54 protein-coding genes (1 of these 54 only partly in view) are annotated in these 55,800 nt (G+C 72.9%); 18 read left to right on the forward strand and 36 right to left on the reverse strand.

Features of this window, described 5'->3' with window-relative positions; translation table 11 throughout:
- Positions 1-999: neutral zinc metallopeptidase (locus tag FFT21_RS14195; RefSeq protein WP_137814332.1), on the reverse strand; the 999-nt coding region annotated here is incomplete at its 3' end.
- Between the two features lie 486 nt (positions 1,000-1,485).
- Here FFT21_RS14195 and FFT21_RS14200 point away from each other — a divergent pair.
- The gene (locus FFT21_RS14200; protein WP_192909539.1) at positions 1,486-3,180 is read left to right on the forward strand and encodes a DUF2207 domain-containing protein; all 1,695 of its coding nucleotides are present in this window, start codon (positions 1,486-1,488) and stop codon (positions 3,178-3,180) included.
- A gap of 72 nt (positions 3,181-3,252) precedes the next feature.
- Here the strand turns inward: FFT21_RS14200 and FFT21_RS14205 are convergent, their stop codons facing one another.
- The 7 genes from FFT21_RS14205 to hutH form a co-directional block, all read right to left on the reverse strand.
- Positions 3,253-3,681, reverse strand: a complete 429-nt coding sequence (locus tag FFT21_RS14205) for a type II toxin-antitoxin system VapC family toxin (RefSeq protein WP_137814334.1) — start codon at positions 3,679-3,681, stop codon at positions 3,253-3,255.
- On the reverse strand, positions 3,678-3,938 hold the full coding sequence (locus FFT21_RS14210; RefSeq protein ID WP_137814335.1) for an antitoxin: 261 nt from the start codon (positions 3,936-3,938) through the stop codon (positions 3,678-3,680). Before FFT21_RS14210 ends, FFT21_RS14205 begins: the two co-directional genes overlap by 4 nt.
- Positions 3,939-4,058: 120 nt before the next feature.
- Entirely contained in the window at positions 4,059-5,216 is a 1,158-nt protein-coding gene (gene hutI, locus FFT21_RS14215) for an imidazolonepropionase (protein WP_137814336.1), read from the reverse strand.
- Positions 5,213-6,535 carry a formimidoylglutamate deiminase gene (locus tag FFT21_RS14220; protein ID WP_137814337.1) on the reverse strand — a complete coding sequence of 441 codons (1,323 nt, stop codon included), beginning with the start codon at positions 6,533-6,535 and terminating at the stop codon, positions 5,213-5,215. Before FFT21_RS14220 ends, hutI begins: the two co-directional genes overlap by 4 nt.
- On the reverse strand, positions 6,532-7,722 hold the full coding sequence (locus FFT21_RS14225; RefSeq protein WP_137814442.1) for an allantoate amidohydrolase: 1,191 nt from the start codon (positions 7,720-7,722) through the stop codon (positions 6,532-6,534). Before FFT21_RS14225 ends, FFT21_RS14220 begins: the two co-directional genes overlap by 4 nt.
- An 83-nt stretch (positions 7,723-7,805) precedes the next feature.
- Positions 7,806-9,461: a urocanate hydratase gene (hutU, locus tag FFT21_RS14230; protein WP_137814338.1), complete on the reverse strand. Its 1,656-nt coding sequence runs from the start codon at positions 9,459-9,461 to the stop codon at positions 7,806-7,808.
- A complete protein-coding gene (gene hutH, locus FFT21_RS14235) occupies positions 9,458-11,026 on the reverse strand; it encodes a histidine ammonia-lyase (protein WP_137814339.1) in 1,569 nt (522 codons plus the stop codon). Before hutH ends, hutU begins: the two co-directional genes overlap by 4 nt.
- A 194-nt stretch (positions 11,027-11,220) precedes the next feature.
- Between hutH and FFT21_RS14240 the strand changes: the two genes are divergently transcribed.
- Positions 11,221-12,009, forward strand: coding sequence for an IclR family transcriptional regulator (locus FFT21_RS14240; protein ID WP_137814340.1), 789 nt, complete (start codon positions 11,221-11,223; stop codon positions 12,007-12,009).
- A gap of 1 nt (position 12,010) precedes the next feature.
- Here FFT21_RS14240 and FFT21_RS14245 read toward each other — a convergent pair whose 3' ends face one another.
- The 6 genes from FFT21_RS14245 to FFT21_RS14270 all read right to left on the reverse strand — a co-directional run bounded on the left by FFT21_RS14245 (position 12,011) and on the right by FFT21_RS14270 (position 20,273).
- Positions 12,011-12,973, reverse strand: a complete 963-nt coding sequence (locus tag FFT21_RS14245; RefSeq protein ID WP_137814341.1) for an ABC transporter substrate-binding protein — start codon at positions 12,971-12,973, stop codon at positions 12,011-12,013.
- Positions 12,970-13,692 carry an ABC transporter permease gene (locus FFT21_RS14250; RefSeq protein WP_137814342.1) on the reverse strand — a complete coding sequence of 241 codons (723 nt, stop codon included), beginning with the start codon at positions 13,690-13,692 and terminating at the stop codon, positions 12,970-12,972. The genes FFT21_RS14245 and FFT21_RS14250 overlap by 4 nt, the downstream gene beginning before the upstream one ends.
- Positions 13,682-14,329, reverse strand: coding sequence for an ABC transporter permease (locus FFT21_RS14255; RefSeq protein WP_137814343.1), 648 nt, complete (start codon positions 14,327-14,329; stop codon positions 13,682-13,684). The genes FFT21_RS14250 and FFT21_RS14255 overlap by 11 nt, the downstream gene beginning before the upstream one ends.
- The gene (locus tag FFT21_RS14260) at positions 14,326-15,465 is read right to left on the reverse strand and encodes an ABC transporter ATP-binding protein (protein ID WP_137814344.1); all 1,140 of its coding nucleotides are present in this window, start codon (positions 15,463-15,465) and stop codon (positions 14,326-14,328) included. The genes FFT21_RS14255 and FFT21_RS14260 overlap by 4 nt, the downstream gene beginning before the upstream one ends.
- A 151-nt stretch (positions 15,466-15,616) precedes the next feature.
- Complete coding sequence (locus FFT21_RS14265; RefSeq protein WP_225978406.1) at positions 15,617-18,820, reverse strand: bifunctional diguanylate cyclase/phosphodiesterase; 3,204 nt, start codon at positions 18,818-18,820, stop codon at positions 15,617-15,619.
- A 271-nt stretch (positions 18,821-19,091) separates the two neighbouring features.
- Positions 19,092-20,273: an NAD(P)-dependent malic enzyme gene (locus FFT21_RS14270; protein WP_137814345.1), complete on the reverse strand. Its 1,182-nt coding sequence runs from the start codon at positions 20,271-20,273 to the stop codon at positions 19,092-19,094.
- A 410-nt stretch (positions 20,274-20,683) separates the two neighbouring features.
- Here FFT21_RS14270 and FFT21_RS14275 point away from each other — a divergent pair, with 410 nt between their 5' ends.
- A complete protein-coding gene (locus FFT21_RS14275; protein WP_137814346.1) occupies positions 20,684-21,289 on the forward strand; it encodes a dTDP-4-dehydrorhamnose 3,5-epimerase family protein in 606 nt (201 codons plus the stop codon).
- Between the two features lie 149 nt (positions 21,290-21,438).
- Here the strand turns inward: FFT21_RS14275 and FFT21_RS14280 are convergent, their stop codons facing one another.
- Positions 21,439-21,780 carry a S26 family signal peptidase gene (locus FFT21_RS14280; protein ID WP_225978407.1) on the reverse strand — a complete coding sequence of 114 codons (342 nt, stop codon included), beginning with the start codon at positions 21,778-21,780 and terminating at the stop codon, positions 21,439-21,441.
- A 93-nt stretch (positions 21,781-21,873) separates the two neighbouring features.
- On the opposite strand from FFT21_RS14280, the gene sodN reads away from it, so the two are divergent.
- The 4 genes from sodN (at position 21,874) to FFT21_RS14300 (ending at position 25,059) form a co-directional block, all read left to right on the forward strand.
- A complete protein-coding gene (gene sodN, locus FFT21_RS14285) occupies positions 21,874-22,281 on the forward strand; it encodes a superoxide dismutase, Ni (protein ID WP_137814347.1) in 408 nt (135 codons plus the stop codon).
- Between the two features lie 354 nt (positions 22,282-22,635).
- Complete coding sequence (locus FFT21_RS14290) at positions 22,636-23,583, forward strand: DNA adenine methylase (RefSeq protein ID WP_192909540.1); 948 nt, start codon at positions 22,636-22,638, stop codon at positions 23,581-23,583.
- Positions 23,584-23,745: 162 nt separating this feature from the next.
- A complete protein-coding gene (locus tag FFT21_RS14295) occupies positions 23,746-24,366 on the forward strand; it encodes an acid phosphatase (protein WP_137814349.1) in 621 nt (206 codons plus the stop codon).
- Positions 24,367-24,573: 207 nt separating this feature from the next.
- Complete coding sequence (locus FFT21_RS14300) at positions 24,574-25,059, forward strand: GNAT family N-acetyltransferase (protein ID WP_503826166.1); 486 nt, start codon at positions 24,574-24,576, stop codon at positions 25,057-25,059.
- A 21-nt stretch (positions 25,060-25,080) separates the two neighbouring features.
- On the opposite strand, the gene FFT21_RS14305 is transcribed toward FFT21_RS14300, so the two are convergent.
- Entirely contained in the window at positions 25,081-25,488 is a 408-nt protein-coding gene (locus FFT21_RS14305; RefSeq protein ID WP_137814351.1) for a hypothetical protein, read from the reverse strand.
- 279 nt (positions 25,489-25,767) lie between these two features.
- Here FFT21_RS14305 and FFT21_RS14310 point away from each other — a divergent pair, with 279 nt between their 5' ends.
- Positions 25,768-26,688 (forward strand): diacylglycerol/lipid kinase family protein, encoded by a 921-nt coding sequence (locus FFT21_RS14310; RefSeq protein ID WP_137814352.1) that lies wholly within the window; start codon positions 25,768-25,770, stop codon positions 26,686-26,688.
- Between the two features lie 248 nt (positions 26,689-26,936).
- Positions 26,937-27,191 (forward strand): WhiB family transcriptional regulator, encoded by a 255-nt coding sequence (locus tag FFT21_RS14315; protein ID WP_137814353.1) that lies wholly within the window; start codon positions 26,937-26,939, stop codon positions 27,189-27,191.
- Positions 27,192-27,260: 69 nt separating this feature from the next.
- On the opposite strand, the gene FFT21_RS14320 is transcribed toward FFT21_RS14315, so the two are convergent.
- Positions 27,261-28,751 (reverse strand): sensor histidine kinase, encoded by a 1,491-nt coding sequence (locus FFT21_RS14320; RefSeq protein WP_137814354.1) that lies wholly within the window; start codon positions 28,749-28,751, stop codon positions 27,261-27,263.
- Between the two features lie 28 nt (positions 28,752-28,779).
- Positions 28,780-28,995 (reverse strand): biotin/lipoyl-binding carrier protein, encoded by a 216-nt coding sequence (locus tag FFT21_RS14325; protein ID WP_137814355.1) that lies wholly within the window; start codon positions 28,993-28,995, stop codon positions 28,780-28,782.
- A gap of 179 nt (positions 28,996-29,174) precedes the next feature.
- On the opposite strand from FFT21_RS14325, the gene FFT21_RS30700 reads away from it, so the two are divergent.
- A complete protein-coding gene (locus FFT21_RS30700) occupies positions 29,175-29,249 on the forward strand; it encodes a 50S ribosomal protein bL37 (protein ID WP_371856799.1) in 75 nt (24 codons plus the stop codon).
- A 61-nt stretch (positions 29,250-29,310) separates the two neighbouring features.
- Here FFT21_RS30700 and rsrA read toward each other — a convergent pair whose 3' ends face one another.
- Complete coding sequence (gene rsrA, locus FFT21_RS14335) at positions 29,311-29,634, reverse strand: mycothiol system anti-sigma-R factor (protein WP_137814357.1); 324 nt, start codon at positions 29,632-29,634, stop codon at positions 29,311-29,313.
- Positions 29,631-30,257: a sigma-70 family RNA polymerase sigma factor gene (locus FFT21_RS14340; protein WP_192909541.1), complete on the reverse strand. Its 627-nt coding sequence runs from the start codon at positions 30,255-30,257 to the stop codon at positions 29,631-29,633. Before FFT21_RS14340 ends, rsrA begins: the two co-directional genes overlap by 4 nt.
- Positions 30,258-30,497: 240 nt before the next feature.
- Between FFT21_RS14340 and ybaK the strand changes: the two genes are divergently transcribed.
- Positions 30,498-30,974, forward strand: a complete 477-nt coding sequence (ybaK, locus tag FFT21_RS14345) for a Cys-tRNA(Pro) deacylase (RefSeq protein ID WP_137814359.1) — start codon at positions 30,498-30,500, stop codon at positions 30,972-30,974.
- On the opposite strand, the gene FFT21_RS14350 is transcribed toward ybaK, so the two are convergent.
- Both FFT21_RS14350 and FFT21_RS14355 read right to left on the reverse strand, forming a co-directional pair.
- Positions 30,971-31,582, reverse strand: a complete 612-nt coding sequence (locus FFT21_RS14350) for an alpha/beta hydrolase family protein (protein ID WP_137814360.1) — start codon at positions 31,580-31,582, stop codon at positions 30,971-30,973. The two genes, ybaK and FFT21_RS14350, sit on opposite strands and share 4 nt — an antisense overlap.
- Before the next feature lie 3 nt (positions 31,583-31,585).
- Positions 31,586-32,350 carry an SOS response-associated peptidase gene (locus FFT21_RS14355; RefSeq protein ID WP_137814361.1) on the reverse strand — a complete coding sequence of 255 codons (765 nt, stop codon included), beginning with the start codon at positions 32,348-32,350 and terminating at the stop codon, positions 31,586-31,588.
- Between the two features lie 92 nt (positions 32,351-32,442).
- Here FFT21_RS14355 and aroA point away from each other — a divergent pair, with 92 nt between their 5' ends.
- From aroA to FFT21_RS14370, 3 genes are all read left to right on the forward strand, one after another.
- Positions 32,443-33,726 carry a 3-phosphoshikimate 1-carboxyvinyltransferase gene (aroA, locus tag FFT21_RS14360; RefSeq protein WP_137814362.1) on the forward strand — a complete coding sequence of 428 codons (1,284 nt, stop codon included), beginning with the start codon at positions 32,443-32,445 and terminating at the stop codon, positions 33,724-33,726.
- A complete protein-coding gene (rsgA, locus tag FFT21_RS14365) occupies positions 33,723-34,739 on the forward strand; it encodes a ribosome small subunit-dependent GTPase A (RefSeq protein ID WP_137814363.1) in 1,017 nt (338 codons plus the stop codon). Before aroA ends, rsgA begins: the two co-directional genes overlap by 4 nt.
- Before the next feature lie 187 nt (positions 34,740-34,926).
- Complete coding sequence (locus FFT21_RS14370; protein WP_137814364.1) at positions 34,927-35,751, forward strand: SCO4651 family lipoprotein; 825 nt, start codon at positions 34,927-34,929, stop codon at positions 35,749-35,751.
- Between the two features lie 23 nt (positions 35,752-35,774).
- Here the strand turns inward: FFT21_RS14370 and pruA are convergent, their stop codons facing one another.
- The 4 genes from pruA to FFT21_RS14390 form a co-directional block, all read right to left on the reverse strand.
- Positions 35,775-37,403, reverse strand: coding sequence for an L-glutamate gamma-semialdehyde dehydrogenase (gene pruA / locus FFT21_RS14375; protein ID WP_137814365.1), 1,629 nt, complete (start codon positions 37,401-37,403; stop codon positions 35,775-35,777).
- Positions 37,404-37,480: 77 nt separating this feature from the next.
- Positions 37,481-37,972 (reverse strand): DUF6912 family protein, encoded by a 492-nt coding sequence (locus FFT21_RS14380; RefSeq protein WP_137814366.1) that lies wholly within the window; start codon positions 37,970-37,972, stop codon positions 37,481-37,483.
- 16 nt (positions 37,973-37,988) lie between these two features.
- The gene (locus tag FFT21_RS14385) at positions 37,989-39,395 is read right to left on the reverse strand and encodes a WS/DGAT/MGAT family O-acyltransferase (RefSeq protein ID WP_137814367.1); all 1,407 of its coding nucleotides are present in this window, start codon (positions 39,393-39,395) and stop codon (positions 37,989-37,991) included.
- Positions 39,396-39,425: 30 nt separating this feature from the next.
- Positions 39,426-40,133, reverse strand: a complete 708-nt coding sequence (locus tag FFT21_RS14390; RefSeq protein ID WP_137814368.1) for a phosphotransferase — start codon at positions 40,131-40,133, stop codon at positions 39,426-39,428.
- A gap of 94 nt (positions 40,134-40,227) precedes the next feature.
- Here FFT21_RS14390 and FFT21_RS14395 point away from each other — a divergent pair, with 94 nt between their 5' ends.
- Positions 40,228-41,004 (forward strand): TrmH family RNA methyltransferase, encoded by a 777-nt coding sequence (locus FFT21_RS14395; RefSeq protein ID WP_225978409.1) that lies wholly within the window; start codon positions 40,228-40,230, stop codon positions 41,002-41,004.
- A 48-nt stretch (positions 41,005-41,052) separates the two neighbouring features.
- Here the strand turns inward: FFT21_RS14395 and FFT21_RS14400 are convergent, their stop codons facing one another.
- Positions 41,053-41,448 carry a hypothetical protein gene (locus FFT21_RS14400; protein ID WP_137814370.1) on the reverse strand — a complete coding sequence of 132 codons (396 nt, stop codon included), beginning with the start codon at positions 41,446-41,448 and terminating at the stop codon, positions 41,053-41,055.
- Positions 41,449-41,578: 130 nt separating this feature from the next.
- Positions 41,579-41,977, reverse strand: a complete 399-nt coding sequence (locus FFT21_RS29780) for an HAD-IA family hydrolase (protein WP_225978410.1) — start codon at positions 41,975-41,977, stop codon at positions 41,579-41,581.
- 205 nt (positions 41,978-42,182) lie between these two features.
- On the opposite strand from FFT21_RS29780, the gene FFT21_RS14410 reads away from it, so the two are divergent.
- Positions 42,183-42,803 carry an Rv3235 family protein gene (locus FFT21_RS14410; RefSeq protein WP_137814372.1) on the forward strand — a complete coding sequence of 207 codons (621 nt, stop codon included), beginning with the start codon at positions 42,183-42,185 and terminating at the stop codon, positions 42,801-42,803.
- 105 nt (positions 42,804-42,908) lie between these two features.
- Here the strand turns inward: FFT21_RS14410 and secA are convergent, their stop codons facing one another.
- From secA to mtrA, 6 genes are all read right to left on the reverse strand, one after another.
- On the reverse strand, positions 42,909-45,779 hold the full coding sequence (gene secA / locus FFT21_RS14415; RefSeq protein ID WP_137814373.1) for a preprotein translocase subunit SecA: 2,871 nt from the start codon (positions 45,777-45,779) through the stop codon (positions 42,909-42,911).
- A 210-nt stretch (positions 45,780-45,989) separates the two neighbouring features.
- Positions 45,990-46,649, reverse strand: coding sequence for a ribosome hibernation-promoting factor, HPF/YfiA family (gene hpf, locus FFT21_RS14420; RefSeq protein WP_137814374.1), 660 nt, complete (start codon positions 46,647-46,649; stop codon positions 45,990-45,992).
- A gap of 704 nt (positions 46,650-47,353) precedes the next feature.
- Positions 47,354-48,031: a ComF family protein gene (locus FFT21_RS14425; protein ID WP_137814375.1), complete on the reverse strand. Its 678-nt coding sequence runs from the start codon at positions 48,029-48,031 to the stop codon at positions 47,354-47,356.
- Between the two features lie 102 nt (positions 48,032-48,133).
- On the reverse strand, positions 48,134-49,900 hold the full coding sequence (locus FFT21_RS14430) for an LpqB family beta-propeller domain-containing protein (RefSeq protein WP_225978411.1): 1,767 nt from the start codon (positions 49,898-49,900) through the stop codon (positions 48,134-48,136).
- Entirely contained in the window at positions 49,897-51,726 is a 1,830-nt protein-coding gene (gene mtrB / locus FFT21_RS14435) for an MtrAB system histidine kinase MtrB (protein WP_137814376.1), read from the reverse strand. Before mtrB ends, FFT21_RS14430 begins: the two co-directional genes overlap by 4 nt.
- A 137-nt stretch (positions 51,727-51,863) precedes the next feature.
- Positions 51,864-52,541, reverse strand: a complete 678-nt coding sequence (gene mtrA / locus FFT21_RS14440; RefSeq protein WP_137814446.1) for an MtrAB system response regulator MtrA — start codon at positions 52,539-52,541, stop codon at positions 51,864-51,866.
- Positions 52,542-52,791: 250 nt separating this feature from the next.
- Here mtrA and FFT21_RS14445 point away from each other — a divergent pair, with 250 nt between their 5' ends.
- Positions 52,792-53,280 (forward strand): VOC family protein, encoded by a 489-nt coding sequence (locus FFT21_RS14445; protein ID WP_137814377.1) that lies wholly within the window; start codon positions 52,792-52,794, stop codon positions 53,278-53,280.
- Positions 53,281-53,290: 10 nt separating this feature from the next.
- Here the strand turns inward: FFT21_RS14445 and FFT21_RS14450 are convergent, their stop codons facing one another.
- Positions 53,291-54,085, reverse strand: coding sequence for an SAM-dependent methyltransferase (locus FFT21_RS14450; RefSeq protein ID WP_137814378.1), 795 nt, complete (start codon positions 54,083-54,085; stop codon positions 53,291-53,293).
- An 84-nt stretch (positions 54,086-54,169) separates the two neighbouring features.
- Positions 54,170-54,835, reverse strand: a complete 666-nt coding sequence (locus tag FFT21_RS14455; RefSeq protein ID WP_137814379.1) for a dTMP kinase — start codon at positions 54,833-54,835, stop codon at positions 54,170-54,172.
- A gap of 310 nt (positions 54,836-55,145) precedes the next feature.
- On the opposite strand from FFT21_RS14455, the gene FFT21_RS14460 reads away from it, so the two are divergent.
- A protein-coding gene (locus tag FFT21_RS14460; RefSeq protein ID WP_225978412.1) for a hypothetical protein crosses the window boundary here: on the forward strand, positions 55,146-55,800 show its 5' portion. The gene runs 404 nt beyond the window's last position; only the first 655 of its 1,059 coding nucleotides appear in the window; its start codon is at positions 55,146-55,148; its stop codon lies off the right edge, out of view.

Raw genomic sequence — 55,800 nt, forward strand, 5'->3', positions numbered from 1 at the left:
GTCCTCCGCGGCCGTCCAGGTATTGCATTGGGCGGTGCGGTTGTACTGGGCGCCCTGGACCGTCCAACCCTGCACGTGGGCGCCGTTGCCGTGGTCGCGACGGGTCTGCACGCCGTTGTCGTCGCCCCGGCCACGCTGATCCTGGATGGCCTCGTCGTACATCGTGCGGTTGACCGCGCCCCGGCCGGTCGCGGCGGCCCAGAACATCCCGTCGAAGCAGTCGGCCTGCAACTCGATCCGCCGGGATATCTGCAGCCCCGCGGGGCTGTCCGCGTCGACGTCGTACATCTGCTCGTGTGCCGCGTCGAGCACCCCGCTGGTGCCCTGGATGAAATGGCCGTACTCGTGCGCGAACACCGCGAGGTACACGCCGGGATGGGCGCCGATCTGGTCCGTCTGCAGGCCGTCGAACGGCATGTAGATGGTGTTGTCCGCGGAGCAGTAGAACGCCGCGGCCTGGTCCGAGGTGGTCGTTCCGCACGCGCTGTGCCAGTTCCGGCCCGCGGGGAAGGACAGCGCCGGCTGCTCGAACGGCAGGTTGGCCGCCCGCAGGACCGGCTGCCACGCCTGGTTCAGACAGGTGAGCGCGGCCTCGAAGAACGCCTGCGCGCTGGCCGGGTCGCTCCGCCACCGCGGCAGGTCGCAGGTGACCGCCGGCAACCCGAGTTGCCCCGCGAACAGGGGGTTGTCGCCGGTGGCGAGCACCTTTCTCGGCCCGGCCGGGGCCGTGGCGGTCGGTGGTGCGGCGGTGGCCGGCGCGGACCGCCGCGGCCCGGCGGTGCCGGTCGCGGTCGGGGCGTCCGTCGTGGTGTCGGCCGTTGTCGTGGTGGCGGTCGGGGTCGCGGTACCGGTATCAGGGACGTATTCCGTGGTGTCCGGCGCCGCGGTCGGCTGGGTGTAGCCGACTTCGGCCGTGCGGTGGGATGCCGTGGCGACGCCGACGACGCCGGCCAGCATGGCGCCGACCAGGACGACCGCGCACAGCACCACGGCGAGCACCGGGCCGGCGCTGGACCCGCGGCGCGGGGTGATCAGCGGACCGGAGGGTCCCGGCCGCCAGGGACCCGGCCAGGGCGGGCCACCGGTCGCCGGGTACCCGACCTGGCCGGGCGCTCCGGGCGCCGGCCGACCGGCGGTGAATAACGGCGTCCACGGCGGCGCGGGCGGGTTGGCCGCCGGTCCCGGGGCCAGCACCCCAGGCGGAGCCGCCGGCAGCGGAGCGGGTACCGGAGGCGGGGCCACCGGCCGCGGCGGCGGAACAGCGGGCACTCCGCCCGGCGGGCGGTACCCCGGGACCGGGTGCCCGAACGGTGGTGGTCCCTGGTGCGGTTGCTGGTTCGGCCAGCCCGGTGGTGGCGCCTGGTTCACCGGGCTCCCCCGCCCCGCACGACGACCTGCCTCATCGCTACCCCCTGCCAGGTCGATCACGTGATTCCAACCGATTCGGCAGCAGAGCATAGGCGGCTTTCGCTACCGTCCGCGGGCGTGTCGCGAAAGATCCTCGCCCTCGTGCTCGCCGCCGTTGCTCTGGTCGGCATCCTGTTCTTTGTCGTGCAGCCCGGCGGGGACCAACGGCAGCCGTCGGCCGGTCCCGGCCTGCGCAGCCACGCCGAACTGAAGCTGCGCCGCGACGGCACGCTCGCCGTCACGGAGACCGTCGACGTCGCCAGCGGCACCACCGCCACCCGGCGTGCGCCCCTGCGCATCGCCGCCGACCAGCACACCGACCGGATCTTCACGGTAAGCGCCCCGACGGTGGTCGGCAGCGGCAGCGCGGAGGCCGACGACCAGACCTTCACCGTCCACCTCGGCGCGGGCCGGTCGACCATCACGTACACGGTGGACGGTGCCGTCGCAGGCCTCGGTGACCAGCAGGAACTGCGCTGGCAGCCGGTGAGTGGCTGGGACGTGCCGGTGGACACCTTCTCCGCCGTCGTCGCGGAACCCGGCCAACCGAACTCGATCACCTGCCTCGCCGGTGCCGCCGGCTCGCACATCCTCTGCGCCGTCGCCAAGATCGACCAGAGCCAGGTCGTCCGCCTCAGCCACACCGCCCTGCGCGCCGGGGACCGGATCGACGTCGCGGTCGGCATGGCCGGCTCCGGCGTACCGGTGAACGCGCGCCTGGTCCGGGCGCACACCCTGGCCGCCGCGTTCGCGCCCACGCCGCTCGACGTGGCCGGCGCCGTCACGCTCGCCGTGCTGCTGCTGGGCGGTTTCTGGCTGCTATGGCACCGCCGGGTCCGGGCGGCCCGCGTGGTGCCCGCCGGCGCGCCGGTGCCGCTGCTGGTACGCGGCGAGGGCGGGCACGTGGCCTTCGCCTCACCCGACGGCGTACTGCCCGGTCAGGTCGGCGCCGTGGCCACCGAGCGGGCGCGGGCGGTGGATATCGCGGCGACCGTGCTGGACCTGGCGGTGCGCAACTACCTGTGGATCCAGGAGGTGGAACTGCCGGACGGCAGGCTCGACTGGCAGGTGGTGCGGCGCAACGCGGCGGACCCCGCGTTGACCGGTTTCGAGCGGGCGGTGTACGCGTCAATCCTGCCGGACGAGGCGGAGCGGGCGCTGCTGAGCCAGGTCGCCAACGGCCACGCTGGCAACCTGCGCGAGGCACTGTTCGGCGACGTGGTGGCGCGGGGGTGGCTGGCCCGGCCGCCCCGCACCGAGCGCCTGCGGTGGCTGGCCGTGGGCGCCGGGATCGCCGCGCTCGGCGTTGGCGTCACCGCCACGCTGGCGGGCACCGCGGGGCACGCGATGCTCGGGCTTCCGCTGATCGCTACCGGGCTGGGCCTCGCGGTGCTCGGCCGGTGGCTGCCGGTACGCACCCGGCGCGGCGCGGTGCTGCTCGGCCACGTGGCCGAACTGCAGCACTTTCTCGACGCCGCCACTCCTGAGGACGTGCCCGTGGCCGATCGGGAGCTGGTGTTCTCCCGGTCGCTGCCCTACGCCGTCGCGCTGGGTGTGACCGACCGCTGGCTGCGGGCGTTCGCCGGGGTCGCCACGGACGCGGACGGCGTGCCGGGCCTGTACTGGTTCGGCTCGTGCCAGCCCATTCCCGACCTGACTCGGTTCGCCGAGCGGTTTCCCGCCCTGCTGGCCGCCTTGGCCGGCCAGGACCCAGCGGGCGGCCCGGGTCGGCGGACCCGCACGCCGGCCGAGGTGACTGCGCTCCGCCGATGACCGCGCGGCGTCAGCCGATCGTCGGCCCGGCTCGCCACACGGCACACCGGTCGCTCCGCCGCTCGCTCGGCGTTATTGGAGGGGGTTCACCCACTTCAGGTTGGGGAACCTGGCGAAATCGCTGTCGTTGGAGTGCATCTCGGCGTCGTGTTCGATCGCGTGTGCCGCCAGTTGCACGTCCGTGGTGAGGTTCCCGGCCGTGCCGATGTCCCGCAGAAGCCCCAGCGCGATGTCCAGGTGACGTGGATTCGGCACCAGGAGGTCCACGTTCGGCTGGGCGAGCCAGTCATCGACGTATGCGACCGCGTCCGCGGCGGCGAGAGGCGATTCGAGGACGCGTGCATTGGTGGAAATCCGCAGGAAGCCGAACAAGGCAGGGTAGGCCAGTCCGATGCGGGTGGTGCTGTTGACGGTCTGCTCCCACCAGGAGCGCGCGCGAGAGTGTTGCGGAAAACCGGAGATGACCGCGTAGAGGAGCAGATTGACATCGGGAACGATCACGAGGTACGCCGTGCCCTGTCCATGATCGCCTCATCAGCCAACTCATCGGCCAGCCGATTGAAACCGGACAGGTCGAACCCCGGTCGTACGGCCGACTCGTGTGGCGTCAAGCGGTATGGCTGTTCCCGGCTGGCGCGCGGCGCCAACGCGCGCCGCAGCGCGTCGTTGACGACCTGCTTCATCGGACGACGCTCGCGGTGAACGGCGTCTTCGACCAGCCGAGCCACGTCATCGTCGAGAGTCAAGGTGGTTCGCATAGAAGTCATCGTGATGCCTCTCGATGACCGCGTCAAGATGCGACATGGCTGGGGGTATGGTCGCGCACGCGCGCAACCCCGGCGGCGGACCGGCCACGTCGCGCGCACCGGTCCGCCCGCTCACCGGTACCGCCGGCCGGCGCGCCAGACGGCGTGCGTGAGTGGGACGCCGGGGCGGTAGGCCAGGTGGGTGACCGACGGCGCGTCCAGGACGTGCAGGTCGGCCCGGGCGCCGGGGCGCAGCACACCGACCGCGCCGTCGCCGCGTTCCCGGCGCAGCGCCCGCGCCCCGCCCCAGGTGGCCGCGCGGACCGCCTCGGCCACGCTCATCCGCATCTGCAGCACGGCGGTGGCCACGCAGAACGCCATGGAGGAGGTGTAGGAGGATCCGGGGTTGCAGTTGCTGGCCAGCGCCACGGTGGCCCCGGCGGCAAGCAGCGCGCGGGCGTCCGGCAGCGGCTGCCGGGTGGACAGGTCGCAGGCCGGCAGCAGGGTGGCCACCGTGTCCGACGACGCCAGCGCGTCCACATCGGACGGTTCGAGGTGGGTGCAGTGGTCGACGCTGGCCGCCCCCATTTCCACCGCGAGCCGAACGCCCGGGCCGGGCCCGAGTTGGTTGCCGTGCACCCGCAGGCCCAGGCCGCGGCGGGCGGCGGCGGTGAGCACCGCGCGGGACTGCTCGGCGTCGAACGCGCCGGCCTCGCAGAACACGTCGGCCCAGCGCACGCGCGGCGCGACGGCGTCCAGCATCTCGCCGCAGACCAGCGTGACGTAGTCGTCGGCGGACCAGCCGGGCGGGACCAGGTGCGCGCCGAGGAAGGTGACCTCGTCGACCTCGCGCGCGGCGATCACTGCCGAGCGCACCTCGTCGGGCACGGTCAGCCCGTAGCCGGTCTTGGTCTCCAGGTAGGTGGTGCCCTGCGCGACCGCCTCGGCGACGTGCCGGCGCAGGTTCGCGACCAGCGCGGCATCGTCGGCGGCCCGGGTGGCCTCGACGGTGACCGCGATCCCGCCGGCGGTGTAGGGCTCGCCGGCCATCCGGGCGGCGAACTCGGCGGTGCGGTCACCGGCGAACACCAGGTGGGTGTGGCTGTCCACCCAGCCGGGCAGCGCGGCGCGGCCGGCCACGTCGACCCGCTCGTCCGCGTCCGGAGCATCCGCCGCCCCGCCGACCCACGCGACCCGGTCACCGTCCAGCACCACGGCGGCGTGCCGCAGCGTGCCCAGCTCGTCGTCGTTGGTGGTCAGCTCGCCGATGCCGGTGACAAGGACGCTCACCGCCACAACTCCCCGATCGCCTCGGTGAGCAGCCGGCCCACGTCGCCGAGCAGCACGTGCCGGCCGTCGCAGGCCACCACCCGGCCGCCGATCACCACGGTGTCCACATCGGATGCCGTGGCCGCGAAAAGTGCCTGCTCGGGCAGGACGCCGGCGGTGCGCGGGCTGTCCAGCCGCACCGCGACCAGGTCGGCCGGGGCGCCCTCGGCGATCCGCCCGGCCTCCGGCCAGCCCAGGCTGGCGTGCCCGCCGGCGGTGGCCGCGGTGACCAGGTCGGCCGGCGTGAAGTGGCCGCGCCGGCCGGTGCGCAGCCGCTCGCCGTGCTCCAGCGCCCGCGCCTCGGCGAACGGGTCCACCACCGCGTGCTGGTCGCTGCCCAGGGCCAGCGGGCAGCCGGCGTCGGCGAGGGCGCGCGCCGGGCCAAGCCCGTCGGCCAGGTCGGCCTCGGTGGTCGGGCACAGGCAGGCGGTGACGCCGGCCCCGCCGAGCAGGTCGATATCGGCCTCGCGCAGGTGGGTGGCGTGCACCGCGGTGGTGCGCGCGGACAGCGCCCCGGCGTCGTGCAGCAGTTCGGTGGGGGTGCGGCCGTAGGCGGCGAGGCATGCCTCGTTCTCCGCCGGCTGCTCGGACAGGTGCACGTGCAGTGGCCGGTCCGGAGGGGCGGCGGCGACCAGGTCGGGTAGCGCGTCGGCGGGCACCGCGCGCACCGAGTGAATGGCCGCGCCGATGCGGGTGGTGGCGTCCTCCCGCATGCCGGCGAGCCGTTCCGCCCAGGCGGCCACCGAGCCGTCACCGAACCGCGGTTGCGTGCCGGCGAGCGGTTTCCCGATGCCGCCGGCCAGGTAGCAGGTGTCCAGCAGGGTGAGCCGGATGCCAGCGTCGGCGGCGGCCCGGCGCAGCGCCTCCCCCATCGCGTTGGGGTCGGCGTAGCGGGCGCCGCCGGGACCGTGGTGCAGGTAGTGGAACTCGCCGACGCAGGCGATGCCAGCGACGGCCATCTCCGCGTAGACCGCCCGGGCCAGCCGCAGGTAGCCGTCCGGGTCCAGCCGCTCGGCCAGCCGGTACATGCCCTCCCGCCAGGTCCAGAACGTGCCGCCGGCGCCGTGTGTGCGACCGCGCAGCGCCCGGTGGAACGCGTGCGAGTGGGCGTTGGCGAAGCCGGGGAAGACCAGCCCGCGCAGCCGGATGGCGCCCAGCGGCGGCGTGTCCACAAAGGACACCTCGGTGATCGTGCCGCCGGCGCCGGCGCGGACCAGCACGCGCGGCGCGATGGCGTCCGGCAGCCAGGCCCGCTCGCACCAGTACGCCGTGTCGGTCATGACGCCAGGTGCTCCAGGACGCTGGCCAGCGCGGCCACGCCGGCCGCGCAGTCATCGGGTTCGGCGTGCTCCTCCGGGGCGTGGCTGACGCCGGTGGGGTTGCGCACGAACAGCATCGCGGTGGGCACCCGGGCGGCCAGGATGCCGGCGTCGTGCCCGGCCCCGGTGGGTAGCGCGGGAACGCCGCCGAGCAGCCCGGCCAGCTCGTCGCGCAGCGCGGCATCGAAGGTCACCGCGTCGCCGTAGGACTCCTCGCGCACCTCGACCGCGCAGCCCTCGGCGGCGGACGCCTCCCTGGCCGCCGCGACGATCTCGTCCACCAGCTTCCGCGTGTCCGGTGTGGACGGTGCGCGGGCGTCCAGCCAGACGTCCACGCTGGACGGGATCACATTGGTCCCGCCGGGGGTGGGCACCAGCCGGCCGACCGTGGCGCGCGCGTCCGTGCCGGCCAGCGCCCGCCGGGCGGCCAACACCGTGCTGGACGCGGGGATCATCGGGTCCCGGCGGTCGGCCACCGCCGTGGTGCCCGCGTGGTTGCCCTGCCCGCGGAACGTCAGCCGCCACCGGCCATGCGCCAGGATCGACGTGGCCACCGCGACCGGGGTGCGCTCGGGCAGCAGGTCGAGTTGCCGGCCCTGCTCGACGTGCAACTCCACGAAGCAGCGCAGGCCGGACAGCGCGGCGTCGTCGCGGCCGAGGTGGGCCGGGTTCAGGCCGGCGGCGCGCGCCGCCTCGGCGAGCGAGACGCCGTCCGGGTCGCGCAGCCCGCGGGCGGTGTCCGGGCCGATCGCGCCGGTGGCCAGCCGGGAGCCGAGGCAGGGCACGCCGAACCGGCCGCCCTCCTCCTCGGCGAACACCACCACCGCGATCGGCCGGGCGGGTACGAAGTCGCGGGCCCGCAACACGTCCACCGCGGCCAGCGCGGACACCACGCCGAGCGGCCCGTCGAACGCGCCGCCGCCGGGCACCGAGTCCAGGTGGCTGCCGGTGGCCACCGCGCCCGGTCCCGGCTCGCCCCACCAGGCCCACAGGTTGCCGTTGCGGTCGGTGTACACGGCCAGCCCGCGCCGCTCGGCCTGCTCGGTGAACCACGCGCGCAGTTGCAGGTCGGCCCGGTCGAAGCCGTGCCGCGCGTAGCCGCCACGGAACCGATCCGTTCCGACGTCGGCGATCTCGGCGAGCAGCATGCTCACCCTCTCCCCGCATTCAGGGGGCTGAACGGGGCCCTGCGCACCCTCCAAACCCCCGTTGAGCCTGCGGAATGCGGGAATCACCGCCGCTCCTTCATCGGGATGCGCAGGCCGCGTTCGGCGGCGACCTCGGCGGCGCGCGGGTAGCCGGCGTCGGCGTGCCGGAGCACCCCCATCGCCGGGTCGTTGGTGAGCACCCGCTCGATCTTCCGCGCGGCCAGCGGGGTGCCGTCGGCCACGGTGACCTGCCCGGCGTGGATGGACCGGCCCATGCCCACGCCGCCGCCGTGGTGGATGGACACCCACGTCGCCCCGGACGCCGTGTTGACCAGCGCGTTGAGCAGCGGCCAGTCGGCGATCGCGTCAGAGCCGTCGGCCATCGCCTCGGTCTCCCGGTACGGCGAGGCCACCGAGCCGCAGTCCAGGTGGTCCCGGCCGATCACCACCGGGGCGGAGAGCTCACCGCTGGCCACCATCTCGTTGAACGCGAGCCCGGCGCGGTCCCGCTCGCCGTAGCCGAGCCAGCAGATCCGGGCGGGCAATCCCTGGAAGGCGACGCGCTCGCCGGCCATCCGGATCCACCGGGCCAGCGGTTCGTTGCCCGGGAACAGCTTCAGCACGGCCCGGTCGGTGGCGGCGATGTCGGCCGGGTCGCCGGACAGCGCCGCCCACCGGAACGGTCCCCTGCCCTCGCAGAACAGCGGCCGGATGTAGGCGGGCACGAAACCTGGGAAGTCGAAGGCGCGGTCGCAGCCGCCAAGCTTGGCCTCGCCGCGGATCGAGTTGCCGTAGTCGAACACCTCGGCCCCGGCGTCCAGGAACCCCACCATCGCCGAGACGTGGGCGGCCATCGACTCGCGGGCCCGGTCGGTGAACTCCTCCGGCTTGCTCGCCGCGTAGTCCCGCCACTCGTGCACACCGACGCCGATCGGCAGGTAGGCGAGCGGGTCGTGGGCCGAGGTCTGGTCGGTGACCACGTCCACCTCGACGCCCCGGCGCAGCAGTTCGGGCAGCACCTCGGCGGCGTTGCCGATCACCGCCACGGACAGCGGCCGCCGCTGGGCCTTCGCCGCGGTCACCCTGCGCACCGCGTCGTGCACATCGGACGCGATCTCGTCCAAGTAGCGGGTTTCCAGCCGGCGGCGGGCGCGCTGCGGGTCGCACTCGACGACCAGCGCGACACCCTCGTTCATGGTGATCGCCAGCGGCTGCGCGCCGCCCATGCCGCCCAGCCCGGCGGTGACGGTGAGCGTCCCGGCCAGCGACCCGCCGAACCGCTTGGCGGCCACCGCGGCGAACGTCTCGTAGGTGCCCTGCAGGATGCCCTGGGTGCCGATGTAGATCCACGACCCGGCGGTCATCTGCCCGTACATGGTCAGCCCGGCGGCCTCCAGGCGGCGGAACTCCGGCCAGTTCGCCCAGTCCGGCACCAGGTTGGCGTTGGCGATCAGCACCCGGGGCGCCCACGGGTGGGTGCGCAGCACGCCAACCGGCCGGCCGGACTGCACCAGCAGCGTCTCGTCCTCACCGAGCGCGGTTAGCTCCCGGCTGATCGCGTCGAAGCTGGCCCAGTCCCGGGTGGCCCTGCCGGTGCCGCCGTAGACGACCAGGTCGGCCGGGCGCTCGGCCACCTCCGGGTCCAGGTTGTTGTGCAGCATGCGCAGCGGTGCCTCGGTGGCCCAGCTCCGCGCGGTGAGCGTGGTGCCCCGGGCGGCCCGCACGGTCGGTGCGCTCATTCGTACTCCACTGTGGACGGTAGGTGCGGGGCGATGGCGTCCAGCAGCACGCCGGAGCGGACCAGGTCCTCGGCGATCCGGATCTCCGGGGCGAGGTGCCGGTCCGGGCCGGGGCCGGGCACCGCGGCGCGCAGCACGCCCGCCGCTGCGGCGGTGGCCGGGGCGGGGGCCAGCGGGGCACGCAGGTCCAGGGCGCGGGCCGCGGTGAGCAGTTCGATGGCCAGCACGGTGGTCAGCCCGTCCAGCGCGCGCCGCAGCTTGCGGGCCGCCGCCCAGCCCATGGACACGTGGTCCTCCTGCATCGCGCTGGTCGGGATGGTGTCCACCGACGCGGGCACGGCCAGCCGCTTCAGCTCGGCGACCACCGCGGCCTGGGTGTAGTGCGCGATCATGTAGCCGGAGTCGACGCCCGGGTCGTCGGCGAGGAACGGCGGTAGCCCGTGCGAGCGCGCCACGTCGAGCATCCGGTCGGTGCGCCGCTCGGCCATCGCGGCCAGGTCGGCGATCGGGATGGCCAGGAAGTCCAGCACGTAGGCCAGCGGGGCGCCGTGGAAGTTGCCGTTGGACTCCACCCGGCCCTTGTCCAGCACGACGGGGTTGTCCACCGCGGCGGCGAGTTCCCGGTCGGCCACCGTCTCGGCGTGGCCGATGGTGTCCCTGGCCGCCCCGTGCACCTGCGGTGCGCAGCGCAGCGAGTAGGCGTCCTGCACCCGGGTGCACTCCGGGCCGCGGTGGCTGGCCATGATGTCCGAGCCGGCCAGCATCGCCGTCATCCGGGCGGCGGACCGGGCCTGCCCGGGGTGCGGCCGCAGCGCCTGCAGGTCGGCGGCGAACGCCCGGTCGGTGCCGAGCAGCGCCTCCACGCTCATCGCCGCGGTCAGGTCGGCGGTGTCCACCAGCCGCTGCGCGTCGGCGAGCGCGAGCACCAGCATGCCGAGCATCCCGTCGGTGCCGTTGATCAGCGCCAGACCCTCCTTCTCGGCCAGCCGCAGCGGCTCGATGCCGGCGGCCAGCAGGGTCTCGGCGGCCGGGCGCAGCCGGCCCCCGGCGTCCCGAACCTCGCCCTCGCCGATCAGCGCGAGAGCGACGGCCGCGAGCGGGGCCAGGTCGCCGGAGCAGCCCAGCGAGCCGTGCTCGTGCACGACCGGCACGATGCCCGCGTTGAGCATCCCGGCCATGGCCAGCGCGGTCTCCACGCGTACCCCCGTGTGCCCGGTGGCGAGCGTGTGCAGGCGCAGCAGCATCAGGGCCCGGACCACCTCGCGCTCCACCTCTCCGCCCGCGCCAGCGGCGTGCGAGCGGACCAGGGAGAGCTGCATCGCGGCCCGCCGCTCGGCCGGGATGTGCCGGGTGGCCAGCGCGCCGAACCCGGTGGAGATGCCGTAGGTGGGCCGGTCGCCGCCAGCGAGGGCGTCCACGTGGGCGCGGGCGCTGCGCACCGCCTCCAGCGCCTCACCGGTCAGCTCGACCGGGGCGCCGCCGCGGGCCACCGCGACGACCTGCTCCCGGCGCAGCGGCTTGCTGCCGAGCGGAACCGGCCCGGACGGCGTCGTAGCGGGATCCATATCCCCATCACAGCCCGCCCACGGCTGCCGTTCGAGCCCGTAACGGGTGACACTGTCTGGTATCCGAGACACTCTGCATGCGGAGATTCGCGTTGTTCGGCGGGCCCGTGCGGCCGCGCCAGGGCGTCACCACACCCGCCCGCACGCCGGGCCGCCCGCGGGTTCCGAACAACGCACACGGGCGGAGGGTGCCGATGGGCGCGAGCAGCGAGGTACCGGCGCTGCGCCGCGGGCTCGCGGTGCTGCGGTTCCTCGGCGGGCGCCCCGGGCCGGTGTCCGCCGCCACGGTGGCCCGCGAGCTGGGCATCCCCCGGTCGAGCACGTACCACCTGCTCAGCGAGCTGGTCGCGGCCGGGTTCGTCACCCACTTCCCGGAGGAGCGGCGGTACGGGCTGGGGGTGGCCGTGTTCGAGCTGGGCTCCGCCTACCTGCGGCATGACCCGCTGGAGCGGCTGGCCCGGCCGATCCTGCGCCGGCTGGTGGACCGGCTGGACCGTACCGCGCACCTCGGCGTGCTGCACGGCGCCGAGACGCTGTACCTGCTGCGCGAGCAGCCCCGGCACCCGCAGACGCTGGTCACCGACGTGGGCGTGCGGCTGCCCGCGCACCTGCCGGCGTCCGGCCGGGCCATGCTGGCCCACCTGCCGGCGCCGCAGGTGCGGGCGCTGTTCCCGAACGCGGCCAGCTTCGTGGACCGCACCGGCCGCGGCCCGCGCAACCTGCCGGCGCTGCGCCGGCTGCTGGCGGCCGAGCGGCGCCGCGGCTGGGCGGTCGAGGACGGCTACGTGACCGCCGGGTTCGCCTCGGTGGCGGTGCCGGTGTTCGACCACGGGGGCCGTCCGCTCGCGGCGATCAGCGTGACGTTCCGCCACTTCTGCCCGGACGAGTGGGACTGCGGCCGGAGCTGGCCCGAGCTGGCCGAGAGCGTGCGCCGGGCGGCCGCCGAGCTGACCGCCCGCATCGGCGGCCACCCGATCGGGTGATTCACCCCAACCCGACGGAGGCCAGCCAGTCCTTGGCCACTGCGGCGGCGTCCGGGTGGTCCGGGGCGGACAGCCTGGCGTCCAGGTCCGCCAGCGCCTTCGTGTCCAGCTTGGCGGAGATGGCGTTCAGCGTCTGCTTGACGGTGTCGTTCGCCTTCTTCGCGTTGATCAGCGGGACCACGTTCTGCGCGGCGAAGTTGCTCTTCGGGTCGGCGAGCACGACGAAGTTGTTGGCCGCGATGGACGAGTCGGTGGTGAACAGGTCGGCGGCGTCCGCCGTGCCGTCCTTGACCGCGGCCACGGTGAGCGGGCCGCCGGCGTCCAGCGACTTGTAGCCCTTGAACGTGCAGCCGTAGTTCTTGGTGAGCCCGGGCAGGCCGTCCGGGCGGGTCTGGAACTCCGGCGGGCCGCCCATGGTCAGCTCGGCGCAGTGCGGCGCGAGGTCGGCGATCGACTTCAGGTTGAACTTCTGCGCGGTGGCGGCGGACACCACGACGGCGTCCTTGTCCTCCGCGGTGGCCTTGTCCAGCACGGTCAGCCCGGGCGGCAACGCCTTGGGCAGCGCCGCGTACACGTCCTCCGACGAGGTCTGCGGGGCGGTCTTGTCCAGGTACTGCAGCAGGGTGCCGGTGTACTCGGGGATCAGGTCGATGGAGCCGTCCTTGAGCGCCGGCAGGTACACCTCGCGGCTGCCGATGTTCGGCTTGAGCGTGGTCTTCACGCCCCTGGCGGTCAGCGCGGTGGCGTAGATCTGGGCGAGCAGGCGGCTCTCCGGGAAGTTGGCCGAGCCGATGGTGATGGTGTCCGGCGCGGACGACGCGCCGCCACCGGCGTTGCTGGACAGCGGGTTGGCGGCGCCACCGCAGGCGGTGAGCCCGAGGGCGGCCAGCACGGCGATGACCGCCGAGGCAATCCTTCCCGGCGAGGCGGCAGATGACACCGCTCCGGTGACGGTTCGTTTCATCCCGGCGTTCCTCCTGGTTCCGTTGCTCTCACCGCGGAAACTCGTCCGGCCCGGCCACGCCGGGAGCGGCGCGCGCCGGCCGGCGACACCACCCGCTGCACGCCGGCGAACGCCGCGTCCAGCACCACGGCCAGCGCGGCGACCAGCACCGCGCCGGCCAGCACCTGCGGGTAGTCGAGCTGCGCCAGCCCGTCGATGACGTAGCGGCCGAGGCCGCCCATGGCCACGTAGGCGGCCACCGTCGCGGTGGCCACGATCTGCAGGGCGGCGCTGCGCACCCCGCCGAAGATGATCGGCAGCGCGTTGGGCAGTTCCACCCGGAGCAGCACCTGGTGCTCGCGCATGCCCATGCCGCGCGCGGCGTCCACCACCGCCGGGTCCACCGCCCGGACGCCGGCGTAGGTGCCGGCCAGCACCGGCGGCACGGCAAGCACGGTGAGCGCGGCGATCGGCGGCAGCAGGCCCACCCCGGCCAGCAGCACCACGACCGTCAGCAGGCCCAGGGTGGGCAGCGCCCGCAGCCCGTTGGCCAAGCCGACCAGCAGGAAGCCGCCGCGGCCGGTGTGACCCACCAGGGCGCCGATCGGCAGCGCGATGACCAGCGCGCAGGCCAGCGCGAGCGCCGTGTAGCCCAGGTGCTCCAGCAGCCGCTGCGGCACCCCGGTCGGCCCGGTCCAGTGCGCCGGGTCGCCGAACCAACCGATCAGCTCACCCAGCACGGCGCGCACCCCGCTCCCACGGGGTCAGCGCCCGGCCGGCGACCAGCAGCACCGCGTCGGCGAGCAGGGCGAGCAGCACCGAGCCGACGATGCCGACCACGATCGGGGTGAGGAACTGGAGCTGGAAGCCGTCGGTGAACAGCTCACCAAGGCCGCCGACACCGATCAGCGCGCCCACACTGACCAGGCTGATGTTGGACACCGCGGCCACCCGCAGGCCGGCCACCACGACCGGCACCGCCAGCGGCAATTCCACCGTGAGGAACCGGCGCAGCGGGCGGAACCCCATCGCGTCCGCCGCGGACACCACGTGCGTGGGCACCGAGCCCAGCGCGTCGGTCACCGACCGGACCAGCAGCGCGATCGTGTAGACGGTCAGCGCCACCATGACGTTGACCGGGTTGAGGATCTTGGTGCCGATCACCGCGGGCAGCACCACCAGCAGCGCCAGCGACGGGATCGTGTAGAGCACACCGGACACCGAGAGCAGCAGCCCGCGCGCCGCCACCGAGCGGTTCGCCAGCCAGCCCAGCGGCACCGAGAGCAGCAGCCCGGCCAGCAGCGGCACCCCCGCCAGCTCCAGGTGCTGCCGCACCAGGTCAAGGATGTGCGGCCAGTTCCGGGCCAGCCAGCTCACGACGGAACCTCGCCGGCCTGCCGGGCGTCGGCCAAGGCGCGCAGCACGTCGTGCGCGGTGACGGAGCCGACCACCGCCCCGTCCGCGTCCACCGCGACGCCGCGCGCGGACGGCGAGCTGAGCGCCGCGTCCAGCGCGCCGCGCAGCGACCCGGCCCTGCCGCCCGGAGAGTCCACTTCGTACAGTGACCCGCCGGACTCCACCAGCTCATCGGACACCGCCGCCTCACCGTCCACACCGGACAGCCGGGACGCGGACACCCAGCCGACCGGCCGGCGCGCCTCGTCGACCACGACGGCCCAGCCGTCGCGCAGCGCGTCCCGCGCGGCCGCGACGCTGCCGCCCAGCCGGACGGTGGCCACCTCGCCCACCGGCACGCCCTTGGCCGGCAGGAAGCCGAGCGCGCGGTAGCCGCGGTCCCGGCCGACGAACGAGGCGACGAAGTCGTCGGCGGGCCGGCCGAGCAGCGCGGCCGGCTCGTCGTACTGGGCGAGCACGCCGCCGGTGCGGAACACGGCGACCCGGTCACCGAGCTTGATCGCCTCGTCGATGTCGTGGGTGACGAACAGGATCGTCTTGTCCAGCTCCTGCTGCAGCCGCAGCAGCTCGTCCTGCAGGTCGGCGCGCACCACCGGGTCGACCGCGCTGAACGGCTCGTCCATCAGCAGCACCGGCGGGTCCGCCGCGAGCGCCCTGGCCACCCCGACCCGCTGCTGCTGGCCGCCGGAGAGCTGCGCCGGGTAGCGGCGCCCCAGCTCGGCCGGCAGGCCGACCAGATCCAGCAGTTCGGCCGCCCGGCCACGGGCCCGCCGCCGGGGCCAGCCGGACAGCAGCGGCACGGTGGCGATGTTGTCCAGCACCGTGCGGTGCGGGAACAGCCCGGTCTGCTGGATGACGTAGCCGATGCCGCGGCGCAGCACCGCGCGCGGCGACTCGCGGACGTCCCTGCCGCCCACCAGCACGGTGCCCGAGGTGGGCTCGACCATCCGGTTGACCATCCGCAGCGAGGTGGTCTTTCCGCACCCGGAGGGCCCGACGAACATGGTGATACCGCCCGGCTCCACGGTCAGGGTCAGCTCGTTGACCGCCACGGTCCCGTCGTCGAACCGCTTGGTCGCGGCCCGGAACTCGATCACGCGTGAGGTCCCTCCGTCGGTACCGGTTGCGCCGAATTGGAACAAGACCCTAACCGCAACGGGCGACAACGGCAGCGGATTCCGAGATCTGGATACGGAGAGACACAAAAATCGGCGGTCACGGGAAGCCGTGGGTCACCCACACGAGGATTCAGCCGGCGCGCGGCACGTGCAGCGGTCCCAGTTCCAGCACGGCGCGGAACTCCTTGATCGGCACCGCCCGGGAGAACAGCCAGCCCTGGTAGGCGTCCACCCCGACGCCGCGCAGCACGTGGAACTGGGTGGCGGTCTCCACGCCCTCGGCCACGCAGCTGCGGCCCATCGCCCTGGCCATGTCCACCACCGCACGGGCCACCGCGAAGTCGGACGAGTCGTTGCCGACGCCGGCCACGAACCGCCGGTCCACCTTGATGATCTGCGCCGGCAGGTCCTTGAGCCGGGCCAGCGACGAGTAGCCGGTGCCGAAGTCGTCCACGGCGAACCGGACGCCCCGCTCCACCAGTTCGGCCATTGCCTGGCGTGTTCGGGAGGGCAGGTCGACCAGGCTGGTCTCGACCAGTTCCAGCACCACCCGGTCCCACTCGATGCCGGACTCGGCGACCGCGTTGGCCACCGCGTCGACGAAGTCCGGGTCGCCGGGAACCAGTCCGGAAAGGTTTACGGCGACGGCCACCGCGTTGCCGTCGACCTTCGGCCAGCCGGCGGCCTCCTTCAACGCCGTCCGCAACACCCAGCGGTCCAGCTCGCGGAGCAGGTCACCCTGCTCGGCTACCGGCAGGAACACGTCCGGGCCGAGCAGTCCCCGGTCCGGGTGCGGCCAGCGGACCAGCGCCTCGGCGGTGAGCACCGTGCCGTCCACCCCGACCACCGGCTGGAAGTGCAGGGTCAGCCCGTCCCGGGTGAGCGCCTCGCGGAGCTGGCCCTCCAGGTGCACCTGCCGGTCGGCGGAGGCGATCAGCGCCGCGCTGGCCAGCGAGACCCGCCCGGCACCGCGCCGCTTGGCCTCGAACATCGCGGCGTCGGCGAAGCGCAGCAGGTCGGCCCCGGTGGCCCGGGACCCGTTGGGCACCGCCGCCCCGATCGACGCGGACACCCGCACCAGCTGGCCGTGCACCGGCACCGCGGTGCGCAGCAGGCTGGCAACCTTGGTGGCCAGCGCCTGCACGCCGCCGACCGCCTCGGCGTCCTCGCACAGGATGACGTACTCATCACCGGAGAGCCGGGCCGCGGTGCAGCCGGGCGGCAGCCCGCTCTCCAACCGCCTGGCCAGCGCGACCAGCAGCTCGTCACCGGCGTCGTGGCCGAGGGAGTCGTTGACCCGCTTGAAGTTGTCGATGTCGCAGAACAGCACGGCCACGCCGGAGCGGCGCTCGCCGCCGAGCAACTGGCCGAGCAGTTCCTTGACCGCGGCCCGGTTCGGCAGGCCGGTCAGCTCGTCGTGGGTGGCCTGGTGGCGCAGCGCCTCCGCGGCCCGCCGGCGCTCGGTGATGTCCTGGAACACCACCAGCCAGAACCGCCGGCCGTCGTCCTGGATGGACACGGCCACATGCAGGTCGCAGTAGACCGGCTCGCCGTCCGCCCGGAGCAGCACCCGCTGCGGGATCTTGTAGCTCTTCCGCGCGGCGCCGGCCATCTGCTCCGCGGGCCGTAACCGCTCGCCCCGGTCGTCGGGGTGAGTGAGCTGCTCGATGGTCAGCCCGCGCAGCTGGTGCAGGTCCAGGCCGACCAGGTCGCACAGCGCGTCGTTGGCGTCGACCAGCCGCTCCGACTCGTCGAACAGCCCGATGCCCACCGGGGTGACCGAGACCAGGTCGGTGAACCGCTGGCTGGACCGCTCCACCCGGGTCTCCGCCAGCCGCTGCTCGGTGACGTCCTGCGCGGTGCCGACCAGCAGCATCTTGCCGTCCGGCCGGCGCACCGCGGCGCCGTGGCAGCGGAACACCCTGGTCACCCCGTCGGTGCGGATCAACCGGTGCTCGCACTGCACGGGCTGGTGGTCGGCGGCGAGCTGCCGCCACAGGTCGTCCACCCAGCCGCGGTCCTCCGGGTGGACCAGGCCGAGGTAGGTCTGGTACGTGGTGCGCTGGTCGACCGGGACGCCGTACAGCTCGTGCAGCATGCTCGACCACACGGCATCGTCCGTGCTCGGATCCCACTCCCAGGTGCCCAGCCGGGACACCCGCTGGGCGTCGTTCAGCCGCCGCCGGTCGTCCCGGAGCTGCCGCTCCAGCGCGCGCAACTCGGTGACGTCCTGGACGGTGCCCAGCAGCCGGACGGCCTGGCCGTTCGCGTCGAACTCGGCCCGCGCCCGGCACACATAGCTGCGGGCCAGCGCCTCGTCCCGCACCTCCGCCTCGATCGGCTCCGGCGTCTTCGCGTTGAGCAGCCGGTGCCGCATCTCCTCCAGGGTCGCCCTGTCCTGCGGGTGGACGCCGCAGAGCAGGTCGTTGGTGGGCACGATGCCCAGCTCGTCGTACATCTCCAGGAGCACCGAGCTGCGGTAGATGGCACCGGTGGCGAATTCGTAGCTCCAGCTGCCGATGCGCGCGATGCGCTGCGCCTCCAGCAGCCGGGCCCGCTCCTCGGCAAGCTCGGTGCTGGCCCGCCACGCCTCGGTGACGTCCTTGATGTAGCCGGTGATCAGCTTGGCGCGGCCGTCGGCCCGGTGCGTCTCGGCCACCCCGCGGATCCGCCGCACCTCGCCGTCCGGGCGGATGATCCGGTACTCGATGTCGATCGGCTCGCCGGAGATCTCGTGGTTGCGCCAGTACGCCTCGACCATCTCCCGGTCCTCGGGATGCACGACGTCGAGGACGGCCTGGGCGCCGGGCACCACCGAGCCCGGGGCGAGGCCGAGCAGCTCGTAGTGCGAGTCCGACCACACGGTGACGCCGGTGCTCGGGTCGTACTCCCACGACCCGAGCCCGGCCACCTGGTGCACCTGGTCCAGCCGGCGCCGCTCCTCGCGCTGCGCCTCGGCCGCGGCCGACAGGTCGGAGACGTCGACCAGCAGCACGGCCTCCAGCCCGGTGCCGGGCACCGGCCAACGCGCGGCCCGCACGGACAGCTCGGTGCCGTCCACGCGGCGGAGCCGGAAGTCCGGCTCGGCGCCGCGCAGCAGGTCGGCGAGCGGTCGCCCGGTGAGCTCCTTGGGGCCGGACGCGCCGGCGAGCGCCACCGCGGCGGGATTGGCCTGCATGACCACGCACTTGCGGTCGCAGAGCAGCGAAGGCGCGTCGGGCAGGGGTAACCCGCCGCGGGTCTGCGACTTTCGCCCCGCCGTCCCGGCCTTTCCCCGCGAGACGCTGTCCAGCACCAGCGGAGCGCTCCCCGCCCGATCGACCTGCTCGGCCACGGCTCCACCCTTCCGCGTGCACCACCGACCGCGGCGTGGGGTTGGCCGTGCCGGTGGCTGCCTCCGCAGCGCATCAGAAGGCAAGGTGAACGTTCAACGCCCCTTGAACGCTCACCCGTCCGAGCGACCGTAGCGCGTCAACCCGACATCGGCACAGCCCTTCGGCAATCATCGCGGCCGCGAAGACGGCCGATCAGCGTAGCCGTGTCAGCGTGACGTACTTCTGGCGTGGCGCAGGTGTCACCGGGGGTCCCCACTCACCCGGTACCGATCAGGCTACTCCGTCCTCCCTGGCGGCCCGGGCAACGGCGGCCGCCACCTCGGGGCCGACCCGGGGGTCGAGCGCGCTCGGCACAATCCGGTCGGTCGACAGGTCCTCGCTCGCGACCGCGGCGATCGCCTCGGCGGCGGCGATCTTCATCCGGTCGGTGATCTTGAGGGCGTTGGCGTCCAGCGCGCCGCGGAAGATGCCCGGGAAGGCCAGCACGTTGTTGATCTGGTTCGGGTAGTCGCTGCGGCCGGTGGCCACCACCGCGGCGTGCCGGGCGGCGATCTCCGGATGGATCTCCGGGTCCGGGTTGGACAGCGCGAAGACGATCGACTTCGGGGCCATGCCGGCCACCAGTTCCTCGGGGATCGTCGACGCGGAGAGGCCGACGAACACGTCCGCGCCGCGCATCGCCTCGGGCAGCCCACCGCGCAGTCCGGTGAGGTTGGTCACCTCGGCGATCTCCGCCTTCACCGGGTTCAGGTTGTCTCGGCCCGGGTGGATGATCCCGCGCGAGTCCAGCACCGTGACGTCGCCGACTCCGGCGGCGAGCAGGATGCGCGCGCAGGCCACGCCGGCCGCGCCGGCCCCGGAGATGACCACGCGCTGGTCGGACAGCTCCCGGTCGAGCGCCATGCAGGCGCCGCGCAGCGCGGCCAGCACCACGATCGCGGTGCCGTGCTGGTCGTCGTGCATGACCGGGCAGTCCAGCGCGTCGATCAGCCGGGCCTCCAGTTCGAAGCACCGCGGCGCCGCCACGTCCTCCAGGTTCACCGCGCCGAACGAGGGCCGCAGCCGGACCAGGGTCTCCACGATCTCGTCCACGTCGGTGGTGTCGAGCACGATCGGGATGGCGTCCAGCCCGCCGAACCGCTTGAACAGCGCGGCCTTGCCCTCCATCACGGGCAGCGAGGCGCGCGGACCGATGTCACCGAGGCCGAGCACGGCGGTGCCGTCACTCACCACGGCAACCAGCCGGTGCGCCCAGGTGTACTTCACGGCCAACGCCGAGTCCTCGGCGATCGCCCGGCTCACCTGGGCCACGCCCGGGGTGTAGGCGATCGAGAGCGCGCGGGAGTCGGCCAGCGACGCGGTCACGTCGATGCCGAGCTTGCCACCCTCGTGCGCGCGGAAGATCTCGTCGGCGGTGAGCTGGGTGGAAGCTGGTTGGTTCACGGCGGTCAAGGCGTCCCTCCATGCCGGTGGGGTTGGGCGGGTGCTGCTTTCGGGATCCCGCCCGAATCACGCACCGCTGCCGGCGTGATCGTGTCGGGCCAGCGGGCGTCTACGGCCGGTCAGCGGACGGCGCTCGTGCCAACCATCCGCCTACGGACGCTGCGGTGCCGCCCAGTGTGACAGCGACGCCCCGCGATGTCTGCGGCGGGGATCACAGTACCAAGAGCATTTTTCCGCAGGTCAGACGCGGTATTTCAAGACGTCCGTCCGGCTTGTTGCACTGGCCGGTCAGTCTTCCCAGGCCGGGCTCACCCGATCGGTCAAGGAGCGCACCAGGGCTTTCACCGGTCCCGATCGTGGTATGGGCGGCCGCCAAGCCCCGCAGGTCAGGTCTAGGGCGATGACTAATCTTGGACCGCATGAAGGTGCACGAGCTTTCGGTGGCCGGGGCCTACGAGTTCACCCCTCCGGTGTTCCCGGACCACCGGGGGCTGTTCACCGCGCCGTTCCAGGGGGCCGCCTTCGCCGAGGTGCTCGGCCACCCGCTGCGGGTGGCGCAGACGAACCACAGCGTGTCCCGCCGGGGCACCGTGCGCGGGGTGCACTTCGCCGACGTGCCGCCCGGCCAGGCCAAGTACGTGTACTGCCCGCGCGGTGCGCTGCTCGACGTGGTGCTGGACGTGCGGGTGGGCTCGCCCACCTTCGGCCGCTGGGAGGCGGTGCGGCTGGACGCCGTCGACTACCGCGCGGTGTACCTGGCCGAGGGGCTGGGCCACGCGTTCGTCGCGCTCGAGGACGACACCGTGATGAGCTACCTGTGCTCGACGGGTTACCACCCCGCGGCCGAGCACGGCGTGAACCCGCTGGACCCGGCCCTGGACCTGCCCTGGCCGCCCGGCCTCGAGCTGATCCTGTCCGACAAGGACCGCGACGCCCCGACCCTGGCCGAGGCACGCGAGGCCGGCCTGCTGCCCGACTACCAGGCCTGCCTGGCGCGCTACGCCGAACTCCGCGCCGCGGGCTGAATGCCGCCCGCCGCGGGTCGAGCGCCGCGCGCCGACCCGTGGCTGGGTCCAGCACCGCGCGCTGCCGGCCGGTGATTGGGCGCCGGCCGAGTGCCGCGGGGCGTTCGCGCTCCGCAGGGTTGTTCGCGCTCCGCGGCACCGGCGGGTTTCTATCGCGGCGTGCGGGCCGGCAGTCGGCGCGGCCGGGGCCACAGCCGCCACGGCACCACGCCCAGCACCTCGGCCGGCCCAAGCTCGCGGCTGTCAGTGGAGCCGAACTCGTTGTCGCCGAGCACGAACCAGCCGCCGTCCACCGGCCGCACCGCGCGCTTGACGGAGAGCTGCCCCGGCCGCGACGTCCAGCGCACCAGGACCACGTCCCCGGCCGCCGGCATGCGCGACCGGCGCACCACCACCACGTCGCCGTCGGCGAGCGTGGGCGCCATCGAGGGACCGCGGACCCGTACCCGCCGCACCGGAAACCAACCCAGGACGCGGTCGCCCCGTGCCACCGATCACCTCCGCCTGCCGGGCGTGGACGCCAGAGGTAGGGTCCCCATTGTCGGAGCATCTCGGAGCATCCACTGTCAGGGAGGAACGAAACGATGCGACTGCTCTCCCGCATCTTCGGTCCGCGCCTGGAGGCGACCGCCCACTGCGACCTCCCGTGCGGCGTTTACGACCCGGCGCAGGCCAGGATCGAGGCCGAGTCGGTCAAGGCGATCCAGGAGAAGTACCAGTCCAACGAGGACCCGGTGTTCCGGCAGCGCGCTGTCATGATCAAGGAAGAGCGCGCCCAGCTGGTCAAGCACCACCTGTGGGTGCTGTGGACCGACTACTTCAAGGCACCGCACTTCGAGAAGTACCCGCAGCTGCACGACCTGTTCAACCGGGCCACCAAGGCCGCGGGTGCCACCGGGTCGAAGGGCTCCATGGACCCGGCCACGGGTCAGGAGCTGCTCGACCTGATCGCCGAGATCGACAAGATTTTCTGGGAAACCAAGCAGGGCTGAGTTCCCGGGTCTTCCAGCCCTCTTTCGGGACCACCACGGCGCTGGTCAACGGACGCCCATTCCGTTGGTCAGCGCCGTTGCGTTTCGGCGGGAACTGCTCGCCCACCCGTTCGGCACCGGGCCCGCGGCGTAGCCGGTGGGGAATGCCTACTCGACGCATCCAGCAGACGCCGACGGGCAACAGTCAGTGTGAAGGACCGTCCACCAATTCTTGGGAAGCGGATGAGCTGATCGTCTTCGCCCACGCGGTACGCCCGCATGCGCCGACCAGGTTCGCGGCGGGACATCGGCTGACCCGGAAGGGGCGGCGCGTCGAGCGGCCGCGCCGTCCCGGAGTACCGCACACTGGCCGGTGTGGTCGCGGTTCCGGTACGACCCCGGCGGCAGCCCGGGCTGGCGCGGGTGCCGCACGCGATTCCGTACCAGGGCAGCAAGCGCCGGCTCGCGCACACGATCGCGAGCCTCATCCCGGCGGACGTCGCGGTCCTGCACGAACCGTTCGCCGGCTCGGCGGCGGTGACCATCGCCGCGCGACACCTTGGCGTTGCCCGTGCCACCCGCATCAGCGACATCGACGAACCGTTGATGGATCTGTGGGCGGACATCCTCGGCCGGCCGGCCGCGCTCGCCGACGAGTACGAGCGGCTCTGGTACGAGCAACTCGACGATCCGCGTACGTACTACGAGCAGGTGCGGGCGCGCTTCAACACCGCCCGGGAACCCCGTTTCCTGCTGTACCTGCTGACGCGCTGCGTCAAGGCGGCGGTACGGTACAACCGCAACGGCGAGTTCAACCAGGCGGCCGACCACCGCCGGCTCGGGGTTCGGCCGGCGCGGATGCGGGCGCGGCTCACCGGTGCCTCCGCCACCCTCGCCGGCACCACGCTGCGCACCGGTGACTACGTGGACGTGTTGCGCACCGCCGGGCAGCGCGACGTGGTCTACCTCGATCCGCCTTACGAGGGCGTTTCCTATACCCACGACCAACGATACGTGTCCGGGCTGCGACGGGAATCCTTCGAGCGCGAGTTGGCCATGGCGATCCGCCGCGGCACGTCGTTCATCGTTTCCTACGACGGTGCCTCGGGCGGCAGGGCATACGGCTGCCCGCTTTCCGCGGAATTGCGGATGTTGCACCTCCTGCTGCACGCGGGCCGGTCGTCCCAGGCCACCCTGCTCGGGGAGACCCGGGACACCGTGGAATCGCTGTACCTGTCGCCGGCGCTGGTTGATCGGCTCGGCGGCGCCGCCCGGGTCACGGCGATTCTGACCACAGACGGCGGTGATTCGCGCTCACGGTGAACATTATCCGGAGCCGGCCCAGCCACCCCGAGCCGCCGGGCCCGTGCACGCGGCCGTGGTGGACGGCACCGGGCTGCCGAATAACGTCAACTTGCGAGTAGGAAACTGTGAGCCATCCCTCGTCGGCCTGCCGGAAAAGATGGCCCTCCATACGATGAGAGAATGGTGGGGAACGCACGAGAGGGCCGGATATACCTGCTCCGGCACGGCGAGACGGAATGGTCGGCCACCGGCCGGCACACCAGTTACACCGACGTCCCCCTCACCGGGCGGGGCCGGCAGCAGGCTCGTCGCGCGGGCGCGGTGCTGTCCCGGCTGCGCGGCACCGACGTACCGCCGGCGCTCGTGCTGACCAGCCCGCGAGTCCGGGCGCGGCGTACCGCCGAACTGGCCGGGCTGGCCGTGGACGAGGTGGCCGACGCGCTCGCCGAGTGGAACTACGGCGAGTACGAGGGGCTGACCACCGAGCAGATCCGCGAAAGCGTGCCGGGCTGGACGGTGTGGACGCACCCGTGCCCGGGCGGGGAAACCGCGGACGACGTCGCGGCCCGGGCCGGCAAGGTGCTCGAGCGGGCGCGGGACGCGCTGCCCGGCGGGGACGTGGTGCTGGTCGGGCACGGTCACTTCAGCCGGGTCCTGGTCGCCGCGTGGCTGGGTATGCCGCCGGGTGCCGGGGTGCACTTCGCTCTGACCGCCGCCGGCACGTCGGTGCTGGGCGACGAGCGCGGCGTCCCGCAACTGTGTCACCTGGACGTCCCGCCGTGGGGCGACCAGGAGGACTAGCTGGCGGCTCGGCGGCGCTCGTGGCGCGACCAGTGGGCCCGCCGCCGCGGGTCGGACTCCACGAACCGGTCCAGGATGTCCGTGCCGAGCCCAGAGTTGTCAAAGAGATCGAAATACGTGGGGGCAGTCCAGGCACGGGCCGAAACCACTTGGTTGTCGACGTTACGCTCGGACGGCGATCCGAATCGATGTCGGCGAGGAGGCACGGTGCCGGACCCACGGGTGCGCCGGGTGCGGGAGTCGGACGTGCACGCCGTGGTGCACCTGGTGCACCGGCTGGCCGAGTACGAGCGGGCGCCGGAGCAGTGCCACCTCACCTCCGACCAGCTGCGCGCGGCCCTGTTCGCCCCGTCCCCGGCACTGTTCGGGCACGTGGCCGAGGTGGCGGGCGAGGTCGTCGGCTTCGCCTTGTGGTTTCTCAACTTCTCCACCTGGGACGGCGTGCACGGCATCTACCTGGAGGACCTGTTCGTCGTCCCGGAGCACCGAGGCAGCGGCCTGGGCAGGGCGCTACTCACCGAACTGGCCGAGGAGTGCGTCCGCCGCGGCTACAGCCGGCTGCAGTGGTGGGTGCTGAACTGGAACACCCCGGCCATCGACTTCTACAAGTCCGTGGGCGCGGTGCCGATGGACGAGTGGACCGTGTACCGGCTCACCGGCGACGCGCTGACCGCGCTGGGTGACAGCCGCTGACCAGCCCTGGCCACACGCTGATCAGCCGCGCTCCGAGTCGGCCCATTCGCCGGTGCGCATCGACCACGCCCGCGCCCGCCCCGTGAACAGCAGCACCAGCACGGCCACGCAGAACAGCGCGAGCAGCACGCCGATCAGGTGCTGGCCGGACCCGCCGAACACGTACCAGGAGACGCCAAGCAGCAGCAACTGCACGACGACCGCCGGGGTACGCGCCCAGCGGCGGCCGCGCACCAGGCCGATCGCGGCGGCCAGCACGCCGGCGGAAATCAGCAGGAAGTAGCCGGCCTCGGCGAGCACGCTGCCGGGGTGCTGAACCTGCGTGGCCGCCCGGACGACCAGGGCGACGGCGAACGCCAGTCCGGCCAGGCCCTGCAGGCCGACCAGGACACCCGCGATGCGGACCTGACGGGGGGCGTCGGGTGGCACGTCGACCTTCCAACTCGGCGCGGCAAGGCATACACACGGTGTGTGTGCGCAAGGAGGATCGTAGGGCACCCGGATGGGGGTCCCGTTCGGTGCTTGCGCGCGCGAAGATCAGTGTCGTCGTCGGCGGGCGGGCGGTCGTCCGGGGTGCACTCGTCGCGGCAGCAGGTAAGCGCATAGTCAGCGACGAAGGGAGATCTCAGCCACTCGGCGTAGGACAAGCACACCCGAACGGCCCCGATTCGGGCGGAGAACTACCACGGGCTGTCCTACTCTGCAGTAGTGCGCGCCCTATTGGTGGTCAATCCCGAGGCAACCTCCACCACGCCGGCCGGCCGGGACGTGATCGCGCACGCCCTGGCCAGCGACGTGAAGCTGGAGGTCGCCGAGACGGGACACCGTGGACACGGTTCGGCGCTCGCCGCCCGGGCGGTGACCGACCACGTCGATCTCGTCATCGCGCACGGCGGTGACGGCACGATCAACGAGGTGGTCAACGGCCTGCTCGCGGGAGGGCCGGACCGCGACGTGCCCATGCTCGGCGTGGTACCCGGCGGCTCGGCGAACGTCTTCGCCGGCGCGCTCGGCCTGCCCAGGGACCCGCTGGAGGCCACCCATCGGCTGCTGCGGGCGATCGAGTGCGGCCGATCCCGGCGGGTCGGCCTGGGCCGCGCGGCCGGACGCTGGTTCACCTTCAACGCCGGGCTCGGCTGGGACGCCGACGTGGTCGCCCGGGTGGAGCGGCTGCGCGCCAGGGGCCGCGAGGCGAGCCCGCTGCTGTACGCGCGTGCCGCCCTGACCAGCTACGCCCACCAGCGTCGGCACGCGCCGCAACTCACCATCGAGATCCCGGGCATGAAGCCGGTGGAGGATGCCCGGCTCGCCTTCGTCGCCAACACCGACCCGTGGACCTACCTGCGCTCCCGGCCGGTCCGTATCACCCCGGGCACCAGCTTCGACGGCGGTCTCGGCCTGTACGCACTGCGCAGCCTGCGGCTTTCCACGGTGCTGCGGCAGGTGACACAGGTCCTGCGCACGGAAGCGAATCCGCGCAGCGGGAACGTCGTGCGCCTCGACGACGTTGACCATCTACGGGTGCTCAGTGACGAGCCCGTGCCGCTCCAGGTGGACGGGGACCTCGTCGGTGACCGCACCGACGTGACGTTCGTGTCCGTGCCGGGCGCGCTTCGGGTCGCGGTCTGACGCTACCTGTCATAGCGTGACCTTTATGTGACCGGGTCGCTACGATTGTGCGATCTTTCCGGTCGGCTTGATCGAGTGCCGTGAAACCGCAGGTCAAGGCCACCCCTCGATTGGGTGACTTCACTCACCTGGGGGCTTCTCAGCCCTTGACATCACGGCAGTTCGTGAAAGCATTCACAAGCACCCCCGAACGACCGCTGTACGACGACTACCGGCGCGTGCGCGCGCCTAGCGAGGAGCAAGGAACAATGGACTGGCGCCACCGTGCGGCCTGCCGTGACGAGGACCCGGAACTGTTCTTCCCCGTCGGGAACAGTGGTCCCGCGCTCCTGCAGATCGCCGAGGCGAAGGCTGTCTGCCGTCGCTGCCCCGTGACCTCCGAGTGCCTGGCGTGGGCCCTGGAGACCGGGCAGGACGCTGGTGTGTGGGGCGGCATGAGCGAGGACGAGCGTCGCGCCCTCAAGCGGCGCAACGCGCGTGTCCGGGCCCGCAGCAGCGCCTGACGCCGACATATCGCGAGCCGAACGAGAGGCCCGGCGACCCGCTACGTCGCCGGGCCTCTCGTTCGTCTTTCAGCGGCGCACCCGCATCGGCACGCGCAGCACCGCCTCGGTGCCGCCGCGGTCTCTGCGCCGCAGGCTAAGCGAGCCGCGAAGCTCGGAGTCGACCAGGGTGCGCACGATCTGCAGACCCAGCCGGTCGGTGCGTTCCAGGGAGAACCCGGCGGGCAGGCCCTTGCCGTCGTCGGCGATCACCACGTCCAGCCACTTCGCCGACCGCTCCGCGCGCACCACCACCTCGCCCCGCTGCTCGGGCAGGAAGGCGTGCTCGAAGGCGTTCTGCACCAGTTCGGTGAGCACCATGACCAGCGGGGTGGCGATCGCCGCGGGCACCACGCCGAAGGTGCCCTCGCGGCGGACCACGACGTGCGTCTCGGTGACCGCGACCTCGCTGACCATCGGAATCACCTTGTCGATCAACTGGTCCAGGTCCACCTGCTCGTCGACGGACATCGACAGCACCTCGTGCACCAGCGCGATCGAGGTGACCCGGCGCACCGACTCGGCGAGCGCCTGCCGGGCCTCCCGGTTGCCCATCCGCCGGGACTGCAGGCGCAGCAGCGCCGCCACGGTCTGCAGGTTGTTCTTCACCCGGTGGTGGATCTCCCGGATGGTGGCGTCCTTGGACATCAGCGCCCGGTCCCGGCGCTTGACCTCGGTGACGTCCCGGACCAGCACCAGCGCCCCGGCCGGGTTACCCCTCGGCCGCAGCGGCAGCGCGCGGAAGAGCACCGCGGCGCCGCGCCGGGACTCCACCTCGGTGCGCATGCTCGGCTGCCCGTCCAGCGCGGCGCGGATCCGCTGGGCCACCTCGTCGGCGTCGAACGGGTCGGCGATCAGCGACCGGGTCAGCGGCGCGAGGTGCACGCCGACCAGGTCGGCGGCGTGGCCCATGCGGTGGTAGGCGGACAGCGCGTTGGGGCTGGCGAACACCACCGCGCCGGAGGCGTCCAGCCGGATCAGGCCGTCCCCGACGCGGGGACTGGTGTGCACGTCGGCCAGCGGCTCGGAGGTCGGGTAGGTGCCGTCGGCGATCATCTGGCACAGATCGGCCGCGCTGCCCAGGTAGGAGATCTCCAGCGGGCTGGGCACTCGGGGCACCGCGAGGTTGGTGTCCCGGCTGAGCACCGCGATCACGCGGTCGCCGTGCCGGACCGGGATGGTCTCCCGCCGTACCGGCACGCCCAGGTGCCAGTACGGGTCCTCCTCCCGGCAGATCCGCTCCTCCACCATGGCCCGGCGCAACTGGGCATGCTCGCTCGCGGACACGGTGCTGCCCACCATGTCCTCCGGATGCGCGGTGGGCGCCGTGGTCGGCCGGGCCTGGGCCACGCACAGGAACTTGTCCGCGGGCTCCTCGCCGTCCAGCGGGACCCACAGCAGGAAGTCGGCGAAGGACAGGTCCGAAAGCAGCTGCCACTCGGCGACCACCAGTTTCAGGCGGTCGACCGCGTCACCGGACAGGCCGGTGTACTCGGCGAGGAGATCGGTAAGGGTGGACACCTGGGCTCTGCTGCTCCTCCCCCGAGGCTTACTCCACGACCGCGATCAGGTCGCCCTCCTGCACCACGTCGCCCTCGTTGACGGCCACCTGCCGCACGGTCCCGTTGGCCTCGGTGAGCACCGGAATCTCCATCTTCATGGACTCGAGGATGACCAGGGTGTCGCCGTCGCTGACGACGTCACCGGCCTTGACGACGACCTTCCACACGTTGGCCACCATCTCGGCCCGGATCTCCTCGGCCATGGAACCTCCTCCACGTGGACCAGGCTCCGGCGGGGGTGTGCCGGGCCCGCTCGGTCATCCAATCACGGCGCAACCCCCACATTCCGGCAGACCCCGACATGTCACACTGGTCGGCGCGAAAGGCATCGCCGGTGGCGCACGCGGCGCCCCGGGTCTCGAGCATCGTCAAGGAGACAAGCATGTCGAAGCGCGCCCGCAAGCGCCGCGACCGGAAGAAGAACGCGGCCAACCACGGCAAGAAGCCAAACACCTGATCGTGGGCGGCAGCAGGCCCCGGCAACCATGGTTGCCGGGGCCTGTTTCGTCGTTCCGGGGTCATTCCCCGCCGGCCTCCCGCGCGCCCGCCTCCCTGGCCTCGGCGCTCGCCGGCACGGAGGGCGCCTGCTCGGCCACCGCGTCCCGGATGCACTGCCGCAGCCGCTCCTTGAACGCGTCCGGCGCGTGGTCACCGCCGCACTTGCGGGCCAGCAGGATCTTCAGGTGCTCCTCGATGCCGTACTGCTCCAGGCAGGGGCCGCACTCGTCGAGGTGCTCCTGCAGCAGCTTGCGCCGCTGCTCGTTGCACTCGTGATCGAGGAAGAGCCAGACCTCCCGCAGCACCTCGGAGCAGTCGGTCTCGTGGGGCTTGCCGCAGCTCACGAATCCGCCACCTCCCCGTCGGCGGAGCGGATGAATCCCCGCTCACGCGCCACGTCGGTGAGCATCTCGCGGAGTTGCCGGCGGCCGCGGTGCAACCGCGACATCACGGTGCCGATCGGAGTCCCCATGATGTCCGCGATCTCCTTGTAGGCGAAACCCTCGACATCGGCAAGGTACACGGCCATCCGGAAGTCCTCGGGGAGCCGCTGCAGCGCCTGCTTCACGTCGTTGTCCGGGAGCCGGTCGAGGGCCTCGACCTCGGCCGAACGCAGCCCGGTCGAGGTGTGGCTCTCCGCCTCGGCGAGCTGCCAGTCGGTGATCTCGTCGGTGGTCTGCTGCAGGGGCTGGCGCTGGCGCTTGCGGTAACCGTTGATGTAGGTGTTGGTCAGGATGCGGTACAGCCAGGCCTTGAGGTTGGTGCCCTCGGTGAACGAGTGGAAGGCGGCGTAGGCGCGTAGGTACGTCTCCTGGACGAGGTCCTCCGCGTCCTGGGGGTTGCGCGTCATCCGCAGTGCCGCCGAGTACATCTGGTCGATCAGCGGCATCGCCTGCCGCTCGAAACGAGCGGCGCGCTCGGCCTGCGTCTCCTGGGTAGCGTTGACCGGTGTCGGTGTACCGGGCACCGCGCTCCTTTCCCGCCGAACTGGGTCGCCAGCGCCTCGTCCCGACGGTCCCGTCGGGACAGCCGGAGTGGACGCCACAGAGGATACGCGGCGACCCGCAGGCTTACCGGTCTCCCGGCCGCGACCTGGGCGAACGCTGCTCGGCCTGGCGCGGAGCTGGCTGGGCTTGACGTAGTCGGTCACCACATCGACGCCAACGCGACGCACCGGAGCGGCATTCCCGATCTAGGGTTGACGGCCATGGCGGGACGTGGGACACCGGCCACACAGCTGCTGCTCAGGCAGCGCGTCGCGCACCAGGTACACGCGTACCAGCACGATCCGAAGCACTCCTCGTACGGTCTGGAGGCCGCGGAGGCGCTCGGGTTGGACCCGGCGCGGGTGTTCAAGACAATGGTCGCGGAGGTGGATGGCCGGCTGACCGTGGGTGTGGTGCCGGTCACCGGGCAGCTCGACCTCAAGGCGCTGGCCGCCGCGGCCGGCGGGAAGCGGGCCAGGATGGCGGAGGTGGCGGCGGCGGAGCGGGCCACCGGCTACGTGGCCGGCGGCATCTCCCCGCTCGGCCAGAAGAGGCGGCTGCCGACCGTGCTGGACTCCACCGCGGAAGCCTTCGAGACGATCTTCTGCAGCGGCGGGCGGCGCGGCCTGGAGATCGAGCTGGCCCCCGCCGACCTGATCCGGCTCACCGGCGCGACGCTCGCGCTGATCGCGGGTTAGTCCAGCGGGCGGAGCACCCGGTCCAGCCACTCGCCGACGGCCCTGGCCACGCCGTCCACGTCGGCGGAGAGCGCGTGGTCGCCGGGCACCGTGACCACCTCGCGCAGGTGCCCGGCCCGCGGGCGGCCGAACGGGTCGCGGTCGCCCTGGACCACCAGGGTCGGCACATCCACCTCGTCCAGTTCCGCGTGCCGACTCTTCTCCGGCCGGCCCGGCGGGTGCACCGGGAAGGCCAGGCAGAGCACGGCCACCGCCTGGCCCTCGCGGGCGGTCCGGCAGGCCACCCTGGCCCCGGCGGACCGGCCGCCGAAGACCAGCGGCAGGCCGTCGAACCAGTGCTCGCCGAGTTCCTCGGCGACCGCCAGCCAGGCCGCGTCGAGCTGCGTGGCCGGGGCCGGGGCCCGGCGGCCCGCCACCCGGTAGGGCTGCTCGACCAGGGCGACGTGCACGCCCACGTCGCGTGCCGCCCAGGTCACCGCCACCAGGTCCGGAGCCTCGATCCCGCCGCCCGCGCCGTGCCCGAGCAGCAGCGCGGCCCTGCCCTCGGGTGCGGAGTGCAGCTCCGCGCGGGCCGGGCCGTGCGGCGTGCGCACCTGGCGGCGGGTCATGGGTTACGGGCTCGGCTCGGGATCGAACAGGGCGGCCGGGCTCTCCTCGACGCGGGCGATCAGCTCCGGGCCGTTGTTGCGCACGCTGTTCACCGCCGAGGACACCGGGCGCAACTCCAGCGCCTCGACCAGCGTGTCGGCCGGCGGGGCGGCCAGCAGGTCGGCGACGTCCGCGGTGCCCGGGTCCAGCCACCGCGCCCACGCATCGGGACCGAGCAGCAGCGGCATCCGGTCGTGCACCTCGGTGAGCGGGCCGACCGCCGCGGTGGTCACCACCGCGCAGGTCACCAGCGGCTCGGCGTCCTCCCCGGCGGCCGGATCCCGCCAGGTGGCGAAGATACCGGCGAACGCCAGGCTGGCACCGTCCGTGCGGGTCATGTAGTACGGCTGCTTGCGGCCGTCCGCGCGCTTCCACTCGAACCAGCCGTCCGCCGGCACCAGGCAGCGGTGCCTGGCCACGGAGCGGCGGAACGCGGGCTTGCTGGCCACGGTCTCCGCCCTGGCGTTGATCATGCGGGACCCGATCGAGCGCTCCTTGGCCCAGCTCGGCACCAGGCCCCAGCGCAGCACCCGCAGGCTGCGCTCGGTCGCGGCGGGTTCCGGCTCGCCGTCCTCGCCGTGGCGCGGCCGCTCCACCACCGCGACGACCCGCTTGGTCGGCGCGACGTTGTGGTCGGGGCCGGGGGCCATGCCCTCCGTGGCGTCCACCGCTTCGAACTCGGCGGCGAGTCTGGCCGGATTCTTGGTGGACGCGTACCTACCGCACAAGCCCCATCACCTCTTCCGCGCAACTGGGGCCATCGTGGCATGTCGGCAACGTCCCGGCGAAACGTTCCGGGCGGATGCGGGATTATCGGGCCATGACGTCTCGCTGGTCCGCACCCGCCGTGTCCGCACCGGTCCGCGCGCGGGTCACCGTGCCCGGTTCCAAGTCGCTGACCAACCGGGCCCTGCTGCTCGCCGCGCTGGCGGAGCGCCCGTCCACCCTGTTCGCGCCGCTGCGCAGCCGGGACACCCTGCTCATGGCGGCCGCGCTGCGGGCACTGGGCGTCGGCCTGACCGACGGCGAGGACGGGTCCTGGCAGGTGGTGCCGGCGCCGCTGCGGGCGCCCGCGGAGGTGGACTGCGGGCTGGCCGGCACGGTGATGCGGTTCGTGCCGCCGGCGGCGGTGCTGGCCGAGGGCGAGGTCCGTTTCGACGGCGACCCGCGCGCCCGGGAGCGGCCGATGGGCACGGTGCTGGACGCGCTGCGCGCGCTGGGCGCGGACGTGGCCGGCGACCGGTTGCCGTTCGTGGTGCGCGGCAAGGGCGGGCTGCCCGGCGGTGCGGTGACCATCGACGCGTCGGCGTCCTCCCAGTTCGTCTCCGGGCTGCTGCTCTCCGGCGCCCGCTACGACCAGGGCGTGACCGTGCGCCACGCGGGCCAGCCGGTGCCCTCGCTGCCGCACATCGCGATGACCATGGACGTGCTGCGCTCGGTCGGCGTCGCGGTGGACGACACAGAACCGGACACCTGGCGGGTCGAGCCGGGCCCGATCCAGGGCCGGGACTGGCACGTGGAGCCGGACCTGTCCAACGCCGCGCCGTTCCTGGCCGCCGCGGCGGCCACCGCCGGCCGGGTCACCGTGCCCGGCTGGCCGGCGTCGACCACCCAGGCCGGGGACGGCTTTCGGGACATCCTGACCCGGTTCGGCTGCGCCGTGGACCTGACCGGGGACGGGCTCACCGTGACCGGGCCGGACCGGCTGTCCGGGGTGGACATCGACCTGCACGACGTCGGCGAGCTCACCCCGACGGTGGCCGCGCTCGCGGTGCTCGGCACCGAGACCTCGTACCTGCGCGGCATCGCCCACCTGCGCGGCCACGAGACCGACCGGCTGGCCGCGCTGGTCGCGGAGATCACCGGCCTGGGCGGGGACGCCGAGGAACTGGCCGACGGCCTGGTGATCCGGCCGCGACGGCTACACGGCGGCACCTGGCACGCCTACGCCGACCACCGGATGGCCACCGCGGGTGCGATCGTGGGCCTGGTGGTACCAGGGATCGAGGTGGACGACATCGCGAGCACGACCAAGACCATCCCGGACTTCCCGGGCATGTGGGCGGCCATGATCGCCGGGGAGTCCGCGCCGGGGCGCCCATGAGTCCACGGGACTGGCGGCGGCTGGACGAGTCGGACGTGCGGGTGCGGCCGGGCCGCCGGGGCACCCGGCCGCGCAGCAAGCGCCGCCCGGAACACGAGGACGCGCGGGCCGCGATGGTGGTCGGGGTGGACCGCGGCCGGTGGACCTGCGCCCTGGACGGGGACCCGGACCGGCTGGTGGTGGCCATGCGGGCGCGTGAGCTGGGCCGCACCCCGGTGGTGGTCGGCGACCGGGTGGGCCTGGTCGGCGACACCTCGGGCGCGCCGGACACCCTGGCCCGGATCGTCAGGGTGGCCGAGCGGAGTTCCGTACTGCGCCGCACCGCCGACGACGCCGACCCGTACGAGCGGGTGGTGGTGGCCAACGCCGAGCAACTCGTGATCGTCACCGCGCTGGCCGACCCGCCGCCGCGCACCGGGTTCATCGACCGCTGCCTGGTCGCCGCCTACGCGGGCGGGCTCGAGCCGGTGCTCTGCCTGACCAAGGCCGACCTGGCCGGCCCGGATGAGGTGCTGGCCACCTACGCCGACCTGGACCTGCCGGTGGTGGTGACCCGGATCGACGCCGAGCCGGACGAGTTGCGCGCCCGGCTGACCGGCCGGGTGTCCGCGCTGGTCGGGCACTCGGGGGTGGGCAAGTCCACGCTGGTCAACCGGATCGTGCCGGAGGCGGGGCGGGCGATCGGCGAGGTCAGCGCGGTGGGCAAGGGGCGGCACACCTCCACCACCGCGGTGGCGCTGCCGCTGCCGGAGAGCGGCTGGGTGGTGGACACCCCGGGCATCCGCTCCTTCGGGCTGGCCCACGTCACCCCGGACGACATCGTCGCGGCGTTCCCGGAGATGGTGGAGGCCGCCGAGGAGTGCCCGTCCGGCTGCGGCCACCTGGGCCCGCCGGACGACCCGGACTGCGCGCTGGACGGCCTGGTCGCCGAGGGGGTGGCCGGGGCGGGCCGGCTCGCCTCGCTGCGCCGGCTGCTCGTCTCCCGCGCCCGTCTGGACGAGTACGCCGACTAGGAGCTGCTGTCAGGAGGCGAGGCGCCCGCGGTTGGCCGGCGCTGACGAAGGGCAGCCCAACCCGGAACCTCTCGCCGAATCGGCGCGTCATAACGGGTAATTCGGCGGCACTCGGCGCGACGGCGGTTTCCGTCACCGCTCGCTGCCGGTGTCCGCACCCGATGACTCTTCGGACGAGGAGATGCCGATGCGCAGGACCGCGGTCCTGGTCTGCGGCGTGATCGCCGCGCTCGCGCTCGCCGCCTGCGGCGCGAAAACCGAGAGCGGCACACCCGTCGCCGCCGGCGGCTCCGCCGGGTCAGCCCGAGGCGCCGCGACGTTCGGAACCGTCGCCGACCTCGCGTCGGCGGTGGCCACCAGCAGCCGGAGCAAGCAGAGCGCGCACTTCAGCACCGAGGTGACCACGGCCCAGGGCACCATGAAGGGCACCGGCGTCTACCGCCAGGACGCCTCCGGGGTGTCCGCCCAGTACACGATGTCGACGCCGCAGGGCGAGATGCAGATGATCGTGGTGCCGAACGCCGTCTACCTGAAGATGGCGCGGCTCGCCCCGGTCACCGGTGGCAAGCCGTGGATCAAGGTGACGCCGGACGGCACCGACCCGATGTCCAGGGCGCTCGGTGGACTGCTGACCGCCATGCAGGAGCAGGCGGACGTGACCAAGGCGATCGACAGGATCAAGGCCGCCGGCACCATCACGAACACCACCAGGGAAACCGTCGACGGCGTGAGCACCACGCACTACACGATCAAGGTGGACATGGCGAAGCTCGCCGAGGTCGAGCCGGACCCGAACCTGAAGCAGATGTACCAGGCCGCGATCCAGCAGGGTCTCCGCACCTCGGACGACGACGTGTGGCTGAACGGCGACAACCTGCCGGTCAAGTTCGAGACCAGCAGTGCCGTGAACGGCCAGCAGGTGCACGGCACCGCCAGCTACACCCAGTGGGGTGAGCCGGTGCAGATCACCGTGCCGCCCGCCGACCAGGTCGGCCAGTTCCCGACCCGCTGAGCGCGGGGCCGGCGGGCCGCCGGTCATCCCATGTGCGGGTACGTGTGGTCGGTCGGCGGGACGAAGGTCTCCTTGATCGACCGGGCGCTGGTCCAGCGCAGCAGGTTGTAGATCGAGCCGGCCTTGTCGTTGGTGCCCGAGGCCCGGCTGCCGCCGAACGGCTGCTGGCCCACCACCGAGCCGGTCGGTTTGTCGTTGACGTAGAAGTTGCCGGCGGCGAACCGCAGCGCGTGCAACGCCTCGTCGATCGCGGTGCGCTCGGTGGCGAACACCGCCCCGGTCAGCGCGTACGGGGTGGCGCCGTCCACCAGTTGCAGCACCTTCGGGTAGTCGGCGTCGTCGTAGACGTGCACGGCCAGGATCGGGCCGAAGTACTCGACGCGGAACACGTCGTGCCACGGGTCCGAGCCGAGCAGCACGGTCGGCTGCACGAAGTAGCCCACCGAGTCGTCGCAGCCGCCGCCGGTGAGCACCTCGATGGACGGCTCTTCCGCCACCCGGCCGAGCAGTTCCCGGTGCTTGGCGAACGCCCTCCGGTCGATCACCGCGCCGCCGAAGTAGGAGAAGTCGGTGACGTCACCGAAGCTGATCGTCTTGGTGGTGTCCACCAGTTGCTCGCGCAGCCCGCCCTCCCACAGCGAGCGGGCCACGAACGCGCGGGACGCGGCCGAGCACTTCTGCCCCTGGTACTCGAACGCGCCGCGGACCATCCCGGTGACCACCGCGTCGGCCTGCGCCGACGCGTGCGCCACGATGAAGTCCTTGCCGCCGGTCTCCCCGACGATCCTCGGGTAGGCGCGGTAGGTGTCCAGGTGCTCGGCGGCGCGCCGCCACAGCGCCTTGAACGTCCTGGTCGACCCGGTGAAGTGCAGGCCGGCGAAGTCCGGGTCGGCGAGCGCCACCTCGCTGACCGCGGCGCCGTCCCCGGTCACCATGTTGATCACGCCGGGCGGCAGGCCGGCCGCCTCCAGCAGCCGCATGGTGTAGTGCGCGGCGAGTTGCTGGGTGGGCGAGGGTTTCCACACCACCGTGTTGCCCATCAGCGCCGGGGACAGCGGCAGGTTGCCGGCGATCGCGGTGAAGTTGAACGGGGTGATCGCGACGACGAAGCCGTCCAGCGGGCGGTGGTCGAAGCGGTTCCACATGCCGCGCGCCGAGTTCGGCTGCTCGGCCAGGATGCGCCGGGCGTAGGACACGTTGAACCGCATGAAGTCGATCAGCTCGCAGGCCGCGTCGATCTCCGCCTGCTGCACCGACTTGGACTGGCCGAGGATGGTGGCCGCGTTCAGCGTGTCCCGCCACGGACCGGCGAGCAGGTCGGCGGCGCGCAGCAGCACGGCGGCCCGCTCGTCGAACGGCAGGTCGCGCCAGGCTGGCGCGGCGTCCTTGGCGGCGGCCACCGCGCGGGCCACGTCCTCCGCGGTGGCCTGCGCGGACACGCCGAGCACGTGCTGGTGGTCGTGCGGCTGGACCACGTCGATCGGGTCACCGCCGGCCATCCGCGGCTCGCCGGCGATGGTCATGGTCAGCTCGTGCCGCTCGCCCTCGAGTTCGGCGATCCGGCGGCGCAGCGACTCCCGCTCCGCGCTGCCCGGCGGGTAGTAGCGGACCGGCTCGTTGTACGGCTCGGGTACCGACGTGACGGCGTCCATCTCCCTGGCTCGCCTCCCTCCCCACGTGCGGGCGTCCACGACCATCCTGCACGCGGGAAGTGACCCGCGTCACCCCCTCACATGAGGTCGAGGAGGAACGGCAGTTCCTGGGGCGCGTACCAGGCCAGTTCGTGGTCCTCCGCGGAGCCGAGCACGAACTCCGCGTCCGGGTCGCCGAGGTCGGCGGCGTCGACCACCTTGACCGCCTGCCGCACGGCGTCCTCCGCGTCCGCGGTGTCCACGTGCGCGGCCGCGAGGCACTGCATGGTCACCGGCCCGTTCAGCCGGACCACCGAGTAGTCCAGGTCGGGGCGCAACTCGACCCGGTCGATGTCGGCGGAGAGCACCGCACGGCGCGGCGGCGCGTCGACGTCCAGGGAGAGCAGCCGCAGCGAGGCGCGCGCCGCGTCCAGCATGGCCGCGTACTCCATCTCCTCGGTGTCCCCGGTGGCGTAGGACTCGCGCAGCGCCGGGGTGAGCGCGAACGCCGTCCCGTTGACCGGGTGCAGCTCCCCCTTGTCCACCAGCCTGCGCAGCATCGGCACGGTGGCCGGCACGTAAACCCTCACTTGGCCCCCAAGTCCATCAGCTGGACACCGTCCCCACCAGCTCCTCGACCGACTCCTGGACGCTCGCCGCGAGCACGTCCACGTCCGACATGGCATCACGATCCGCGTTCAACCCGTAGTAGACGCCGCCGTCGTAGGAGGTCACCCCGATCGAGAGGGCCTGCTGCTTGGCCAGCGGAACCACCGGAAACATCTCCACCATCCTGGCCCCGCAGACGTACAACGGCACCTGCGGGCCCGGCACGTTGGTCACCACCACGTTGAACAGCCGCCGGGAGAACGAGCTGGCCGCCCTGGCGCCGAGCGCGTGCAGGGTGGGCGGGGCGAACCCGGACAGCCGGACCAGTGCGTCCGCCGCCACCGACTGCCCGGACTCCTTGTGCCAGCGCATCGCGTGGCTGATGTGGTGCAACCGCACCACCGGGTTGGGCTCCCCCACCGGCAGGTCGACCAGGTACGCGGTGACCTTCGGGGCCACCCCGTTGGGCGTCGTGGCGGGGGCCTCCTCGCCCCGCACGGACAGCGGGACCAGGGCGCGGATCGTGGTCCGCGAGGTGACCGGCTCGCCGCGGCAGAGCAGGAAGCTGCGCAGCGCGCCGGAGATCACCGCGAGCACCACGTCGTTGATGGTGCCGTCGTGCGCGCGGCGCACCCTGCGGTAGTCGTCCAGCTCGGTACGGGCCACGGTGAACCGCCGCTGCGTGGAGATCGGCACGTTCAGCGGGCTGCCCGGCGCCGGGGTGGCCGCGGCCCGCACCGCGGAGGCCAGCCCGCCGAGGGCGCCGGCGACCTTCTGCACGGTGGCCGCCGCGTCCAGCGCCGCCGACCGGATGTTCTCCACCAGCTCGCCGGGTCGCTGCACGGCCTCGGCCACCGCGTCCAGCACGAGCTGCGTCCGGCCGGGCGCCGGTTCCGGCATCCACAGGGTCTCGCCCGCATCGTGCGGGGTGGACGTGGGTTCCAGCAGCACCTGGCTGATGTCGATGGTGCCCCGGCCGTCCACCATCGCCTGGTGGGTCTTGGTGACCAGCGCGATCCGGTTCTTCTGCAGGCCCTCCACCAGGTAGATCTCCCACAGCGGCCGGGTGTGGTCCAGCGGCCGGGACATCAGCCGGGCGACCAGGTCGGTGAACTGCTGCTCGGTGCCGGGTTTGGGCAGCGCGGAGCGGCGCACGTGGTAGGTGATGTCGAAGTCCGGATCGTCCACCCAGACCGGCCGGGCGAGGTGTCCGGGCACGTGCACAACCTTCTTGCGGAACCGCGGCACCAGTGCGAGGCGCTGCTCGATCAGCTCCACCAGCGCGTCGTAGTCGAACCCGGCGCGAGGGCGGCGGAACGTGGCCACGCTCCCGACGTGCATCGGGGTGGTCGGTTCCTCCAGGTACAGGTATGACGCGTCCAGCGCCGAGAGGCGGTTCGGCATGCTGTCGATCCTGACACAGTGGGCGGCTGGTCAGCCCGCCACACGTTCGCCCATCCGTTCCAGCAGGCGTGCGACGGATGCCCGCTCGGCCGGGTCCCGGTCCGGGCTGGACAGCCGCACCTCGGCGGCGGCGGGCAGCGCGGCGCGCACCGCGGCCCGGTCGAAGCGGGCGAGGAAGGTGTGCAGCAGCGTCCAGCGCGCCGGGCGGTGCCGGGGCCGCAGCCGGGCCGCCGCCAGCACCAGCCAGCTCAGCGCCACGTCAACGCCCCGCTCGCCGCGGGCGGCGTTGGCCCAGTCCACCACGACCGGGCCGGCCGGGCCGAGCAGCACGTTGCCGGGGTGCAGGTCCAGGTGCAGCAGCCGGTCGCCGCCGCGGCGGCCCTCGCCCAGCCGGCGCAGCCACGGCGGCGCGGGCACCCGGTCGAGCTGGCGGTGCAGCCGGGCCAGCGCCCGGCCCAGGCCGGCGGCCCGCCACGGGTGGGCGCTCAGCTCCGCCGCCATGGTCGGCCCGGCCACGTAGTCCATCACCAGTTCGCTGCCTTCGGCGCGGACCACTCTGGGCACCGGCACGTCGAAGCGACCGAGGTAGCGCAGCAGCTCCGCCTCGGGCTCCGCCGGGGCGCCCGCACGACTTCGCTTCACCAGCAGCCCGTCGGCGCGCAGGAACACGTCGGCGTCCTTGCCGCTGGCGATCAGGTGTGCCCGGTCCGCGTCGACCGGCCACTCACCGGATGCCATGTGGCGAGTCTCACCGTCATGGCCGAACGCGCAACCCCCCGCGCCGAACTTTCGCCCGTCCGGACCCGGTACCCGGGTGTGCGAGGCTGGAGCCGTGCAGCACGCGGAGGCGTCGGCGGCGGTGTCGCCGAAGGACCGGTTCGTCACGGTGTACGGCCGCAAGCCGGTGCTGGAGGCGCTCGGCGATCCGGACCTCGCGGTGGACAAGGTGGTGCTGGCGGACACCGCGCGCGGTCCCGCGGCCAGGGAGATCCTCGACGCGGCCGCGCGTCGCGGCGTGCCGGTGCGCCGGGCCAGCGCGCACCGGGTGAAGGTGCTGGCCGGTAACGGCCGGCACGACCAGGGCGTGCTCGCCGACGTGGTGGCCCCGCGCATGCGCCCGCTGGCCGCCGCGCTGGACGGGCGCCGGCCGCCGCGGACGGTGCTGCTGCTGGACGGCATCACCACTCCGGCCAACCTGGGGATGATCCTGCGCACCGCGACCGCCGCGGGGATCGGTGGCGTCGTGGTGCCCCGGCATGGGGTGGCCAGCATCGACCCGCTGGTGGTCAAGGCGTCCGCCGGGGTGGCCTTCCACGCGCCGGTGCTACGCGCCGCGACCGCCGAGGACGCGGCGGAGGCGTTGCGGCGGGCGGGCTACCCGCTGCTCGCCATGGACGCCGGCGCCGATCAGACGCTGTTCACCGCGAGGCTGCCGGAACCGGTGGCGTTCGTGCTGGGCGGGGAGACCGCGGGCGTCTCGCCCGGTGTCCGCCGCCACGTCACCGGCCGGGTGGCGATTCCGATGGCCGGTGGGGTGGAGTCGCTCAACGTGGCCGGCGCGGCGGCGGTGCTCTGCTTCGAGCTGGTCCGCCGCCGCATCGGCGGTTGACCCGGGAGGGGGTCAGCAGCTGTTCCGGAAGTCCCGGCTAGACGGACGTCAGAAGAAGTCGACGCGGTAGTCCAGCACGTGACCCGGGTCGAAGTCGCTGCCCCGGCACTGCACGCTGGAGGAGTCCCGGCCGATCGGCACGATCTCGCCGAACTCGAGCCACTCGGTGCGGGTGTTGCCGCAGCGCGCGACGACCCGGTAGTCCCAGCCGGGCCCGCTCTCGCAGAACGCGCGGATGCCCTCGCCGCTGTAGAGGTGGTGCGGCGTGAAGGAGCAACCCGGCGTGTACGACGGGTAGTAGCCGGGGAAACTCGCCGGGTAGGCGGTGCCCGTCGACACCGGAGCGGGCGCGGGGTAGTGCACCGGCGTGGCCGCCTCGGCCACGGCCGGCGCCAGGAGCAACGCCGCCGCGGCGGCCACGGAACCAAGAATGAACTTGCGCATCACAACCCCCGTGAATTCGAGGACGAACGGGGAAAAGGTACGCGCCCAGCCGAATTCACGGCAATTAACCGGTGGAGTGAAGAAACGAAGCGCTCGGTCACCCGAATCCTCCGGAATACCCCTCGGGTGGTCACTCCAACAGCACGTCAAGCTCGTTCAGGGTCTCCTCGACGGACCGGTGGTGCACGCCCACCATGCCGACTCCGGCGGCCGCGCGGACGTTCACCGAGAGGTCGTCGACGAAGACGCAGTCCGCCGGGTCCAGACCCAGCTGGCGCGCGGCCAGCAGGAAGATCCGCGGATCGGGCTTGCCGAACCCGACCTGGCCGGAGAGCACCACGGCGTCGAACAGGCCGGCCAGGCCGGAGGCCGCGCCAAGGGTGTCCGCATTGGACAGCAGGGCGGTGCGCACGCCCCTGCTCCTGGCCGTGCGCAGCGCCGCGACCAGGGGCTGCTCGCCCCCTGCGGGGTCACCGTTCCCGGTGTCGGTGAGCACTCCGCCGTAGTCGACAATCAGCCCGCGTAGCACACCGGAAACATTACCTGACCGGGTAGGTAGAAACACCCTCCCCGGATGATGACCGCTTTTACGTAGATCATCGCGGGCAATACCGTACCGCCATTCACGATCGGGTGAATTGAGCCGTGACACGGCGTTTCTGGAACGCGTGGACACGTCCCATTCGGCGTCGCACCACCAGCCACCGGTCACCACCGACCAGCGAGGAGGCGCCGTGCCGTCACCCCGTTCCATCGCACCACCGCGCAGCGCACCGGACGGGACGCGACCCGGCGTCACCGGTCCGATCCCCGCCCAGCGGCACGGACTGGCCGTGCGCCCGCTGGCGGACTGCGAGCCGCCGCCCGACCAGATGGTCGAGGAGGTCACCGGCCCCGCCGAGGCATGCCCGCCGGCCGAGGCGGCGACCAGCGCCGCCGAGCCAGGTCCGCCCACCGAGGCCGGCGAAAACCCGACCGATGCAGGTTCCCCCGCCGAGGCGGCGGAGGGCACGGCTGACGCACCCGACCCGGCCGGGGTGAACTTCCGGGTGGTCGCGCACGCCGTAGCCCGCCGGGTGGTGACCGGCGTGATCGAGGTGCTGGACGGCCGGCGTCCGGTGGCCCAGCTTCGCGGCCTGCTCAGCGAGCAGGTGTACGCGGCGCTGCAGACCCGGGTGCGGACCGGGTGTCGAGGACCGGCCCGCCGGCTGCACCGGGTACACATCTGCCACCCGGCCGCCGGAGTCGCCGAGGTGTCCGCGACGTTCGGCAACGCGCACCGCACGCACGCGGTTGCGCTACGCCTGGAGTGTCGCGCCGGCGGATGGCGGTGCACCGCGCTGCGGGTGCTCTAGATGTGCCGGCACGGACGCCCGCCGAGGCGGCGAACGGCGCGGCCCGGTGCGTGGCGGCCGGAACCGGCCACGTACCGGGTCACGCGTACCGGGTGCGGGAACCGGTCAGCGCTTGCCGCGCTTCTTGTCCACCTTGGCCTGCGCCCGCGCGGCGGCCCGGCGCTCCCGGCGGGTGCCGCCGCCGCGGCCGTCGCCGCCCGCGGCGTGGTCGCCGTGAGTTTCCACACCGCCGCCCTCGGCGGGGCCGCTGTAGGTCAGCCGCTGCTGCTGACCGTTGCCGTCCAGGCCCTTGCCGCGCAGCGCGGGCGGCACCGGGGAGTCGGCGAGCTGCGCCATGGCCGGCCCGGGGGCGACCGGGGCACGCCGTGTGGTCTCGGCGCCCGGCCAGGTCGTCGCCGGGGCGTTGCGCGGCGCGCCACCGTCGGCGGGCGCCGTGGCAACCTGCACCGGCACCTCTGCCGGCTGCTGCGCGGGCTCCGGCTCGGCCGGCTCGACCTGCAGGTTGAACAGGAACCCGACGGACTCCTCCTTGAGAGCGTCGAGCATGGCGTTGAACATGTCGTAGCCCTCGCGCTGGTACTCGACCAGCGGGTCGCGCTGCGCCATGGCGCGCAGGCCGATGCCCTCCTTGAGGTAATCCATCTCGTAGAGGTGCTCGCGCCACTTGCGGTCCAGTACGGAGAGCACGACCCGGCGCTCCAGTTCGCGCATGGCGCCCTCGCCGACCTTGCTCTCGATATCGGCCTCGCGGTCCCGGTACGCCCCGCGGGCGTCCTCCAGTACCGCTTCGAGCAGCGCCTCCTTGCTCAGGTCGTCGCTCTGCTCGACAAGCTGCCGCCAGTCCAGCGACACCGGGTAGAGCGTCTTGAGCGCCCGCCACAGCTTGTCCAGGTCCCAGTCCTCGGCGTAGCCCTCGGCGGTGGCGCCCTGCACGTAGGCGGTGACCACGTCGGTGATCATGTGCTGGACCTGCTCGTGCAGGTCCTCGCCCTCCAGCACGCGGCGGCGCTCGGCATAGATCACCTTGCGCTGCTCGTTGAGGACCTCGTCGTACTTGAGGACGTTCTTGCGGATCTCGAAGTTCTGCTGCTCGACCTGGGTCTGCGCGCTGCGGATGGCGCGGGTGACCATCTTGTGCTCGATCGGCACGTCGTCCGGGACCCGCAGCCGGGTCATCACGGTCTCCACCATGGCGGAGTTGAACCGGCGCATCAGCTCGTCGCCCAGGGAGAGGTAGAACCGGGACTCGCCCGGGTCGCCCTGCCGGCCGGAGCGACCGCGCAGCTGGTTGTCGATGCGCCGCGACTCGTGCCGCTCGGTGCCCAGCACGTACAGGCCGCCGGCGCAGATCACTTCCTCGGCCTCGGCCTTCACCGCCGCCTTGGCCTCCTCCAGGGCCCGCCGGTAGGCGGCGTTCCACTCCTCCGGCGTCTCGTCCGGGTCGAGGCCCCTGGACCGCAGGTCGGCGTCGGCCATGTGCTCCGGGTTGCCGCCGAGCATGATGTCGGTACCGCGGCCGGCCATGTTGGTGGCCACGGTGACCGCGCCCTTGCGGCCGGCCTGGGCGACGATGTGGGCCTCCCGCTCGTGGTGCTTGGCGTTCAGCACCTCGTGCGGGATGCCCTTGCGCACCAGCAGCTTGGACAGGTACTCGGAGCGCTCCACGCTGGTGGTGCCGACCAGCACCGGCTGGCCCTTGGCGTACCGCTCGGCGATGTCCTCGGCGACCGCCTCGAATTTGGCCTCCTCGGTCTTGTAGACCAGGTCCGGCTGGTCGAGCCGGATCATCGGCTTGTTCGTGGGGATCGGCACCACGCCCAGCTTGTAGATCTGGTGCAGCTCGGCCGCCTCGGTCTGCGCGGTACCGGTCATGCCGGCGAGCTTGTCGTAGAGGCGGAAGTAGTTCTGCAGGGTGATCGTGGCCAGCGTCTGGTTCTCGGCCTTGATCTCCACCCGCTCCTTGGCCTCGATGGCCTGGTGCATGCCCTCGTTGTAGCGGCGGCCGTGCAGCACGCGGCCGGTGAACTCGTCGACGATCAGGACCTCGCCGTTGCGGACGATGTAGTCCTTGTCCTTCTTGTAGAGCTCCTTGGCCTTCAGCGCGTTGTTCAGGTAGCCGACCAGCGGGGTGTTGGCCGCCTCGTAGAGGTTGTCGATGCCGAGCTGGTCCTCGATGAACTCCACGCCGGCCTCGGTGACGCCGACGGTGCGCTTGCGCTCGTCCACCTCGTAGTGGACGTCCCGCTTCATCATCGGCGCGAGCCGGGCGAACTCCTGGTACCAGCGCGAGGACTGGTCGGCGGGGCCGGAGATGATCAGCGGCGTGCGGGCCTCGTCGATGAGGATCGAGTCCACCTCGTCGACGATGGCGAAGTTGTGCCCGCGCTGGACGCACTCGTCCAGGCTCCAGGCCATGTTGTCGCGCAGGTAGTCGAAGCCGAACTCGTTGTTGGTGCCGTAGGTGATGTCCGCCGCGTAGGCCTCGCGCCGCTGGTCCGGGGTCATCTCGGCGAGGATCACACCGACCCGCAGGCCCAGGAAGCGGTGGATGCGCCCCATCCACTCGGCGTCGCGCTTGGCCAGGTAGTCGTTGACGGTGACGACGTGCACGCCGTCGCCTGCGATCGCGTTGAGGTAGCAGGGCAGCACCGCGGTGAGCGTCTTGCCCTCACCGGTCTTCATCTCGGCGACCTGGCCGAGGTGCAGTGCCGCACCGCCCATCACCTGGACGTCGAAGTGGCGCTGGCCGAGGGTGCGCTTGGCGGCCTCCCTGGCCACCGCAAACGCCTCCGGGAGCAGCTCGTCGAGGGACTCGCCATCCTGGTACCGCTTGCGGAACTCCTCGGTCTTGGCCCGAAGCTCGCTGTCGGACAGCTCCAGGAGGTCGTCCTCGAGTGAGTTGATGTGCGCCGCGATGTTGCGCAGGCGCTTGAGCATTCTGCCCTCGCCGGCGCGGAGCAGTCGGGACAGGACCATCCGGTCGACCTCGCTAGCTGATCGTCACGTACCCATTACGGGCGCCTTGCGGCCATCGTATGCAAACCCCTGCGTGCGGGACGAGAAAGCTGGTCAGAAGGACCGGGTGGAGTGGACCGCCGCGTGGACCGGCCCCCGCGAGTGCCACTCGCGGGGGCCGTCGGCGTTCTCGCCCGGGGGGTGGGTTCTGCCCACAACCCTACCGGGATGTCACTCCTCGGCGAGCCGGATCACTCCGTAGTCGAAGCCCCTCCGGCGGTACACGACGCTCGGCCGTCCCGAGTCAGCGTCGTGGAACAGGTAGAAGTCGTGTCCGACCAGTTCCATCTGGTAGAGGGCCTGGTCGACGGTGATCGGTTTGGCCGGATGTTCCTTCTCGCGCACGACCCGTCCCGGCATGGTCTCTTCGATGCCCTCGTCCCAGCGCTGCTCGGGCACCTCGGGCAGGTCGGTGCGTTCGGCGACATCCAGTACCGCCGTTCGCGCGGCCGCCCGCTCCCGTGACGGCGTCTCGCTCGCGGCCAGGGCGGTCGCCTCCGCGACGGAGGCCGGGCTCCGGCGCCCGTAGTGCACACGCCGGCGGTCGTGCAGGCGGCGCAGGCGGTTCTCCAGCTTGCTGACCGCGCGGTCGAGCGCGGAGTAGAAGTCGCTGGCGCAACCCTCGGCGCGAACGACGGGTCCACGGCCCTTCCCGGTGATCTCCACGTGCTGGCAGCTCTTGGCCTGCCGGCGGTTGGGCTCATGGATGAGCTCAACGTCGAACCGGATGAACTTCCTGTCGTAACGCTCCATCCGAGCCAGCTTCTGCTGAACGTGCACCCGGTAGTGCTCGGGCACCTCGACGTTGCGGCCCTTCACGACGATGTCCATACACGACCTCCGTTCCTGTGAGGCAGAACAGGACGAGTGCGCGGCGCCGGTCGTGCGATCGCTGAGCGTGGTCAACGGTCCTCCGGCGCCAGGGTCATGGGCTCTTCGCCTCCTCCCCGCGAGCCGGGATCGCTGATAGCGCTGCACGTTAGCCCGGTCTTCGCCGCGAGGACAGTCCCCACGCCGACCGATGTCAAGCGTCCGCAGTCCGTCACGCACTGCGACCACGGACGGTGACGGATTGCCGTTCGCGTACGGAACGCCGCCGGATGGCGGATGGCCGTCTCACTCGACCGGCCCCGCCCGATCACTGCGCACGCCCGCGCCCCGGCTGCGGCGGACGGGCTGCGCGGCGGCCTCATGTCCGGTCAACGGCCTGGTTTCCGACTGGGTTCCCCGACACTCGGCACCACTGGTTCGATCCACGGTGGGCAGCGCGTTTCCGTCCGGTCACGGCGTGTTCATCGGCGCGCGTTCCACTGGGGCGGGCACGACCGCCGGCGCCGTGCCGCCGCGGCGGCCCGCACCGGGCGGCTGGCCACCCCGCCGGTCGGGTGACCGCCGAACCGGCGTCGCCCCGATGCTGCCCGTCCCGGGGGCGGAGGGCAGTTTCGAACGGCAGGCCCGTCCGGCGAGCGGCTACGATTTCACTCATGTGAGTGAGTCGCGGCATCTTCGTTACCGGAGAGTGACCATCCCGCCGATCAGGCTCCGGCCCTGGTGAGGGCAAGCACGGCGGTGACCACGAGCCCGGCCCTGGCCAGCGCGGCGGCACACGCACGCACGGTGGCGCCGGTGGTCACCACGTCGTCCACCAGCACCACGGGCGTGCCCGGTCGTGGCGCGCCGGCCGGCACCACCCGCACCCGGCCGGCCAGGTTGGCGGCCCGGCCGGCCGCGGTCAGCCCCACCGAGTCGCGGGCGCCGCGGTGCAGCCGGAGCGCGGGCGCGACCGCGGCAGCGCGGCCGTGCCGGGCGAGCGCCGCGGCACCGCGCCTGACCAGCCGCAGCATGTGCTCGCCGCCACGCTGGCGAGCCGCCGACCGCCGGGACGGGGCCGGCACCAGCCACCAGGTGCCCTCGTGGTCGGCGCGGGCGCCGGGCAGCGAGAGCAGCCCGGCGGCGAGCAGCTCACCGAGCGGGCCGGCCAGTTCCCGCCGGCCGCGTTCCTTGTAGGCGAGGACCGCCTCACGCGCGGCGCCGCGGTACTCGGCCAGCGCATGCGCCGGCGGCCCCTCGGCCAGGCAGGCCCGGGCCACCGGGAGTAGCTCGCCAAACGCGGCCCGGCAGTGCGGGCAGAGCACGGTGCCCGGCGCGTCACGGCAGCCCGCGCAGCGCACCGGAACCACGAGATCGACCAGCGGAGCCAGCGGTCCGAGCATGTGGCCAGGATGCCCGGCCGCACCGACAGTTTCCGCGCCGCAACGGGTTGGCCGTCGTCGGCGACCCGTGGCCTGCGGTACTCGCGGACCGCGGTGGGTGGGTCAGCCGGGATAGAACGGCAGCGAGCCGGCGCCGAAGTTGATCGGCATGGACCGCCACACCTCGCCGATGTCGTTGGCGGTCCACGCGCCGCTGGCGTCGACCACCATCACCGGCCGGCCCGGGGCCGCGGCCACCGCGGTGACCGGGGCGGTGAGGTTGGCGCTGCTGTACCGGTCGACCTGCAGCCCGTCCACCGGCAGCCGCGCCACCGGGGTGGTCGGGCTGGACGTGGCCACCACCAGGCTGTCCTGCGACTGCCAGTCGACGTCGACCACGCCAGCGAGGCTGCCCCACTGCAACGCCCTGGGTGCCTGCAGGGTCACCGAGGAGTCCTGGTTGCGGACCACCGAGGAGACCACCAGCCGGCCACCGGCGACCGCGGCGACCCGCACCCCGTCCCGGGACAGCCGAAGGTCGGTGATCGGTCCGAGTTGGGTCAGCTCCGCCGCGTTGACCGCCTGCGGCACCCAGACCCCCTCCGCGGTCTTGACCACCCGGACCACGTTGCCGTCGGCCACCGTCCACAGCTCGTTGCTGGCGTCCGTGGTGGAGCCGCCGGGCGCCCAGGTCGGCCGGGTCAGCTGGCTGGCAGGCAGGTCGACCTCGCGCGGCGTCTCGCCGTACCGGCCGACCCGCAACGCCATCCCGCCGGCCGGCCGGCGCACCACCACGGCCAGCTCCGAGCCGTCCGCCGACTGCGCGCCGCTGACCACCTGATACTCGCCGGAGCCGGCCGGCCCCGGCACCGGGCTGCCGTCCTTGAGCGAGCGCACCCTGCCGCCCGCGACCACCAGTCCCTGCAGGTCGGCGCCGGGCATGGTCTGGGCGTCGTAGGACGGGATGTCACCGGGCAGCCAGTCGGGATGGTCCGGGAACAGCGGCATGCCGCCGGACTCGATCCGCACCCGGCTGTTCGTCACGCCCTGCAGGGACCGCACGATCTGCGCCACGATCAGCCGCTTGTTCTGCACGGTCTGGTCGCCGAGTTGGTCGAGGTTGACCTCCAGCGCACCGTCCGGGGTCTCCACCGGGTTGGTTCGGGTGCTCACGGTCGGCGGGATGGCGCTGCGCACCGCGCCGCCCAGCGCCTGGGAGGGGCCGGCGAGCAGCAGGTCCATCACCCGGGCCGGCATGCCGCTGGGCGGCTGGGCCACCACGTAGCGCGGGTCCGGCACGAGCACCTGGCGGTCCGGGTCGAAGAAGTACAACCGCGCCTGGTGGTAGTTCTCGGTGAAGCCACTCAGCGTGACCCGCACCCCGTCCGGTGGCTCGGAGATCCGCCACTGGCCGTCCGGCTGCCGCTCCACCTGCATGGGCACCTCCTCGGTGCCCACCTCCGGGGTGAACGCGCTGTCCGGGCCGAGGCGGCCGACCTTGGTGGCCCGCAGCACCACGGTGGTGCGGCTGGCGCTGCCAGACGGCGTCACGCTGGGGCTGTAGAGGGTGTCGAAGCTGTCCGCGATCACCGAGGGGCTGGCCTTGGTGTTCCACTGGTCCTGGGCCTGCTTGGTGAGGTAGAGCCGGGCGGCCGCGTGGTCGCCGTCCGGGCTCGAGCTGGCCAGGATGAAGTTGCGGACCAGGGTGAGCGGGTCGGCGTCCCGCTCCGGCTCGGCCACCGGGGACGCACGCCGACTCTCGTCCGCGCCCTTCACCGCCTGCGGCGGCGAGTACTCGGGGATGGCCGCGCAGCCGATCGCCGGCAGGGCCGCGCACAGCACGGCCAGCGCGGCCCGAAGTATCCGCACAGCCCGGGGCGATCGCCTCACCCGACCTCCTCCCTGGTCGGCTCGTCGGCCGGTGCCGCGCCCCGCTCGGCCGCCGCCGGCGGCTGCCCGTTGCCGCCCACCGGAGGGGTGCCGCGGCCCGGTTCCCCCGGGAACGCCTCCGCAGCCGGCCGCGCTTCCGCTTCCGCCGGGGCCGCGCCCACCGGGGCCGCGCCCGCCCGGTCCGGCCGCGCGGCCTCGACGGGGGTGAAGTCGGCCGGGGGCAGTTCCAGGGGGCTGCCGGTCAGCTCCCAGCCCTGGCGGCGCGGCAGGGTGAGCCGGAAGCAGGCGCCCTGGTCGGGTTCACCCCACGCCTCCAGCCAGCCGCCGTGCAGGCGGGCGTCCTCCAGGCTGATGGACAGGCCGAGGCCGGTGCCGCCGGTGCGCCGGTTGCGGGACGGGTCGGCTCGCCAGAATCGGGTGAATACCAGCTCGGCCTCGCCGGGCCGCAGCCCGACGCCGTGGTCCCGAACGGTCACCGCGACCGCGTGGTCGTCGGAGGCCACCCGCACCTCGATCGGCAGGCCCTCGCCGTGGTCGATCGCGTTGGCCAGCAGGTTGCGCAGGATGCGCTCGATCCGCCGGGCGTCCAGCTCCGCGGTGACCGCGTGATCGGGCAGGCGCAGCTCGATGGCGGTGCCCGCGGTGTCCGCGATGGCCCGCACCGCGTTGACCGCGTGGTGCACCAGCACCCGCAGGTCCGCCTCCTCCTCGGTGAGCTCCTCCACTCCCGCGTCCAGGCGGCTGATCTCCAGCAGGTCGCCGAGCAGCGCCTCGAACCGGTCCAGCTCGTCGACCAGCAACTCGGTGGAGCGGGCCAGGCCGCCGGGAAACTGCTCGCGGGAGGCGTGCAGCACGTCGGCGGCCATCCGCACGGTGGTCAGCGGGGTGCGCAGCTCGTGCGACACGTCGGAGGTGAACCGCCGCTGGAGCTGGCCGAACTCCTCGAGCTGGTGGATCTGGTCCTGGATGCTCGCGGCCATCTCGTTGAACGACTCGGCGAGCCGGGCCACCTCGTCCTCGCCGACCACCGGCACCCGCTCATCCAGCTTGCCGTCAGCGAACCGGCCGGCCACCTCGGCGGCCTGCCGCACCGGCAGCACCACCTGGCGGGTGACCAGGTTGGCGATGCCGGCCAGCAGCACCAGCAGCACCACTCCGCCGACCAGCAGGGTGCTCTGCACCACACTGGTGGTGCGCTGCTCGGCGGTGAGCGGGAAGAGCAAGTAGAGCTGCAGCGGGTGGGACGAACTGCTCACCGGCACGCCCACGATCAGCATGGTGGTCCGGGTACCGTCCCGATCCACCGTGTTGATCATGGTGCCGATGGTGCCGTTCTCCGGGTACCGGCGCAGCGCCTCCGGCACGTCGTTGTACGGGCCGGCGGACGGTGCGTTGCCGGTGGAGTCCCTGCCGGTACCGTCGGCGAGCACCGGCTGGAACGCCCCGGCCGCGGAGCTGGCCGCGTCCTGCTGGTCGCTGCCCGGGCTGGTCAGCTTGTTCAGCGCGCTGCGGAACCGGCCCTCCAGCGCGTCCGCCCCCGGGTTCACGCCGGTCAGCTCGCGCTCCACCACCAGCGCGCTGGACTCCGCCTGCGCGATGGCCGCCTGGGTCTTGGTGGCCAGCAGCCGCTCGGTGATCTCCGTTTCCAGCACCATGCCCAGCACGAACACCACGGCCAGGGACAGCGCCAGCGTGCTGATCACCACGCGGAGTTGCAGCGACCGCCGCCAGCGCTCGCCGAAGGCGACCCACTGCCGACGCGCCTCGGCCAGCCCGCGGCGGGCATAACGCACCGCGGGCCGAGCCAGCCACGCGTCGTAGCTCATGCCGGATTCTCCACGCGAACAGTTACCGGAGGCGGCAGGCTACCTCGCCCCCGGCGAACGGTAACCAGTGTGCCTGCTCCGTCACTGGTCGCGGGGCCGGTCCCGGGCAACGCCGGTGCGCATCCGGAGGTTCGCGGTCACGGGGGACCGGCCTTGTAGCCGACGCCTCGCACGGTGAGCACCACCTCGGGGTGCTCCGGGTCCTTCTCCACCTTGGACCGCAGCCGCTGCACGTGGACGTTGACCAGCCGGGTGTCGGCGGCGTGCCGGTACCCCCACACCTGCTCGAGCAGCACCTCGCGGGTGAACACCTGGCGGGGCTTGCGGGCCAGCGCGACGAGCAGGTCGAACTCCAGCGGGGTGAGCTGGATCGGCTTGCCCTCCCTGGTCACCTCGTGCCCGGGCACGTCGATGGTCAGGTCGCCGATGTTGAGGATCTCCGCCGGCTCCGACTCGGTGCGCCGCAGTCGCGCCCGGATGCGGGCCACCAACTCCTTCGGCTTGAACGGCTTGACCACGTAGTCGTCGGCCCCGGACTCCAGGCCCAGCACGATGTCCACGGTGTCGCTCTTGGCGGTGAGCATCACGATCGGGACACCGGACTCGGCCCGGATGGCCTTGCACACGTCGATGCCGTTCATGCCCGGCAGCATCAGATCGAGCAGGACCAGGTCCGGTTTCATCTCACGCAGTGCCGGCAGTGCGCGGGCACCGTCGGAGACCACCGCGGTGTCGAACCCCTCACCCCGCAGCACGATTGTCAACATCTCCGCCAGCGCGGGATCGTCGTCAACCACCAGCACGCGCGCCTTCATGCCCCACATGTTCGCACTGCTCGGCTGGCGGTCGCGCAGTACCCGGCGGTCACGGCGGCCCTGCCCGGTTCTGTCCTGCCCGTACGGCTCCTCCGGTGCGGCCATCAGGCCCTCCCCATCCCGTCCATCCCCCTTGCCTCTGGCTCTAAAGCGCGGGTTCGGCGCGTTTCGTTACCGATGTATAGTTGAAATTTGAAGTTCTTGCTCAGGTGGGGTCGCGGCAAGCGACGCAGCAGCCCGGGAGGACGCGATGGGGATTCGCCGGCTCAACCACGCCGTGGTGTACGTCCGGGACGTGGCGCGCAGCGTCGCCTTCTACCAGGACGTGCTCGGGTTCCGGGTCAAGTACCAGATGCCCGGCGCGGCCTTCCTGCTCGCGCCGGACTCGGACAACGACCACGACCTGGGCCTTTTCCAGGTCGGCCGGGACGCGCTGGAGTCCCCGGCAGGCCGGGGCGCGGTTGGGCTGTACCACCTGGCGTGGTCGGTGCCGACGCTCGCCGACCTGGCCGACTACGCCAAGCGGCTGACCGAGGCGGGCGCGTTGGTGGGCGCATCCGACCATGTGACCACCAAGGCGCTGTACGCCAAGGACCCGGACGGCCTCGAGTTCGAGGTGTCCTGGCTGGTGCCGCACGATCGAATCACCGAGGAGATGCGCGCCCGGGTGGCCACCCTGCCGCTGGACCTGGAGGCGGAGATCCGCCGGTGGGGCGCGGACCTGGTCGGCGCGGACTGACCCGGGTGGCTCAGTCCGTCGCGCGCTGCGCGCTGACCAGCCAGATCCGGCCCGAGCCGAGGTGTTCCGGGTCGTAGACGCGGGGCACCGGTCTGCCCAGCCGCCGGGCGAGGTCCTCGCCCGGCTGCACGCGGGCCCGCCAGCCGTGCCCGGCCAGCCAGGCCCTCGGGTCCTCCACCGTGGCATACCAGGACGCCTGGATCAGGGCGAACCGCCGGTGTACGGCGCGCATGTCCGGCGACTGGTGGAACGCCCGGTTGACGTGTTCCAGGGCGAGCCGGCTGCCCGGCGGGGAGAGTGAACCGATCCGGGCCAGCAGCCGGTCGTTGTCCTCGGGCCGCAGGAACATCAGCAGCCCCTCGGCCAGCCATGCGGTCGGCTCGTTCGGCTGGAAACCGGCGTCGAGCAGCGGGACCGACCAGTCGTCGCGCAGGTCGGCGCGGACCACGGCACGCTCGCAGGCCGGCGCCGCCTCGCTCTCGGCGATCACCCGCTCCTTGAAGCTCAGCAGCTCGGGCAGGTCCAGCTCGAACAGCCGGGTGCCGTCCGGCCAGGGCAGCCGGAACGCCCTGGTGTCCAGCCCGGCCGCGAGCAGCACCACCTGCCGGCAGCCGGCCTCGGCGGCGTCCAGCAGCTGGTCGTCGAAGTAGCGGGTGCGCAGCACGAAGTTGGGACCACCGAAGTCGTTCACCCGGTCCAGGCCGTCCGGCAGGCCGGCCGCGTCCAGGAATCCCCCGGCCAGGGGGTCACGGAACAGGGCGTCCTCACGGTCGCTCTCCTCCGCCCGCGCCCGCGCGATCAGCATGGCCGTCAGGCTCACGCCGGCGGGCGCCTGCTGTCTTACCCATTCACCGACACTGCTCGGAAGACTCACGTCAGAAACCCCGGCTTACTCGTGCGCGGCGGGCGCGTGGCCGGCGAGCACCGTGCCCGCCAGCGCGCCGACGTCCGCGGTGATGGCCCCATCCACGACGATCCAGGGAGCCAGCCATCCGGTGGCGGCCAGCTCCTCGTAGACCAAGGCGCAGCGGCGCTGTAGCCCGCCGTCGACCTCGAAGGTGTCTCGCTGCCGGTCCGACTCGGTGCGCTCGCGGTGCTCGGCGCGCGCCGCGGCCAGTTCGGGCGGCACACGCAGCAGCAGCTGGAGATCCGGCACCGGCAGGCCGAACCGCTCGACCTCCAGCTCGGTGAGCCAGGAGACGAACTCGCCGCGCGCGCCCTGGTGCAGCCGTGCCGCCCCGTAGGCGGCGTTGGACGCCACGTACCGGTCGACCAGCACGACGTCGTGCCTGACCAGGTCGGACCGGATCCGCTGTGCCGCGTCCCTGCGGTCGAGCGCGAACAGCACGGCCATGCCGTGCACCGAGTGCGCGAGATCGCCAAGCTGACCATGCAAGGCGTCCCGCACCAGGTCGGCGTGCACATTCTCGCCGTACCGGGGGAAGGCGAGGCGGGTGACCGTCGCGCCGCGGTGCTCCAGCGCGCGGGTCAGGCCATCACCGAGCGTGCGCTTGCCCGCCCCGTCGAGGCCCTCGATAACCACCAGCCGTCCCACGAGCAGAACCCTACGGACCGCAGCGGCGCGGGGAATACCGTCACTCGTCGGGTTTTCCGAGACTCATCAGCCCCCGAAATAGGCGACGGCCACTCGCCGCACAACCGTGCACCCATATGGGTGACACCGTGACGTGAAGGAACCGGCGGAACGGACAATCTGTATCGGGTTCCGGGACGCGCAGCGTTACGAGTCCGGGCCTATACACACTTCCAGTGAACACTTGGAGTGACTACCGTCACGTAGCTTCGGATCGATCGGAACGACCACGGTGAGCGTCGGGGATGTCAAGGGCTCAGAAGGGTGCCAGGTGACCGGTGACCCCGTTCGGGCGGAACGGCCCGCGGTACTGACGCAGGCGGCCGGCGAGGACCCGATCGGGGGAGACGGCCGGGACCTGCCCGCCGAGCTGGACGAGGCGCTGCGGGAGGGACCGTTCCACCGCGCCCTGCGGGCGGCCATCGCACACCGGGGGCTGCCGCTGGCCCGGCTGCGGGCCCGGCTGGACGAGCTGGGCGCGCACGTCGGCCAGTCCACGCTGAGCTACTGGCAGCGCGGCACCCGGCATCCGGAGCTGCCCAAGGCCGTCGGCGCCATCCGAGCCCTGGAGTCGGTGCTGCGGCTGCCGCGCGAGTCACTGGTCACCCTGGCGCGGCTAGCCGGCCGCCCGGCCGGGCCCGCACCGCTGCTGCCCGCCACGCCGGCCGACCCGGCCGACGCCTGGGCGCGGACGGTCGCGTTGCTCGCTGAGTTCGACAGCCTGCCGGACGCCAAGCGATGCAACGCCGAGCTTGAGGTGCTCGCGGTGCACGACACCGTGCTGGTCGGGGCGAACCGCCAGCGGCTGGCGGTGACCACCCGGATGGTGGTGCGCGCGCTGGTCGACGGCCCGGACCGGTACCTCGTCGTGCACCACGCCGACGAGGTACCGGCGGGCGAGGACATCGAGGCGGTGGCGGCGGAGG

The organism is Gandjariella thermophila (assembly GCF_005405885.1).
Taxonomy (GTDB): Bacteria; Actinomycetota; Actinomycetes; order Mycobacteriales; family Pseudonocardiaceae; genus Gandjariella; species Gandjariella thermophila.

What these genes read in the sequence shown, in the direction of transcription:
- FFT21_RS14210 (WP_137814335.1), bottom strand. Translation starts at nt 3,938, where the DNA reads ATGCGAACCACCTTGACTCTCGACGATGACGTGGCTCGGCTGGTCGAA.
- FFT21_RS14220 (WP_137814337.1), bottom strand. Translation starts at nt 6,535, where the DNA reads ATGACCGACACGGCGTACTGGTGCGAGCGGGCCTGGCTGCCGGACGCC.
- FFT21_RS14225 (WP_137814442.1), bottom strand. Translation starts at nt 7,722, where the DNA reads ATGCTGCTCGCCGAGATCGCCGACGTCGGAACGGATCGGTTCCGTGGC.
- hutU (WP_137814338.1), bottom strand. Translation starts at nt 9,461, where the DNA reads ATGAGCGCACCGACCGTGCGGGCCGCCCGGGGCACCACGCTCACCGCG.
- hutH (WP_137814339.1), bottom strand. Translation starts at nt 11,026, where the DNA reads ATGGATCCCGCTACGACGCCGTCCGGGCCGGTTCCGCTCGGCAGCAAG.
- FFT21_RS14240 (WP_137814340.1), top strand. Translation starts at nt 11,221, where the DNA reads ATGGGCGCGAGCAGCGAGGTACCGGCGCTGCGCCGCGGGCTCGCGGTG.
- FFT21_RS14245 (WP_137814341.1), bottom strand. Translation starts at nt 12,973, where the DNA reads ATGAAACGAACCGTCACCGGAGCGGTGTCATCTGCCGCCTCGCCGGGA.
- FFT21_RS14275 (WP_137814346.1), top strand. Translation starts at nt 20,684, where the DNA reads ATGAAGGTGCACGAGCTTTCGGTGGCCGGGGCCTACGAGTTCACCCCT.
- sodN (WP_137814347.1), top strand. Translation starts at nt 21,874, where the DNA reads ATGCGACTGCTCTCCCGCATCTTCGGTCCGCGCCTGGAGGCGACCGCC.
- FFT21_RS14295 (WP_137814349.1), top strand. Translation starts at nt 23,746, where the DNA reads ATGGTGGGGAACGCACGAGAGGGCCGGATATACCTGCTCCGGCACGGC.
- FFT21_RS14315 (WP_137814353.1), top strand. Translation starts at nt 26,937, where the DNA reads ATGGACTGGCGCCACCGTGCGGCCTGCCGTGACGAGGACCCGGAACTG.
- FFT21_RS14325 (WP_137814355.1), bottom strand. Translation starts at nt 28,995, where the DNA reads ATGGCCGAGGAGATCCGGGCCGAGATGGTGGCCAACGTGTGGAAGGTC.
- ybaK (WP_137814359.1), top strand. Translation starts at nt 30,498, where the DNA reads ATGGCGGGACGTGGGACACCGGCCACACAGCTGCTGCTCAGGCAGCGC.
- FFT21_RS14350 (WP_137814360.1), bottom strand. Translation starts at nt 31,582, where the DNA reads ATGACCCGCCGCCAGGTGCGCACGCCGCACGGCCCGGCCCGCGCGGAG.
- aroA (WP_137814362.1), top strand. Translation starts at nt 32,443, where the DNA reads ATGACGTCTCGCTGGTCCGCACCCGCCGTGTCCGCACCGGTCCGCGCG.
- rsgA (WP_137814363.1), top strand. Translation starts at nt 33,723, where the DNA reads ATGAGTCCACGGGACTGGCGGCGGCTGGACGAGTCGGACGTGCGGGTG.
- FFT21_RS14370 (WP_137814364.1), top strand. Translation starts at nt 34,927, where the DNA reads ATGCGCAGGACCGCGGTCCTGGTCTGCGGCGTGATCGCCGCGCTCGCG.
- pruA (WP_137814365.1), bottom strand. Translation starts at nt 37,403, where the DNA reads ATGGACGCCGTCACGTCGGTACCCGAGCCGTACAACGAGCCGGTCCGC.
- FFT21_RS14385 (WP_137814367.1), bottom strand. Translation starts at nt 39,395, where the DNA reads ATGCCGAACCGCCTCTCGGCGCTGGACGCGTCATACCTGTACCTGGAG.
- FFT21_RS14390 (WP_137814368.1), bottom strand. Translation starts at nt 40,133, where the DNA reads ATGGCATCCGGTGAGTGGCCGGTCGACGCGGACCGGGCACACCTGATC.
- FFT21_RS14400 (WP_137814370.1), bottom strand. Translation starts at nt 41,448, where the DNA reads ATGCGCAAGTTCATTCTTGGTTCCGTGGCCGCCGCGGCGGCGTTGCTC.
- secA (WP_137814373.1), bottom strand. Translation starts at nt 45,779, where the DNA reads ATGGTCCTGTCCCGACTGCTCCGCGCCGGCGAGGGCAGAATGCTCAAG.
- hpf (WP_137814374.1), bottom strand. Translation starts at nt 46,649, where the DNA reads ATGGACATCGTCGTGAAGGGCCGCAACGTCGAGGTGCCCGAGCACTAC.
- FFT21_RS14425 (WP_137814375.1), bottom strand. Translation starts at nt 48,031, where the DNA reads ATGCTCGGACCGCTGGCTCCGCTGGTCGATCTCGTGGTTCCGGTGCGC.
- mtrB (WP_137814376.1), bottom strand. Translation starts at nt 51,726, where the DNA reads ATGAGCTACGACGCGTGGCTGGCTCGGCCCGCGGTGCGTTATGCCCGC.
- mtrA (WP_137814446.1), bottom strand. Translation starts at nt 52,541, where the DNA reads ATGAAGGCGCGCGTGCTGGTGGTTGACGACGATCCCGCGCTGGCGGAG.
- FFT21_RS14445 (WP_137814377.1), top strand. Translation starts at nt 52,792, where the DNA reads ATGGGGATTCGCCGGCTCAACCACGCCGTGGTGTACGTCCGGGACGTG.
- FFT21_RS14450 (WP_137814378.1), bottom strand. Translation starts at nt 54,085, where the DNA reads ATGCTGATCGCGCGGGCGCGGGCGGAGGAGAGCGACCGTGAGGACGCC.